Consider the following 52,129-nt stretch of genomic DNA (forward strand, 5'->3'; position numbering starts at 1 on the left):
CACAACTCGAGCAGCTCCGCTCGATGAATCAGAGCGAGATCGACGACACCCTCTCGCTCGTCCTCGGCGAGGACAGCGACGGCGGCGGCGCCGCTTTCGCGTTCATGCCCACCAGCTACGAGCCGGGTAGCACGAGTGCGAACGCGACGATGCTCATCGTCACGCACGCGTCCGGTGGCGGCGCCGCGACGGGGACCGCCCCCGACCGCCTCGTCGACGCGCAACTAGCGATGCAGAGCGTCACGAACGACGTCGGCGACGGCACTGACGTCCTCGTCTTCGGGTCGGGCATCATCTCCGACGAGATCAACCGGTCGATGGCGGACAGCCTCGCCATCGTCGGGCCGCTCGCGCTCCTGTTCGTCGTCGTCGCGCTCGCCATCGCGTACCGCGACCTCATCGACATCCTCCTCGGCGTGTTCGGCATCGGCGCCGTCCTCGTCTGGACGTTCGGCTTCATGGGCTGGGCCGACATCGCGTTCAACCAGATGATGATCGCGGTGCCGGTGCTCCTCATCGGGCTGAGTATCGACTACGCGATACACATCTTCATGCGCCACCGTGAGGAGCGGAACAACCGCCACACCGCGAGTGACGTCCGCGGCGCGATGCGCGTCGGCCTCGTCGGCGTCGGCGTCGCGCTCCTGTTCGTGACCGCGACGACTGTCATCGGGTTCCTCGCGAATCTCACGAGTCCCATCCCACCGATCAAGGACTTCGGTATCGTGAGCGCGGTCGGTATCTCCGCCGCGATGCTCGTCTTCGGCGGTCTCGTCCCGGCGCTGAAGGTCGAGATCGACGAGTTCCTCGAAGGCCGCTTCGACTGGGACCGCAAGAAGACCGCGTTCGGGACCGGTGGCGGCCGATTCAGTAGCGTGCTCGCCGCCGGCTCGACCGCTGCACGCAAAGCGCCTTACGCCGTCATCGCCGTCGCGCTCCTCGTGAGCGCCGGCGGTGCGTACGGTGCCACGCAGGTCGACACGAGCTTCAACCAGGAAGACTTCCTCGCGCAGGACCCCCCTGAGTTCACGAAGGACCTCCCGGAGCCGTTCGCGCCAAGCGACTACACTGCCAAGGACAACCTCGAATACGTCAATCAGAACTTCCTCCGCGAGGACTCCCAGGCGCAACTCCTCGTCCAGGGTGACGTCGCGACACCAGACGCGTTGGAGCGGCTCGATGCCGCTCGCGACGCCGCCGCGGACAAGGACGCGGTGCAGGTACTCTCGAACGGCGAACCGAACATCCAGGGGCCACTGTCGGTCATGGAGACGGTCGCCGCGGAGAACGAGACGTTCAACGCGACGTTCCATGCCGCGGACACCGACGGTGACGGTGTGCCCGACCGGAACGTCAACGCCGTGTACGGCGAGCTGTTCGCAATTGCGCCCGACGAAGCCGCGGGCGTCATCCACCAGACGGAGGACGGCGAGTACGCCGCCGCGCGCCTCGTCATCTCCGTGAACGGCGGCGCGTCCAGCACGGCCGTCACCGAGCAGATGCGCGCCGTCGCAGACACCGCCGGCGGGAACGGGCTCGAAGCGACCGCCACCGGCCAGACGATCCTGTTCAAGATCGTGCAGGACAACCTGCTCCAGACGGTCATCGAGAGCCTGCTCATCACGCTCGTCGCCGTCGTCGCGTTCCTCATGATCACCTACCGAATCGCCGAAGGGAGCGCGACCCTCGGGTTCGTCACCATCCTCCCGGTCATCCTCAGCGTCAGCTGGATCCTCGGGACGATGTTCCTGCTCGACATCCCGTTCAACATCCTGACCGGGATGATAACGAGCCTGACCGTCGGACTCGGAGTCGCGTACAGCATCCACCTCAGCGAACGCTACAACCAGGAGCTCGAACGCGCAGACTCCATGTGGGAGGCGATGCGGACCGCTGTGACCGGGACCGGCGGGGCACTGCTCGGTAGTGCCGCAACCACCGTCGGCGGGTTCGGCGTGCTCGCGTTCGCCATCCTGCCGCCACTCCAGCAGTTCGGCATCATCACCGGAATCACCATCATCTACGCGTTCCTCGCGAGCGTGCTCGTCCTGCCGAGCCTGCTCGTGGTCTGGACGCGGTACGTCGGCCTCGACGAGGCAACGTCGATGGAGGCGACTCCCAACGCGGGTGAGGTGCCCGCAGAGGACTGACATGGACGAACGTGATGCGGTCGACGCGCTCGAGCACCTCGGACTCACGTCCTACGAGGCGAAGGTGTTCATCGCGCTCCAGAAGCTCGACACGGGGTCCGCGAGAGACATCAGCCGCATCGCGGACGTCCCCCGCTCGCAAGTCTACGGCGCTGCTGAGAGCCTCGAAGAACGCGGAATCGTCGAAGTCCAGCAATCGAATCCGATTCGGTATCGCCCCGTCGACCTCGAAGCGGCCAAGACACACTTGCGGTCGCGGTTCGAGGCGCACCAATCGGACGCGTTCCAGTACCTCGAACACGTCGAATGCGAACGGTCCGACACCGGGGATCGACAAGCGGACATCTGGACCATTAAAGGAGCGGAGGCTCTGTTGAAATCCTCAGAGAGTTACAGGTTCGCCTCGTAGTCTGACCAGATGGAAGCCCTCCCGAAGTCGCGGTTACTCCGGTTCGTTGAGCAAGCGATACACTTGGCTCGGCGAGCCGTCGCTCGTTACTCCTCGAAATTCTCGAAACGGCGGTACACACTTCATCAACACATCGTCTTGCTCTGTCTCAAGGTTCGGAAGAATACGACGTACCGGACGCTTCTTGACGAACTTATCGAGATGCCCCGGATTCTGAGTGCCATCGATCTGATGGAACTCCCCTCTCCCTCAACGTTGTGTAAAGCGTTCAATCGCCTTGATATGGCTGTTTGGCGGGTTCTTCTCAACCTCTCAGTCACGCTTCTTCCGACTAATGGTGTCGTCGGGATCGATGCCTCCGGTTTCGACCGCAGTCACGCCTCGAAACACTATACAAAGCGAACGAAGCTGACTATTCAGCAGTTGAAAGTCACGCTCCTCGTAGACACGAAGTCGAACGCAATCATCGACTTACACGTGACGACGACACGAAAACATGACTCGCAAATTGCGCCGTTGATTATCAAGCGGAATACCAGTGATGTAGGGATTCTCCTCGGCGACAAGGGAGACGATGACCAGAAGATTCGTGTATTAGCTCACGAGGAGGGTGTTCGCCCGCTCATCAAGCACCGCGAGTTTTCGTCGCTCCACAAGGCGTGGAACGCTCGGTTGGATGCTGACCTCTATGGTCAACGGAGTCAGAACGAGACAGTAAACTCCCGCCTCAAACGCAAGTACGGCGCATTCGTCCGCTCACGCTACTGGTGGAAACAGTTCCGTGAACTCGCTGTTGGCTGTCTCACACATAACATCGACAAGACACTCTGAGCGTTAGATACAGACAAAGCACTTACCGTTAGCATAAGTTCAGGTCGCTATGCGCATGCGCATTGGTTTCCTGACTGCGTTCGTCGTGGCGAATCTCGCTCTCGCAGGGTGTGCTACGTCGCCAGCAAGCCAGTCCACGCCAGCAGACACTACAATCGGTCCTCCAACTACGACGACCACGGAAGCCGGAACGACAATCGAGACGGCTGATGAAACATACTCATCGGCACCATCGACGACAGTGACCTGCATGGCGACGTCGCTCCGGTACAATGTGTCGGTGCCTGCGAAGCCTGCGAACCTGACCAGGGAAACCGCCACGGCGCTTGCAAAGAACTTCGACAGACGATACGAGAGAGCGCGGGTTAACGCCACCTACGACAACGTCACGGTCGATAGAATGTCGTTTCGGGAGGTCAATGTCCAGCGTATCGACAGGGGTTTCGAAGTTACGGTTCGATTGTACGTCCAGATCTCGGGTGAAGACCTCCACGCTAAATGGGCCTACCCGACAACCTATCGCATCACCGACCGCGAGTTTGAGCGAGAAGGACGAACACTCACTTGCTGGTGAAAAGCAGTCCTATCTAACGGCAGATTCATCTGGAAAGGTATCGAAACAATGGGATTTCAACAGAGCCTCTCAGTCATATCTCAGATGGTTTTCCGAATAAGCATCTGATGGGTAACTAGCTCACGACGGAGATTGGAGACGGGTTGAATACGAACCCGAATCTCTAATTGAAGCTAACGCTTCTTCGAAATGCTTGCGCTTCATCATGATTCGAGCTTTGTAATTGCCGAGCAGTTGGGTCGTCTCACGTTGGGAGAATTCGATATCGGTTTCGGAGCAAATTGCTCTAAAGAACGCAATTTCCCATTCGAAGAGCGGTTCAGCGAACCACGCGTATGCAGGATCTGATTCCTTTTTGTAATAACGGAGTGCTGCATCAAAAGCACTCTCTGCCTCCTCTATGTTACCGATGAGAATATTCAGGTCTGCTCTGGTCTCCTCCGCGAACCCCTGAAGCGCATTTCCAACCAACAATGACTCAGATGCATCTTTAAGCACTAATTTCGCGATATTGACCTGATTCTCTGCTCGCGTTTCGTTAGAATGGAGTTCAAAAGCGAGAGCAGAACACTGGAAATAGCACATCGATTGGCCCAACTCGTGTGGGATAATCGTAGCCGGATTTGGATAGTCGCACTGGGCTCGAGCACCATAAGCCGCAAGAGAGAAATGATGGCCTGCTAGCCCGTAGTCAGACTCCGAAAGGGCCGTTTCCGCGTTGGCTTGATGATCACGTACGGTATTAGCAGTCTTCATCGATTCTCTCTACACCATCTCGGTTTTCCATCTTGTTAACAGCCTCGTCTAAGGAATCATACATACCTTCGTTATTCAGCGTCGTGCTTACAACCCATTTTGCAAGGTCTCGAACCCCTTTGGGGCCTACTTTGATGATTACCCACCCTCCAGAACTGAGTTGAGAAATGTAGAATAGGTAAGGATCACCACTCGCACTGCCCCGCCAAACTTGTTTTGCGGTCTCAATGCTATCTAGTACTGTATCCCACTTATCAATTGGCTTCCGATCGTCAACGGGGTGGGTATTCGTTTTATCGATAACCACAGTGTTTCCACAGGGCCCCTCGACTGACTCATGTTGTTCAGCAGCCCGAAGAACCATATCACCGATGAGGGTAACTACTATCAGCTTTCCACCAGGAAGCTCTTTGATTATTTTTCTTTTTTCTCCACTTTTCCGGATAACTCGATCCGGATTCTGTAGAATGTCTTCAAGTTGATCCTGTGTAACAGAAGTCGTCTCGGAAATATACTCCCACCCATACCCTCGCTCGACGCCATCAGTTGTCGCATAGAATCCGCTCGACAGAATGACCGGCCTTGCTTGTCCGCTCATGTAATAGTGATCCACCACTTCCGCGCCACGCTTTCGGACCGTATTTGCGTCGTCAGCGGTGTAATCTACGGCGTAGAGGTAATAGGCGACGCCACCGACGGATGCGACAGACAGAGCAGTCGAGGTACTGATTAGAGACCCGACATTTCTGACAACATTGCGGGGATTAGTTGGATTTACTACACTGCCAGCTATGGCAGCACCCCCCTTCGATATTAGAGCCTTCTTTGCCGGACCGAAGTGATCAGTGCCAGTTGGCTCCACCAGAATCTGGCGCGAGTTCCCGTAAGTGTCGGAGACATTGATCCAGTACTTATCGGGGCGTTCATCAAGAGTTCCTGTTCCATCAAATGAGACTCGATACTCGCCCGATTCTCCGAATCCCTCTCCGAGTTTAGTTACAGAGGTCTCCCCCGTCGTCCATCCCGACCCGACATAATTATTATAATATCCGTTGCCGGAGATCGATATCGACGATTCGTCGTAGACGTAGAAGGTCACTCCCTTCTTGAAGTTGTCCGATGAGAGACCCGAGATTTGAGGGGGGTTGCTTTCGGTGAAAATTTGGGGGTCATACCCATCAAGGTATCCGTCATCATCGAAGTCAGCATTCCGAGGATCGCTTCCGAGAACGTCGATCTCTTCGTAGTCATTCAATCCGTCGTCATCTGAGTCTGGGTCAGCAGGGTCCGTGTACGCTTTTGCAGAAACGAACCCATTGCTATCGATGTCGATGGAGACCTCTTCAGAGTCCTCGAGGCCGTCCCAGTCGCTATCAGCAATCATTGGGTCCATGCTAGAGCGATCCCCCTCCCATGGAATTGGGACGGTGTACTGTTTTTCGACGTAGTCCCAGATCAGGTCTCCATCAGTGTCGTTTACCAACTGCGAGTTAGCTGTGACGACAGTGTCATCCGGAGCATCGACCGCGACGGCGACAGTTTCACCGGCGAAGTTGCTCGTCAGGTCGCGTTTGAACACCCCCGATCTCTTGGTCAGTGGAACGCTCGCATATTCATCGGAGTCGAGACTATAGATGAAGATCGTCGGTGGATCACGGGTGTCCAAGCCAGATACCTCATAGTCGAAGCGGAGCTGGACGGTGGCCTTCGAACTGTCGACATGGTACTCGTAGGTCGCGGTGGAGTCGACTGAGCCGTCGGAGTCATCTCCTCCCCCACTGCCATCAGAGGTCGTGGTTTCGGATGGCTGTTCAGTGGACGTGCCACTTCCGGTACCCCCTTCCGTGGTCGTCGTTGATTGGGTCGTTGTCTGTGTGGTTGTCGTGGTCGGGGGAGTCGTGGTTGTCGTTTCCGGACAACCGTCATCCGAATTCGGCGCGTATTGCTCTGGGCAGTCGTCCTGATTGTTCAGGAATCCGTCGCCGTCCGTATCGTCGTTGCCGTCACCGTCACCTAGACCAAACGTCGACACTGAATCGCTCTCGTCAGGATCCCCGACCACGAGCTTGCCGTCTTCGATGGAACAGGAACCCTCGCATTCAATTTCCTTCGACCCCATTGCTGGACGGTCCAGGTGGACCGTCGTCGCGTCCCGATACTCGGACATGTCGAAGACCGTAACCAGTCCATCTGTCTCGACAGTCCCCATCACCTTCCCATCGCTGACCGTCGTCGGGACCGACTGCCAGAGGTCCGGCGTCGAGGGATCGTAGACGAAGATCGAATACCTCGACGTGGCAGTCTTCGATTTCGTCGACGACAACGAAAGACTCTGACCCTCGTCATCCGAAGGTATATCGAACGTGACGTGCGTCGACGCGGACGTATCGGTTCCCGAGATCTCGACGACTGCAGTTTGATTCAGCGAGTTATTTCCGTAATTCCCGGTCTTATGGGAGACATTGACGCCAGCACTCGCGTTCCCAGCCCCTTCGATGGTTACTGAGGCCGTGGTATTCCCAGCACGGTGTTTCGTCCGATACGTCTCCTCAGCGTCTGGGACCCCGTCGCCATCTGTGTCCGCCTTGGTTGGATCGCTGCCGATTTCGAGTTCAGCCGCATCGTCGATCGAATCTCCATCGGTGTCAGGGTTCGCCGGGTTCGTTCCCAACGAGAGCACTTCTCGTGAGTCGTTGAGACCATCCCCGTCTGAATCGACGAGGAACAGACTCGAGTTGTGAGCGATCTCGGACTTCACCGAGAGTCCGTCTGCATCATAGTCGTCCTGTGGGTCGAGAACACCATCCTGGTCTGAATCCTCGTTCGACGCGTTGAGGTACGGACGGGTGAGCTCGTCGAAGTCACTGAGCGAATCGTTGTCCGTATCGACCGCGAACGGATTTGTCCCGGCGCTCGTCTCGATACGTGTCGGGACCTTGTCGCCGTCGAAGTCTTCGGCCCCGTCCTGGATGTCGTTTCTCGACTCGTTTGCCTGCGTATGCGTGCTATTGGAATTCGCGCTCAGCGGGCTCGTACCAGTGATCGTAATCTCAGAATAGTCTGTGAGGCTCTGTTGAAATCCTCAGAGAGTTACAGGTTCGCCTCGTAGTCTGACCAGATGGAAGCCCTCCCGAAGTCGCGGTTACTCCGGTTCGTTGAGCAAGCGATACACTTGGCTCGGCGAGCCGTCGCTCGTTACTCCTCGAAATTCTCGAAACGGCGGTACACACTTCATCAACACATCGTCTTGCTCTGTCTCAAGGTTCGGAAAAATACGACGTACCGAACGCTTCTCGACGAACTCATCGAGATGCCCCGGATTCGAAGCGCCATCGGCCTTGAGGAACTCCCGTCTCCCTCGACGCTGTGTAAAGCGTTCAACCGGCTTGATATGGCGGTTTGGCGCGTCCTGCTCAACCTCTCGATCACACTCCTCCCGACCAACGGTGTCGTCGGAATCGACGCCTCCGGTTTTGACCGGAGTCACGCCTCGAAGCACTACACCAAGCGAACGAAGCTGACGATTCAGCAGTTGAAAGTTACACTTCTCGTGGACACGAGAGTGAACGCAATCATCGACTTACACGTGACGACGACACGAAAACACGACTCACAAATCGCACCGTCGCTCATCAAGCGGAATACCGAACAAGTAGCGATTCTCCTCGGTGACAAGGGATATGACGACCAAAAGATTCGCGCGTTAGCCCGTGGAGATGATGTTCGTCCGGTCATCAAACATCGGGAATTTTCGCCGCTCCACAAGGCGTGGAACTCACGGTTGGACGCCGATCTCTACGGTCAGCGTAGTCAGAACGAGACAGTGAACTCTCGCCTCAAACGGAAATATGGCGCATTCGTCCGGTCACGACTCTGGTGGAAGCAATTCCGTGAACTCACTATTGCCTGTCTTGTTCATAATATCGACCGGTCACTATGAGCGGTAAAGATGGTTTTCACACACTGTTCAATCCAGAGTATTATCTGACAGTCACGAGACCCGCGAGAACGAGTAATACACCATACGAGATCGTTAACAGCGGTGTGACGAGACTGGAGGTTGAACCAATCGTGAGCCAGAGTGCAGTACCCAAACAACTAAGCGCGACAAGTGAGCTGAAAATTTCGATACGACGTGGCGTGGCAGTTCCAGTACGGACTCGACTATACAGAGCGTGTCCAAGGACAGCGATAGGAAAGACACCTGCGACCACGACCGCGAACTGAACTGCAACCACACCTGCCATGTTGAGTGCTGGCATAAAGTCGCTCAGAAGTGTCCCAAGGGCGTATAATCCGAGTAGGCTCACCAAGAGAACCGCAAGGGAACGTTCGACGCTACTGGCCGATGGACGCGGGAAGCGGGAGACCGTCTTACCCATGCAAAATCAACTCGTCCAAAGCGACATAAAGTCTCCGTCAAGAAGTCGGAATACTCTATTGAATAGTGCGCAGTCTGTATTCAGCATGGCCTCAGTAAACTACCAGCGGCTGAGGATTTCAACAGAGCCGGAGCGGACCAAATCGAAGCACGAGTCCGCAGCCTCGCATCGAACGCGGAGTCGAACCTGCTCTACGCCTGCAGCGGCGACGCACTCACGGCCGAGACCATCGACGTGTTGAACGAGCGTTCGAGCGCGCAGGTCGACGTCACATGCGTCAGTCGCGACGGCGACTTCGACGCGTTCCGTGACGCTGTCCAGACGGTCCGGTTCCCGGAGCGACTCCAGCCACCGCGCGAGCAGTCCGGGCGAGCGCTCTCGGTCGACAACCATAGTTTACTCCTGAGCGTCCGCGGAAACGACAGAGTTCCCGGCGCACCGGCCGAGACTGCCATCTGGAGCGACGAGACCGCGTTTGCTGCGGTGCTGTCCGAACTCCTCCAGAGCTGGTTCGCCACGCACCTCGACGTGGAGGTTCCGAGAACCACACCGGACTGACGTTCGGGCGCGAGTCGTGACGGTCGAACGACTCGTGCCAGGCGTCTCACTGCAGTCATACGGTTCAGACCTGACCCGCGGCACTATCCTTATTGTAGAGACTGCCCGTTCAGTCACCAATGGAAGACCGTACGACCCCTGAGAAACCGAAGGAACGCGACACCGAGTGGTATCGGACGATCGTGGAGGAGGTGAATGACCTCGCAACGGTCGTCGATTCCGACGGCACCATCACCTATGTGAGTCCCGCAATCACGCGAGTGTTGGGGTACGAGCCCGAGGATTTGATTGGTCATCAGGGGTACGGGTTCGTGCATTCCGACAACCAGGACCGGAACGCTGAAGCGATGGAATCCGTGCTCGAGGACGGGTCGAACGCTGAGAGCGTCGAGGTCAGGTTCCGGGACGCCAAAGGGTCCTGGCGGTGGATCGAAGCCACGATACGAAATCGCCTTGACGACGGCGTCATCGACGGCGTTCTGTTGAGCAGTCGAGACATTACGACACGGAAGGCAACGAGGCGGAGACTCGAGAGCTCGCCGAGGGCGCGCGCTTCTGGCAGACGAAACTCGCACCGGTCGCCTCCGATGGTGAGATCACGCAACTCGTGGGTATCACTCGGAACGTGACTGAGTGCGTGGAGCGGGAGCGACAGCTACGACAGCAAAACGAACGCCCCGACGAGTTTGCGAGCGTCATCTCACACGACTTGCGCAACCCGCTGAACGTCGCCGAGGCACGGGCGACGATCCTCGCCGAACAAGCAGAGAGCGAACACCTGGAACCATTACTGGAATCGCTCGACCGAATCGAAGCGATCGTCGAAGACACGTTGACGCTGGCGCGCCAGGGCAACACGATCCACGACGTGTCGGTCCGCGTCGGACGCCACGGCGAACGAGAAATCTACGTCGAGGACGACGGTCCAGGAATTCCAACCGACGAGCGCGACGCCGTGTTCGAACCAGGGCATTCATCAGATAGTGGTGGCACCGGCTTCGGCCTGACCATTGTCAAACGAATCGTGGAAGCTCACGGGTGGGAACTGGCTGTCTCCGACGGCATCGACGGTGGAGCACGCTTTGAATTCGAAACCACAGAATAAGGAGAGTGAGGCTTGTGCTGGGTGATTGAGCATTTTACAACGTCCAAGCCGAACTGTTGTTTGGACTGGAAGTAAGGTCGAACTCGACGAGTGGCTGGTTACACGGTAGATTCTAAAGAATAGAAGGCACGCATCAAAAGCCATCCTCCGAAGTTGTGTCCTTCCCTGAGTCCCAGAGAATCGCCCAGTTCTAGCTCTAAACTTTGCTATAGTCTGCTGCGGCTCGACGCCTCAGCAGCCGTTTGAATTCTTTTGGCCGCAACTATCGTTAGAATCAGAAATAGTGGCCGAATTCTGGCGGTACTGAACAGGTTTCTCCTCTGGGAGAGCAACCCCACGGAGTTCAGTCGGTGACTCAGGTGACATCAAGAAGCCCTTCCAACAGATTCAACGAATTTCCCAACTAGTGCGCAGTGTCTTGAGATACCAGAGTATAGTGTACGATTGACAGGTTTGTACGTCGGGCCTTGGAGTGGTTGGTGGACCACCTCGACGAGACGTCCGTCAAAGACCTTCAGGATGCCGTCGACAACGTAGAGGTGAATATAGCCAAGGAAGTGGCCAGTTGTAGCTCTCACGTACAGCTCGGTGTCTCGCAATATGGGCTAGGCAAGTGGTACGACCTTCGGCGGCACGATCGACCTGACACCGACGAGTCGCTCGAACGTGCAGTATCTAATACTCACGAAGATGGGTGGACAAGAGACCGCTCAGGAATATGTGAGGATGTGTTCGAGCAGACTCGATCGTTGGGCTGGAGGGTGCGCGTACTTCTAGACGTCGGCGGTACCGGGCCTGTGGGTCTGGATCGCTCCCCTGTGGCAGCGATAGGACGTGTCGATTGACGGCGTCGCCGCCGATGCTATCGTCGGTATCGATGTCGTGAACGAGGACTCTGTCAAGTCGTTGTGTTCCGGTCAACGAATTCGGGTTCGGTGCTGAACCTGTTGCCATGTTCCTCTGTCGTTACAGTCATATCCATGTAACACACTACGTCGGACCGCGTTCGAGTCGCTCGGGTGCACGTCGGTACTACCATCGAGCTGGGGAGAACCACGGCGCGGACGGTGTTACACCGGAAAGTAGCAGAGTATAATGATCGTTCAACGTGGGTTTGATACTTGAACGTTCGTCTCTCCGGAATAGTTCGAGGGTCGTACCAGTATTCCGGAGATTCAGACCGTGTTGACCCCTCTCAGTATCGACTGCGCCTGAGTTCATCCACGGAGACCGAACTCGTAAGAAGAAAATCGGGATCGGCCGGAAGAATTGAGATGATTTCATCTGGCTCTCGTGGCGAAACAACGCTGAGCCTATGTGTGACAACTACTCGCAAGGGACTATCGTGATAAACGTCCGACGCTGCGGAACCCTTGGCAGACCGTTTCTTCCGCCTCACAACCGCCATTTGACGGTTTCCAGGCGGATGACTCACGGTCTCGGGAGCGTCAGGCGTAAATCTATTAGCCCGCATCTCATGTCCCCGAGCATGGGCGACCACGACACGGCTGGCGGGCTCAAGACCACCGCAGTATCGCTATCGCTCATCGACCACATCCTCGAACTCGAGGGGGCGTCGATGGCGGACCTGACGGCGGCCACAGGTCTCGCGAAGAGCACGGTGCACACCCACCTCACGACGCTGGCGGAGTACGGCTACGTCGTGAACGTCGACAACCGGTACCACCTCGGGGCGAAGTTCGCCCACCTCGGCGACTACGTGCGAACGCGGAAGGACTACTACCGCATCGCAACGGAGGTCGTCTCCTGGCTGAGCGAAGAGTCGTCGATGGAGGTGGACTTCGCGGTGGAAGAACACGGCCGGATCGTGTCGCTGTACGGCGACCTCGAGTTCGCGAACTCACCGCACTTCCTCATCGACGGGAGCCCGTTCCACGTGCACACCACCGCCTCCGGCAAGGCGATAATCGCCGAGTACACCGACGATCGGGTCCGTGCCATCCTCGACCGGTGGGGACTCCCGGCGGCGACGGACCAGTCAATCACTACCGAGGAAGAACTGTTCGGGGAACTCGAACAGGTGCGCGAGCAGGGGTACGCGGAGAATCGTGGGGAGGCCATCGACGGATTCTGGGCGCTGGGGATGGCGGTGAAGTCACCGCTGGGTGAAGTGTACGGGTCGCTCAACCTGAGCGGCCCGGCCTACGTGGTCGACGACGAGACGAAGACGACGCAGATCGAACTGCTGGAACGGGCGGTCGAACGGTTCGAGAACGGTATCGAGGAGATGTACGAAAATCGAGCGAGTTCGGACGACGACGACTGACCCCTGGCGACGTGACAAGTCTCGGGCGGGTACCGCGTCGGTGAGACCCCGACCTTCGTCTGTTCAGCCAAGACGGTCGCCGTACTCCGCCAGTGGGCCCGAGCCCGTCGAGCTGGTCGGCGTCGGGTGGAGGGGTTTCGTCGCCCCGGTCGAACCCATGCTGGTGCTGCCAGTGTCTATCCGGGACACACCCAGCGCACGGACCGGTCAACTGTCGTCGCGCGCGCGTCCGAACGGGAACAGTTTCTGTGTACGTCTTCCATGGGAAGTGTGGACAAGTTATTTATAGTGGTTTCACATGGGTTGGGATATGGGCGCAGGTCCACCGATACACGAGCTACACTTCGACGACGCACCATCTGTCGAGTCGGTCCCGGGACCGAACTCGCAGCGACTCATCGAGAAGCAACAGCGCATCGACAGCAGCGCGGTCGCGTACCCAGAAGACATCCCGATCGCTCTCGAGGACGGGAAAGGAGCGACCGTCCGAGATGCCGACGGGAACACGTTCATCGATATGTTCGCGGGCATCGGCGTGATGAACGTCGGGCACTCGAACCCCTACGTGCTGGAGGCCGTCCACGAACAGACCGACAAGTACGTCCACACGGTCGACTTCCCGACCGAGGCACGGCTCGAACTCATCGAGAAACTGGACGAAATCGCACCGGGGAGTCTACAGGGCAACAACAAGGTCGTCTTCGGGGGCCCGACCGGGAGTGACGCCATCGAGGCCGCCATCAAGCTCGCGAAGTACAACACCGGCGGCACCGGACTCGTCGCGTTCCGCGGCGCGTACCACGGAGCGACCAGTGGCGCGATGAGCATCACGGGGAACAAGGACTTCAAGGGCGACTACACGCCGCTCCTGCCGGACGTGACCCACGCCCCGTACCCCAACCCGGTCGAGATGGAGAAGTCACCGCCCGAGGCGGTCGAGCACTCCCTCGAGGAGGTCAAGGCTATCTTCGACGACCCCTACGGCGGGTTCGCGAACCCGGCCGGCATCTTCGTCGAGCCCATCCAGGGCGAGGGCGGTGTCGTCGCCCCGCCGAAGGGCTTCCTGCAGGGGCTTCGCGACATCGCCGACGACAACGACGTCCCCCTGGTCTTCGACGAGATTCAGAGCGGCCTCGGTCGCTCCGGCCAGTGGTGGGCCAGCGAGTGCTACGACGTTACCCCGGACGTGATGACCACGGCGAAGGCGCTCGGCGGGACCGGCTTCCCGCTCTCGGCGACGATCTACGACGAGGAACTCGACACCTGGGGCTCCGGTGACCACGCCGGGACCTACCGCGGCCACGTCGTCGGCATGCGCGCCGGCACCCGCGCCATCGAGTACATCCAGGAGCACGACCTGCTCGCTCACGCCCGCGACCTCGGCGGGTACATCCGCGACCGGTTGGAGGAAGCCGCCGAAGCGAACCCCCGCATCGTTGAGGTCCGTGGGAAGGGCCTGTTCATCGGCGCGGAGTTCGTCGACGAGGACGGTAGCCCCGACGACGAGGCGGCGGACGAACTGCAGGACTACTGCTTCGAGCACGGCGTCCTCGTCTGGAAGGCCGGGCGGCACGGCAACGTCCTGCGCCTGCTCCCGCCGCTCGTCCTCACGCACGAGCTCGCCGAGACAGCGCTGGACGTCATCGTCGAGGGCATCGACGAGGTCACCGACCAACACTGACAGCGACTCGACCAAAGCACCCACCCCATCCCATGCCCGCAGACCGAGTCATCACGGACGACGCACCGCGCAACGACAATCCGTATTCGCAGGGCGTCCGGGCTGGCGACACGCTGTACGTTTCCGGCTATGGCCCCGTCGACCCCGGCACTATGGAAGACGTCGAGGGCGATCTCGAGGTCCAGACCGACCGGGTCCTCGACAACATCGCGGCGGTCGTGGACGAGGCCGGCGGCGACGGCCTCGACGACGTCGTGAAGGTTACCGTCTACGTCGCCGACCTGGACGATTACGACCGGGTCAACGAGGCCTACGGGGCCCGGTTCGGCGAGACGCCGCCAGCCAGGGTTTGCGTCGAGGTCTCGCGCCTGCCGGGTGACGTGCGCGTCGAGATGGACGCCATCGCTCACCTCGGCTGACACCGGGAGAAACGGCCGGAACCGGTTCAGTCGTTCTGTTCCTCGACGCGCTCGTCGCGACGGCGGTTCGCCGCGTCGACCTTCTCGACGAACGCCGACATCTGTGCCTTCATCTCCGAGCGGAGGTCCGCTGCGGAGAAGTCCTCGGATTCCGCGAGGAGCCTGACGAACGCCTGGAGTTCCTCGTCGGTGAGCTGTTCGAACTCGCCGTCCTCCAGTTTCCCGATGACGGTATCGACGTCGATCTGGCCGACCGGCTCGACGTTGAAGTCCACCGTCACCATCCGGTAGTCGGAACCCGCCAGTTCCTGCTCGGCCTTGTTGACCCCTTCGGCGAGCATGTCCTTGAACGGGGTGTAGTAGCCCATCGTTCCGAGGTGGAGGAACGCGAGCATGTCCGTGATGCCCTGCGTGTAGGCTTCGCGGTCCGTGGCGTTCGGGTTGAACACTGTCTCTCGGTCGCGTTCCTCGAGACACTCGAACAGGATTGTGAAGTCGAGGATGGCGTTACGAAGGCGGCGCCGGATGCGATTGCGTTTCTGCTTCTTGGAGTGCTCGGTGTAGTCGGTCTTGCGCCCGAGGAGGTACTCGCGGTCGCTCGGGGTGAGGATACCCCGGCCTCGGTCAGCCGAGTAGGTGAGGGCCGGGTCGTCGTCCGCGCGGTCGCCGTGTTCGTTCATATACAGAACCTGTTTACGCGTTCGATTAAACCTTACGAGAACTGGCGCGTTCGGGCGGCGTTTCACGCAGGTGGCGCTGGAACCGCCGATCTGTCTACAGTTCCCGTGTACTTGCGCGACGCGCCGTCGTGAAGACGCGGTTTCGACTGCCCGTTCGAGCGGTCCTCCCGCTGTGCCCGGGTTCGGTTACCCGAGTGCCCGGCGGGACAGCGCCCCGGATACACAGAAACCGTAGCCGACGTTACCAACAATCGAAAGATTTATGCTGGATATAGTTCTTTACCGTGGTACGGCACCGCGTAGCACAGCCACCCTCCACTGCACACACACGATGGGCTCCACCACACCTAACGAACGCGACGGTCGTCGTAGCGCACAGCTAAGGACTCTCCCTCGGCCCGACCCGGCCGCCACCACCGATCGGAGTGGTTGGCGTGCCCGGAGGGGCGCAACGACCGGGGGTGTTCGGCCGTGAGTACCTCTGACGGAGCAGTGTCGGAGTTCCTCGACGAGATCGAACCGACAATCTTCGCGTTCGGCGCGGCGATAACCATCCTCTTCGTGGTCGCGTTCAGCCTCCGGCCGGACGCCTCGCTCGAGCTGGTCAACGGCATCCGGCTCTGGATCCTCTCCACGTTCAACTGGTTCTTCCTCATCGCGATGCTGTCGTTCGTCCTGTTCCTGGCGTTCGTCATCTTCGGCCCGTGGGGGAAGCTCACGCTGGGAGACGAGAAGCCTGAGTACAGTTACTTCTCGTACTTCGCGATGATGTACTCGGCCGGCCTGGCCGCGGGTATCGTGTTCTGGGGCCCGGCCGAAGCCATGTTCCACTACTCCTCGGTCCCGCCGCTGTTCGGCGCCGAGGCGCAGAGTGCCGCGGCGATGCCGATCGCCGTCCAGTACTCCATCTTCCACTGGAGCGTCATCCAGTGGTCCTGCTTCACCGTGATGGGGCTGGGCATCGGCTACTTCGTCTACAACTACGACGCGCCCCTGCGCGTGTCAGCGGTCCTGACGCCGATCATCGGCGCGGACAACGTCGACGGTATCCTCGGCAAGTCCGTGGACATAGCCGCGGTGTTCGCGACGCTCGGCGGCGTCGCCACCTCCCTGGGGTTCATCGGGAGCCAGTTCATCACCGGCCTCGACTTCCAGTGGGGCATCCAGCTCGGTGACATCGGGACCATCCTGGTCATCACCGGCATGGTCGTCATCTTCACCACCTCCCTCGTGCTCGGGGTCGACAAGGGCATCCGCCGCCTGTCGAACTTCAACATGGTGATGTTCCTGCTCCTGATGGTCGCGACCCTCGTCTTCGGTCCGACCCTGCGCATCCTCGAGCTTGGGACCCAAGCCGTCGGTGGCTACATCGGGAACTTCTTCGAGATGAGCCTGTACACGCAGGCCGCCGCCACGCAGACGCAGAAGTGGGTCAACATCTGGACGGTGTTCTACTGGCTGTGGCCCCTCGCGTGGTCGCCGTTCGCCGGCCTGTTCATCGCCCGCATCTCCCGCGGTCGGAGCGTCCGGGAGGTGGCGTTCGCCGGTATCGGAGCGACCTCGCTGGCGACCATCCCGTGGTTCGCCATCGTCGGCGGCGCCGGCGTCCTCATGCAGAACAGCGGCTCGGCGAGCATCCTCGGTCCCATCTCCGAGTACGGCGAGGCCGTCTCCGGCTACGTCCTGTTCGGGAACCTCCCCGTCGTGGGACCGCTGCTCCTGTTCGCGTTCCTCGTGCTCGTGACGACGTTCTTCGTCACCTCCGCGGACTCCTCGACGCTGGCCGTCGCGATGATGACCAGCGGCGGGAAAGAGGAGCCCTCGTCGATCAACCGCATCTTCTGGGCGCTGCTTCAGGGTGCGGTCGCGTCCATCCTGATGGTCGTCGGAGGTGTGCAGGCGCTGCAGTACGCGGCGATCGTCACCGGCGCGCCGTTCGCGTTCATCTGCGTGGTCACGATGCTCGGGCTCATCCGGAGCTTCCAGCGGGACTACGGGAGCGTCCTCCTGCAGGAACGGACGAACCTCTTCGGTCGGCCCGAGGAGAAGAAGCAACAAGCGGGCAATGCCGCCGTGACGGACGACGACTGACCTCGCGGCACCGTTTCGGTCTCCTTTCTCGCGCGGCACGCACCGGGAAGCTCCCACGAGAGCAGTCCCATAACAAGTTTTAATGTATGCCATCAACGATTGTTGTGTATGGATAGAGATTCCGCGGAGCCCGACCCAGCAGCGCTGCCCGGGCCCAACGCCGAGAAGTGGATCGACCTCCACGCCGAGAACGCCGCACCGAGCGAGTACTCCCACGAGTTCGTCTGGGACGTGACAGCCGAAGCCGACGGCCCGTTCGTCACGGACGTCGACGGGAACGTCCTGCTCGACTTCACCTGCCACATCGGGGCCGCGCCGCTCGGGTACAACAACGAGAAGGTCCTCTCGAAGTTGCGCGAGTTCGACCTGGTCGAGCCGATGAAGATCGCAGGCCAGGACATGTACTTCGGCACCGGCTCGGACCCGGAGACCGCCGAGTTCCCGGGGTCGAGTCACCTCATGGACCAGTTGACGGACGTCTCCTCGCAGTACGGAATGGACACCGTCTTCCTCTCGAACTCCGGCGCGGAGGCCGTCGAGAACGCGATGAAGATAACCCACGACCACCAGCCGCCCGCGAAGTACGGCTACGCCTTCGAGGGGAGCTTCCACGGACGCACCCTCGGGACGCTCTCGCTCACGAAGTCCAAGGAGGTGTACACGCGTCACTACCCCGAGGTCGCGGGCATCCAGACGGTCCCGTTCTGCGAGGACCGCGGCTGTTCGACCGGTAGTTGCGACTGCGGCTTCTTCGAGCGCGACGGCTCCCGGTTCCGGAACTCGCTCTCGCCCGAGGGCGGGCACGTCAACCCCGACGAGGTCGCCTTCGCCATCCTCGAACCCATCCAGGGCGTCGGCGGCTACCGCTTCCCCAGCGACGAGTTCATGGCCGAGGTCGGCGACGTCTGCGACGAGTACGACATCCCGCTCGTCGTCGACGAGATACAGGCCGGAGTCGGGCGGACCGGCGAGATGTGGGCCGCCGACCACTACCCGATCGAGCCGGACGTCATCGCGAGCGCGAAGGGACTCCGCGTCGGCGCCACCATCTCCCGGTCGGAGATCTTCCCGGACGAGAAGAACCGACTCGGATCCACCTTCGGCGGCGGCGACCTGCTCGCGTCGATGCAGGGCGCGCTCACGCTGGAGGCCATCGACGAGTACGACCTGCTCGACAACGCGACAGAGCGCGGCCGGCAGGCGAAAGAGCGCATCCGCGACGACGCGCCGGACCACGTGGTCGACGTCCGCGGGAAGGGACTCATGCTCGCGGTCGAGTTCGACACCGCCGAGCGCCGCGACGCCGTCGTCGAGGCCGCCCTTGAACGCGGCTTGCTGACGCTCGGCTGCGGGAAGAAGACCATCCGCCTGCTCCCGCCGCTCGACTCCACCGAACGCGAGATCGAGCTCGGCACGAGTCTGTTCTGCGAGGCGATGGACGCGGTCGCGACCCAGGCGGTTGCTTGAACGGCCCCGCGAGAAGAGAACCCGCTCCGTCCTCAGTCGTCCAGCGAGAGCCCGCCGATCGCCACCGCTTCCAGACTCGCCAGTTCGGCCAAGACGTCGCGGAGGTGGCTGGCACCGCTGCCCGCGAGCCCGACCGATACCGGGACGCGGTTCGGCGGGTCGGCTGCGGTGCGTCGCGCCCGTTCGACCACGTCGAGTTCGGCGCCTCCCGAGTCGACGGTCTCCGCGACCGCGCCGAGCGACCGCGGCCAGTCGTCGAGGTGGAGGCGGGCCTCGACGTATCGGTCGAGTTCCTGCAGGCCGGCCCGCGTCAGTTCTGCGTGTTCGGTGAGGTCGACGTTGCCCCCGGAGACGACGGCTGCGACGTGTTCCCCATCGACGTCGACCGCGCCGGAGAGGAGAGCCGCGACGGGGGCCGCGCCCGCGGTCTCGACGACAGTCTTCGCCCGCTCGGCGAGCAGCGTCGTCGCCACGGTCAGGTCGGCGTCGCTGACCGCGACCACGTCGTCCACGCGCTCGCGGACGACCGCGAACGTCTGCTCCAGCAGGCGTGCGTCCGCGATCCCCTCCGCGACCGTGTCTATCTCGGAGAGCATCCGTATCTCGTCGGCCGCCAGCGACGGCTTCGCGTGGGCCGCCCCCTCTGGCTGGACGCCCACGACACGAATGTCCTCGTCGTGGGCCTTCAGGACGGTCCCAATCCCGGATATCAGGCCGCCGCCGCCGATGGAGACGAGGACGGTGTCCACGTCAGGGGCCTCGTCCAGGATCTCGAGCCCGACGGTACCCTGGCCGGCGATGACGTCGGCGTCGTCGAACGGGTGAACGAACTCGAGGCCGTGTTCGTCGGCGAGCTCGAGCGCGTACTCGTAGGCGTCCTCGTAGATTGGTCCTTCGACGACGACCTCGGCGCCGTAGCCCCGCGTCGCCGCGATCTTCGCCGCCGGCGTTATCTCGGGGACGACGATGGTGGTGTCGATGCCGAGCAACTGGCCGGCGAGCGCGACGCCCTGAGCGTGGTTCCCGGCGCTTGCGGCGACGACGCCGCGCTCCCGGACGTCCTCCGGGAGCTGCGCCATCGCGTTGTAGGCGCCGCGGATCTTGAACGAGCCCGTGCGCTGCATGTTCTCCAGCTTCAGGTCGACGTGGGCCGCGCCGCACCGCTCGGCGATGGTCCGGGAGCTGTCCAGCGGCGTTCGATGGACCACGTCGCGGAGGCGGTCGTGGGCGCCCTCGACGTCCGCGAGCGTGGCGACCTCGGCGGCGGCAGGGACGGCGTCGGTGCCGGGCATCGGCTCGCCCGCGACGTCCTCCTCTCGCCCCTGCGTCATGGACCGTCCTCCGCGACGGCGAGGATGGTGTCCGTGAGTACCTCGACGCCCGTCGAGAGGCTCCGCTCGTCCACGTCGAACGTCGGCGTGTGGTGGGCGGTCGGGTGGTCGGTGCCGACGATGCTGTAACACGCGAGGCCGCCGTCCTCCTGGACGCGCTCCATGAGGAACGTCGCGTCCTCGCTCGCGCCGAAGTCCGCGGTCCGGACGACGCGGTCGACGCTCGAGACGCCCTCGGCGACCTCGCTCACGACGTCGACGAGCTCCGGGTCGCTATCTGCGCGCGGGCTCTCGCTCACCACGTCGACGTCGGCCTCGCAGCCGTGCATCTCGGCGGCGGTCTCGAAGCGCGTCCGGAGTTCGTCCTTCGCGTACTCCATCAGCTCGGTCGTCTCGCCGCGGGCCTCCGCGATGGCCTCGACGTCTTCCGCGATGACGTTGCTCGCGGTCCCGCCCTCGACCCGGCCGACGTTGACGCGAGTCATCCCGTCGGCGTGCCGCGGGATGCCGTAGACGTTCTCGATGGCGGTTCCGAGCGCCTGGATGGCGTTCGCTCCCTCCTGGGGCGACTGGGCGGCGTGGGCGGACTCGCCCTCGATCTCGACGTCGACGTGGCACATCGCGAGCGGCTTCTCGATACCGGCGACGACCTCCCCGGTCGGGTGGTCGAGACCGACGTGGACCGCGAACAGGTAGTCGATGCCGGCGGCGTACTCGCTCTTCGCCATCGGTGCGCCCCCGCCGGATATCTCCTCGGCGGGCTGGAAGAACACGACCAGGCGACCGGAGAAGTCGCTCTCCTTGATGGCCGCGAGGGTGGCGAGCCCCCACGTCATGTGGGTGTCGTGGCCGCAGGCGTGCATGGTCTCGCCCGTCTCGGACCGGAACGCCTCGTCGGCCGGCACGTGTCCCGGGTCGTCGGACTCCTCGATGTACAACCCGTCGATGTCGACGCGCAGGCCGACCGTCGGTCCCTCGCCCTGCTCCAGGACCGCGACGGCGCCGGTGGTCCCACCGCGAAGCCGTTCCAGGACGTCAGGGTCCGCCCCGCGGTCGAGGGCACGCTGGTACCACTCGTCCAGCGTCTCCTCGTCCGGGACGGCCATCCTGTCGTCGGGGTCGTACGCGTCGGCGCCGACGGCGAGCTCGTCGACGCCGATGTCGCGCAGCTCCGCGACGAGCCTCGCGGTCGTGTGGAACTCGCACCACCCCGGTTCGGGGAAGCGGTGGAAGTCGCGACGCAGCTCCGCTAGTCGGGTGCTGACAGACTGGGCCATGTGCAACACTACCAATCTCCACGCACTTAACGATAAACGATATCCGTGGACAACGGATACACAAAGGACTAAGGTGAACCCTTGCCTTGGGTGATTCATACGCGCGCCGGAGGACCGAGTATCGGTCTCGCGGCCGAGCGAGCGCCGCCGGCGCGGCCAGCCCACCCATGACAGAGACAGACATCGTCGTCCTCCGCGAGGGGACGGAAGGCCTATCGATGGAATCGTACGCCGAGACGCTCAGCGACCGCCTGCCCGACCGCACCGTCACCCTGGCGCGGACGCCGAAACAGGAGCGCGAACTCGTCCCGGACGCGCGGGTCGTCACCGGCATCACCATCGAGGAGGACCTACTCTCGCGGGCCGAACGCCTCGAACTGTTCGCGTGCACCTTCGCCGGGACCGACCACGTCCCCATGGACGCCCTCGAAGAACACGGGGTCGCGGTCACCAACGCCGGCGGCATCCACGCGCCCGGCATCGCCGAGCAGGCCATCGGGAACATGCTCGTCTTCGCACGTCGCCTGCACGAGGGCTGGCGGCGCAAACGGCGCTCCGAGTGGCGGCACTTCCAGTCCAGCGAGTTCACCGACAGCACGGTCACGGTCGTCGGACTGGGCTCCATCGGCCAGGCCGTCGTTCAGCGCCTCGATGGCTTCGAGGTCGACACCATCGGCATCCGGTACACGCCCTCGAAGGGCGGCCCGACCGACGAGGTGCTCGGGTTCGACGACGAGGACGTCCACGACGCCCTCGCCCGGAGCGACTACGTCGTCGTCGCCTGCCCCCTCAACGACCTGACCCGTGACCTCGTCGACGAGGACGCCCTCGCGACCATGCGGACCGACGCCGTGCTCGTCAACACCGCCCGGGGCGGCATCGTCGACACCGACGCGCTGGTGTCGGCGCTGCAGTCCAACAAGATCCGCGGGGCCGCGCTCGACGTGACCGAGCCCGAGCCGCTCCCGGCCGAGCACCCGCTGTGGGACCTGGAGAACTGCCTCATCACGCCCCACACCGGCGGCCACACCCCGAAGCACTGGGACCGCCTCGCCGACATCGTCGCTGAGAACCTCGCCCGCCTCGACGAGGGCGGACAGCTCCAGAACCAGGTCCTCGCCCCCGGACAGCACTGATCACAGATGGCGACGCAGGACCCGGCCGACGACCCGCGTGCGGACTACGAGTACAGCGCCGGCGACGTCGACCGACCCGACCTCGTCGCCGACCTCCAGGAACGAGTGGCGGGCGACGTGCGGTTCGACGAGTACACCCGGCAGCTCTACGCGACCGACGCCTCGGCCTACGAGGTGACGCCAATCGGCGTCGTCATGCCGCGCTCGACCGACGACGTCGCCAGCGTCGTCTCCTACTGCGCCGACCGCGAGATTCCCGTGTTACCACGCGGCGGCGGGACGAGTCTCGCGGGGCAGGCCGTCAACGAGGCTGTCGTCCTCGACCTCTCGCGGTACATGGACGAGGTCCAGGCGCTCGACCCCGACGCGGCGACCGCCACAGCGCAGGCGGGGACCATCCTCGCCGACCTGAACGCGGCGGCGGCAGAGCACGGACTGACGTTCGGCCCCGACCCGGCCGCCGGTGACCGGAGCGTCCTGGGGGGCGCCATCGGGAACAACTCGACGGGTGCGCACTCGCTCGTGTACGGCAAGACCGACCACTACGTCGAGGCGGCGGAGGTAGTCCTCGCCGACGGGACGGTCCACCGGTTCGGACAGATTTCGGTCGCGGACCTACGCGAGAAAGCCGACCCCGAGAGCGAGGCGTGGGGCAGTGACGGCCCCCCGAGTCCGCTGCTCCCGCGGATCTACGCCGAGGTCGTCCGCGTCCTCGACGAGGAGGCCGACGCGGTCGACGACCGCTACCCGGACCTGAAGCGCAACGTCTCCGGCTACAACCTCGACGTGTTGGTCGACGAGGCCCGAGGCGAGCGGCCGACCGCCGACGGGACCGGTATCGACCCCGAGAGCGAACCGGGAACCGTCAATCTCGCGCGGCTGCTCGCGGGGAGCGAAGGGACCCTCGCCGTCGTCACCGAGGCCACCGTCTCGCTCGAGGCGGTCCCGGAGACGAAGGCGGTCGCGCTGCTCACCTACGAGGACGTCTTCGACGCCGCCGCGGACGTCGCACCCATCCTCGAACACGACCCGGCCGCGGTCGAACTCATCGACGACGTGCTCATCGACCTGGCGCTGGACACCGCGGAGTTCCACGACGTCGCGGCCTCGCTCCCCGACGGGACCAGGGGCGCACTGCTCGTGGAGTTCTACGCCGACTCCGACGAGCACGGCCGCCAGCAGGTCGCGGACCTGCTCGGCGCCCGCGTCCCCTCGGTCACCCCCGAGGTGGACCCCGGCGAGGGCGTCGAGACCGCCCCGGACGCTCGTGCTTTCAGCGCGCTGGAGGCCCACGACGCCGAGGCGCGCGCCGGGCTCTGGAAGATGCGTAAGGCCGCCGCGCCCATCCTCCTCTCGCGGACCACCGACGAGAAGCACATCTCGTTCATCGAGGACTGCAGCGTCCCCGCTGAACGGCTCCCGGAGTACGTCGAGTACTTCCGCGAGGTCATCGACGACCACGACGCCAACACCAGTTTCTACGCGCACGCCGGCCCTGGGGTCCTCCACGTCCGCCCCCTCGTGAACACGAAGACGGCCGAGGGACTGGACTCGTTCGAGACCATCGCCGACGAGATAACCGACTTCGTCACGGAAGTCGGCGGCTCGGTCTCCGGCGAACACGGCGACGGTCGGGCGCGCTCGCAGTGGAACCGGAAGCTGTACGGCGACCGACTCTGGGCGGCCTTCCAGGACCTCAAGACCGCGTTCGACCCGGACTGGTTGCTCAACCCGGGGCAGGTCGTCGGGCGAGACGACGCCGACGCACCGGCCCGCGCCCGCACCGTCCAGATGACCGAGAACCTCCGGTTCGACCCCGACTACGAGTTCGAGCCGTCGTTCGACCCGCAACTCGACTGGCCCGAGGAGAACGGCTTCCAGGGGATGGCCGAACTCTGTCACGGCTGTGCCGGTTGTCGCGGGAAACAGGACACCCGCGGTGGCGTGATGTGTCCGACCTATCGCGCCGCGGAGGAGGAGAGCCTCTCGACCCGAGGGCGGGCGAACATGCTCCGGCAGGCGATGAGCGGCGACCTCGGCGACGACGCCGACGACGTCGAGTTCATGCGCGAGGTGATGGACCTCTGCGTCGGCTGCAAGGGCTGCAAGCACGACTGCCCGAGCGAGGTCGACATGGCGAAGCTCAAGGCCGAGGTCGAACACGCCCACCACCAGCAAGAGGGTGCGAGCCTCCGCGACCGGCTCTTCGCGGAGGTCGACCGCCTCAACGCGGTCGGCTCCGCGCTGGCCCCGTTCTCGAACTGGGCGGCGCAGGTGCCGGGGGCCGACCTCGTCACCGAGACGGTCCTCGGCATCGCCGGCGAGCGCGACCTGCCCGACTTCCACCGGGAGTCGCTGGAGGACTGGTTCGAGTCCCGCGGTGGCTGTCGCGTCTCGGCGTCCGAAGCCGAGGGGAAGGTGCTGCTGTTCCCCGACACGTACACGAACTACAACCACCCGGACGCTGGCAAGGCCGCGGTCAGGGTCCTCGAAGCCGCCCAGATCCACGTCGCCATCCCCGACGACGTCACCTCGACCGGCCGCCCCGCTCACTCGAAGGGATTCCTCGACCGCTCTCGCGAGCGCGCCGCGACGAACGTCGACACGCTGGCGCCGCGCGTCGACGCCGGCTGGGACGTCGTCCTGGTCGAACCCTCCGACGCGGTGATGCTCCAGTCCGATTACCTCGACCTGCTCGGTGACGGCGACCACGGCGTCACCGCCCGGGCAGCCGAGGCCGTCGCGGCGAACACCTACGGCGTCATGGAGTACCTCGACAGCGAGCGACTCGTCGCCGACCTCCCGACCGACGCGACCGACGCGACCGACGCGACCGACGCGACCGACGCGACCGATGCGACCGATGCGACCGATGCGACCGACGAGCACCTCACGTACCACGGCCACTGCCACCAGAAGGCGACGCGGAAGGACCATCACGCGGTCGGCGTGCTGCGCCGGGCGGGCTACCGGGTCGACCCGCTGGACTCCGGCTGCTGCGGGATGGCCGGGAGCTTCGGCTACGAGGCAGAGCACTACTCGATGAGCAAGGCCATCGGTGACATCCTCTTCGAACAGGTCGACGAGAGCGAGGGCGACACCGTGGTCGCCCCCGGTGCCTCCTGTCGGACCCAGCTCGGCGACCGCGACGGGGACGCCCCGGAGCCGCCCCATCCAGTCGAGAAGCTCGACGCTGCTCTCGAGCACTGAGCGGTCCGTCGAAACAGAAACTCCCCGCGGTCGAACCCCGGCCTCAGGGCCAGAGCCCGCGGGTCTCCTTCGCGTTGCCGATTCGCGACAGTGCGACCGTCAGCGCGGCGTCGCGCCACGTCAGGTCCTGTTCGTCGACCTGCGTCCGCACCGCCTCCCACGCCTCCAGCATCTCCTGCTCGAGCTCCTCGTGGACGCGCTCCAGCGACCACTTGCGCCGATTGATGTCCTGCAGCCACTCGAAGTACGAGACGGTGACGCCGCCCGCGTTCGCGAGCACGTCCGGGATGACCGGGACGCCCTTCTCACCGAGGACGGTGTCGGCCGCGAAGGTGGTCGGGCCGTTCGCGCCCTCGACGATCATGTCCGCCTGGATGGCGTCGACGTTGTCGGTCGTGATGACCTCGCCGACGGCGGCCGGGATGAGCACGTCGACGTCGAGTTCGAGGAGGTCCGCGTTCGAGAGCGTTTCCGGCGCGTCGTAGCCCGAGACCATCCCGGGCCGTTCGTCGTGGCCCTCGACGTCCTGGGTGTCGAGGCCATCGGGGTCGTAGATGGCGCCGTCGACGTCGGAGACGGCGACGACGTCCGCACCCCAGTCGTCGAGCAGGCGCGCCGCGTTGGCCCCGACCGATCCGAAGCCCTGTACGGCGACCGTGGTGTCCTCGATGTCCCAGTCGTAGTAGTCGATCGCCTCGCGCGTGACGATCGCGACGGAGCGCCCGGGTGCCTCCTCGCGACCGTACGACCCGCCGATGACCGGCGGTTTCCCCGTGACCACACCGGGCGTCGTCTCGCCCTCCTGCATCGAGTAGGCGTCCATGAACCACGCCATCTCCTGCGGGCCGGTACCCATGTCCGGCGCCGGGACGTCCTGGGTCGGTCCCACGACGTCGCGCAGCTCCTCGGCGAAGCGACGGGTGAGGCGCTCGCGCTCGTCCTCCGAGAGGTCCTTCGGGTCGACCGCGATGCCACCCTTGCCGCCACCGAAGGGCAGGTCCATGACGGCGCACTTCCAGGTCATCCACATCGAGAGCCCGATGCACTCGTCCGCGTTCACCTCCGGATGGTAGCGCAGGCCGCCCTTGTACGGGCCGCGGACGTCGTCGTGCTGGGCCCGGTACCCCGTGAAGACCTCCAGCGACCCGTCGTCGCGGCGAAGCGGGACGGACACCTGCTGGAGCTTGGTCGGGTGCCGCAATCGCGTGATGACGCCGGCGTCGACGTCGACGTTGGCGGCGGCCCGCTCAAGCTGTCGGCGGGCGGTCGCCAGCGCGGTCTCCGGTTCGGTCCCCTCGCCGTCGGGAACCGCTTCACCGTTCGATTCGTCCGGTCCGTCCATGTCGTCGTGTGTCGTCTTCGACATCGTCAGGCTTTGAAGAGGCGGCGAGGGAAGTCCGCCAGCGTTTCGGCGCCGTCCGAGGTGACGACGAAGGTCTCGCTCAGTTCGACGCCGAAGTCGTCGAACCAGAGTCCCGGAATCATGTGGAAGGTCATGTTCTCCTCCAGGACCGTCTCGTCGCCCGGCCGCAGGCTCGCGGTGTGCTCACCCCAGTCCGGCGGGTAGCCCAGGCCCATGGAGTAGCCGATGCGGTCCTCCTTCTCGAGGTCGTACTTCGCGATGGTGTCGCGCCACGCCTTCTCGACCGACTCGGCGGTCACGCCCGGCTCGGCCGCGTCCAGCGCCGCCTCGATCCCCTCGACGACGATCTCGGCGCGGTCCTGCATCTCCTGGGGCGGCTCGCCCACGTACGTGGTCCGGGCGAGCGGCGAGTGGTAGCGGTGTCGACAACCCGACAGCTCGATGATGACCGGGTCGCCGTCCCGGAACTCCTCGTCCGTCCAGGTGAGATGGGGGGTCCCGGTGTGGTCGCCCGAGGGCATCAGCGGGACGATGGAGGGGTAGTCTCCCCCGTAGTCAGCCGTCCCATTGATGAGTTGCGAGTAGATGGCCTCGGCGGCCTCGTACTCGGGGACGCCCTCCTCGATGGCGTCGAGCCCGGCCTGCATCGCGTTCTCGGAGATGCGAGCCGCCTCGCGCATGTACTCGAGTTCCGCGTCGGACTTCTTGATGCGGACCCAGTTGACGAGGAGCGTCGTGTCTTCGAACGACGCCTCGGGGAGGTTCTGCTGGAGGCGCGTGTAGGACTTCGCCGTGAAGTAGTAGGCGTCCATCTCCAGCCCGATGTCCCCGTCGGAGACGCCGAGGTCGTCGAGCACGGTCGCCACGAAGTCCATCGGGTGGAGGTCGTGGGGCGACTGCACGTGGTCGTCGCTGTAGGGACGGATGCTCTCCTCGGAGAGCGAGGTCGTCGCGCGGCAGCCGTTCGCGTCCATGTCGCGACCGACCCACACCGGCTCGTCGCGGTCCTGTGTGACGACGACGCCCTGGTGGACGTAGAACGACCACCCGTCGTAGCCGGTGAGGTAGTTCATGTTCGCGGGATCGCTGACGAACAGCGCGTCGAGTCCGCGCTCCGCCATCCGTTCTTTCGTTCGCTCGAGTCGCCTGTCGTACTCGCTGCTATCGAAGACGGCGCTGGGCATGTGGTTCTCTCACGTAACCTATCGAAAACCGGCTGTAAAAACCTTATTGTGTATCCCAGATACGAAAACTGTGTATCCATCTCCCCGTGGCCCCGGAATTCGTGCGTCCTTCGCCGGGCTCGTCAGCGACTACGCCTCGACGGTGACCTGTTTCTCGTCCGCGACAACCCGCGACCGTTCCACCATCGGCGAGTCGCTCGGGATGTCGGCGTCCGCACGTTCTTTCAAACCCCTCGATTTTCCCGGCTACGCGTGCTCTGAGCTGGTCCCGATTCGAGTCGTGGCAGTACACGAGACGGTAGCAAGAATTAAGCGGCTCCGAGGCAACCTTCCGCTGGGTAGAAACGAGACGAACGGGTCGCCCGAACCCCAACCAACAGGAGCCGATAGCTGGTGGCTCGGGTGCCCGAGGGACGCTCCCTGGCGTGCCATCCACAGCGTTGCACGCGTCGACTGCGCAGTCGCGTCCCACCCGACGTAGCGTCGAAACGCGACCCGTCGCGAACCGACAAGTCCACCGAGACAGACACACCACACCGTAATGCAGACAGTCAATCCAACTACAGGCGAACCCATCGAGACGTACAGCGAACACGACGACGAGACGGTCGAGAACCACGTCCAGCGTGCAGCTGACCGCTTCGAATCGTGGCGGGACCGCCCGATCACCGAGCGGCAAGCGCTCGTTGCGTCCATCGCCGACGTCCTCCGAGAGAACGAGGAGGAGTACGCCACGCTGATGACCCGAGAGATGGGCAAACCCATCGAGCAGGCTCGCGCCGAGATCGAGAAATGCGCGTGGGTCTGTGAGTTCTACGCCGAACGCGCAGCCGAGTTCCTCCAGGACGAACGCGTCGGCGTCCACCCCCAAGCGCGCACGAAGGTGTCCTACGACCCCCTCGGGCCCCTGATGGCGGTGATGCCGTGGAACTATCCGTTCTGGCAGGTCCTCCGCGTCGCGGCACCCACGCTGGCCGCCGGGAACACGATGATCCTGAGTCATGCACCGAACGTCACCGGGTGTGCAAAGGCCGTCGAACAGGTGCTCGCTGACGCCGGCTTCCCCGACGGCGTCTTCACGACGCTCCTCATCGACACCGAGACGATACACGACGTCGTCGCTGACGACAGAGTCGCGGCCGCGACGCTCACCGGGAGCGTCGGTGCGGGGCGTGCCGTCGCGGAGACCGCCGGCAGACACCTCAAACCGACCGTCCTCGAACTCGGCGGGAGCGACCCGTTCGTCGTCCTCGACGACGCCCAGCTCGACCGAGCGTGCGAGGTGGCCGCCCAGGCCCGCGTGAACAACAACGGACAGGCCTGCGTCGCCTCGAAACGCTTCATCGTCGTCGACGACGTCTACGAGGAGTTCCGCGACGGCTTCGTCCGCGAGATGGAATCACTAACCGTCGGCGATCCGACCGACGAGGCGACGGACGTCGGCCCGATCTCGCGAGCGGACTTACTCGACACCCTCGAGACGCAGGTCCGGGAGACCATCGACGCCGGTGCCACGGTGCTGACCGGCGGCGAGACGCTCGACCGGCCGGGGTACTTCTTCGAGCCGACGGTCCTGGAGGACGTGCCGGACGGGAGTCCCGCCGCCTGCGACGAACTGTTCGGTCCCGTCGCTTCGCTCTTCCGCGTCGAGGACGAAGCCGAGGCCATCGAACTCGCGAACGACTCCGATTACGGCCTGGGTGCCAGCGTCTGGACGCAGGATCTCGACCGCGGCGAACGCATCGCGGAGGCGTTCGAAGCGGGCTGTACGTTCGTCAACGAGATCGTGCAGTCGCACCCGAGACTCCCGTTCGGCGGCATCAAGAACTCCGGGTACGGGCGCGAACTCGCCGCGAACGGAATCCGCGAGTTCACGAACGAGAAGACCGTGTGGGTGTCGCCTTCGGACGGACTCGACGAGTAGCAACACACAGTCGCGATATATCGCTGCTTCCCGCCTTTTCGGAAACGAGCGGGGACCCGATGGAAGCGGGGTAGTCATCGACGAGTTTCGAGGCCATCCACCCGCCGTTCAGGCCGGGGATACAGCGGAAGCCACCATTTCTGCAGTAGCTAGTGGACATCTCGACGACGTCGTCGTCGAAGCGCTGGGAGATGATCTCGACAACGTCGGGATAAAGAAGCCAACAGAGCGGGTGTTCGCTGGCAGCGCACACGAGGACTGAATCGCGCAACCCGAGCTAGCTGCGTGGGACGACGTTCAGAGACGGACGAAGTACAACTGGAGCAAGAGACTCGACACCGACTAGTCGATTGAGGAGGTCGTTTCGAATGATAAACAAAGAGGTAGGAAATAGGAATAGTAAGAATGATGAATAGAAGGCCCTGCGGAAACGTTCGGGAATCGCCCGTTCAGGTCGGCATTCTCGGCCGGGCGTGGATGCCGGCGCTCGCCCAGGAGTCTCTCGAACACACGAACGGCTTCGAGTATTCGATCCCGAGTTCCAAGCGGTAGCCGAAAGACGTAAACGCGAGTGACGAAACCGCAGCGTTCAGCCCCCGGAACCGATGGAAGAACCAAGCGGAGTTCCATGATGGTATCAAAAAGGAGGGTAGGGCCGCGCGACACGCTGCTCTCCGTCAAACTCCCAGAGCAACGCGGACAGGACGTGATTATTGGGCGCGAACACCGAAGACAGTGCCCGCCTTCTCTCCTGGTTCGAAGAGTACACGACGCCAAACACGCGAAGAATGGAGAACATATGACTATACTATGTTATTGACATGATTTGGTTGTGGTGATGGGTCGAGCACCGCATTTTCAGACGTCGACCGTCACGGAGTTGGCGACCCGTGCTGGCCTCGCGCTCGTACCGTTGCCGGCGGATTCGTTCGAGGGGGCTCTTGTCCGTCCCGTTCGTCGCGGATTCGAGCGATACCAGTGAGGTCGTCGGAGACGAGTGGCGACCCCGGAGACGATAGCAGTAGTTCCCCGGCGAGAGACATCCCCATACCGTTGCGTATCCCGCGATCAACCCTCCTGCGAGCGCATGTGACGCTCGCTCGGACACTAGGGACACAGGTTCGAACCGAGACGCTGAGCGGCCGGGGTACTATGGTTTCGCGCGTAAAATAGTGGCGGGCAAATGCTGGACATCTGGAATCGAGTGGCCACTCACTACCTCCTGAGCCATACCGCGAGGCACATGCATCCAGCCACAGCCCTGAGTGCCCTCGACCCGGGATGGCTCGCGTTCCTCTCCCCGGAGGTCGCGAGCCGCATGCAGTTCGGATGGACGATATCCGTCCACATCATCTTCGCGTCCCTCTCCATCGGCCTCGCACCGTTCATCGTCTACTTCACCTGGAAAGACGTCCGCACGAACGAACAGCGGTACGAACGATTGCGGTCGTTCTGGGTGAACGTGTTCGCCGCCGGATTCGTGATGGGAACGGTCACCGGCATCCCGATGAGTTTCCAGTTCGGGACGAACTTCCCGCAGTTCGCCGAGGTCGCCGGTGAACTGATCGGCGGGCCGCTCGCGTTCGAGGCGAAGATGGCGTTCTTCCTGGAGGCCGTCTTCCTCGGCGTGTTGCTGTACGGCCGCGAGCGCGTCACGGACCGAACGTACGTCCTCTCCTCGGTGCTCGTCGGCGTCGGTGCCTGGCTGTCGGGGTTCTGGATCCTCGTCGTCAACGCGTGGATGCAGACACCTCGGGGCTACGAGATGGTCACCCGTAACGGGATGGAGGTCGCCAAGCTCACCGACCCCGTCGCCGCGTTCCTCACCCCGCGGCTGCCGTGGATGTACGTCCACATGATGAACGCGTCGGTGATCTCGGTCGCGCTGCTCGTCGCGGGCGTCTCGGCGTACATCGTCTGGAAGAAGCCGGACGCGGACGCCTGGAACTCCGCGCTGAAACTCGCCGTGGTACTGTTGCTCGTCTCGGCGCCGTTCCAGGCGATCCACGGCGACGCCTACGCTCGCCACGTCGAGGACACGCAGCCCCAGAAGTTCGCCGCGATGGAAGCGCACTACGAGACCGGGGCGGCGGACCTCCACCTGTTGGCGTTCCCGACGTCCCTCGACGCGCTCAACGACCCGCGGGCCGAGAACCTGTTCACGGTGAGTCTCCCAGGGATCGGGTCGTTCCTCGCGAGCGGCGGGGACCTCGACGCCGAGGTCGTCGGCCTGAACGAGTACGAGGAGAACCCGCCCGTGGCGTTCGTGTTCTGGTCGTTCCGCTTCATGGTCGGCCTCGGATTCCTGTTCATCGGGCTCGCGCTCTGGGGCGGGTACCTCACGTACCGCGGGCGGTTGACCGACAGTACGCGCTACCTGAAGGCGATGATCGCGGCGTCGCCGTTCGGCTATGCGGCGTTACTCACCGGCTGGTACGTCACCGAGATCGGCCGCCAGCCGTGGGTCATCCAGGACGAACTCCGGACGAGCGAGGCGGTCTCCTCGACGCTCACCGGAACGGAGGCGACCCTGACGCTGGTCGCGTTCGTCGTGCTCTACGTCGGGTTGCTATTGACGGCGCTGTACATCCTGAAGTGGCTGGTCCGGGACGAACTCCGGTCACTCGGCGTCAAAGAGTCGAGTGAGGGCCGCTGGCGTGGGCCGCTCCCGTGGGTGACCAGCGATGACTGACCCGCTGATCCCCGTCGACGCGTACCTCGTCGACGCGCTCCCGGAGATCTGGTTCGGCGCCGTGCTGTTCGCGCTGGGGATGTACGTCGTCCTCGACGGGTTCGACTTCGGCATCGGGATGCTGTACGCGACCCGGACGGACGAACACGAGCGGGAGACGTTCCTCGCGGGGTTCGGGCCGGTCTGGGACGCGAACGAGGTGTGGATCGTCGCGTTCGGCACGATGCTGCTGGCGGCGTTCCCGCGCGTGTACTCGCGGCTCCTGGCCGACAACTACTTGCTCGCACTCGGGTTCGTCGTCGCGCTCGTGTTCCGCGGCCTCGGCCCGGAACTCCGCGAGCAGCGCGAGGACGAGCGCTGGAAGCGCTACACGGACTACGCCTTCGTCGGCGGGAGCGTGCTCGCGCCGCTCCTGTTGGGGATGCTCGCCGGCCGGTGGCTGTTCGGCCCGGCGACGCTCCCAGTGGTGTTGACGGGCGTCGGCCTGGTCGCCGTCTCGATAGTCACGGGGGCGGCGTTCCTCGCGGCGAAGACCGACCCCGGGCTGGCGTCGGAACTGAGTGCCTACGGCGTCGGCGCGACGGTCGCGTACCTCGGCGGCGTGGTCGTCCTGCTGGCGACCGTGGTCCTGACCGACGCCGGTGGCGCCGCCGACGCGGTGCTCTCGCTGCCCGTCGCTGCAGTCGTCGCGCTCTCCGTCGTCGCCGGACTGGGCGGGAGCGTGCTGGCCAGACGCGGCCAGTATCGGGCCTGGCTCGCGAGCGCGCTGGCGCTCCCCACGCTGCTGACGATACTGGTCGCACTGTTGCTGTACCCGACGATCTATCCGCCGACCGGCCTGCTGGTGAGCGAAGCCGTCGTCTCGCCGCTGGCGTTGAACCTCGTGACCGTCCTCGGGTTCCCGGTCCTGCTGCTGGTGCTGTGGTACTTCAAGTTCCTCTACGGCGTGTTCAGCGGCCCCATCGAGAGCGAGGGATACGGGGAGTGACCAGCCAGTACCTTGAGTACTTTCCCACTGGTGGACGGAACGCTCGACTGAGCAGATGAACTGGATGCCGTAGAGGATCCACCGAATCACAAGTTTTAGCATGCTGATGCGTCAGTTCGAGTGCTAGTGAAGGTGGGAGTGGTTGCGGACATTCACGGCAATCGTCCAGCGCTCGAGGCCGTCACCGAGTCGCTCGCGGCCCACGACGTCGACAGCCTCGTCTGCCTCGGGGATATCGTGGGCGTGCTCGGCGACGCCCAGTACTGTGCGGCGACGATCCGAGACGAAGCCGCGCACGTGGTCCACGGGAATCACGACGCCCGCGTGTTTCCAGACCGTGGCTGGCTCCCGACGCGCGACACCGAAGTCGTCGAATACGAGCACATCACCGAGGACCTGACGGCGACCACGTTCGACTGGCTCACCGGGCTCCCGGAGACGACGACCGCATACGACACCGTCTTCATCGCGCACGCAACGCCAGGCCCAGACGACCCCATCGGGTGGACGCGTGGCAACGCCGGCATCTGGCCGACGGACTTCGAACGAGTCGGGCGCGAGCATCTGGATACCTCCCAGATCCTCCTTTTGGGACATACGCACCACCAGCACGCAGCCGAAGTTCCGACTGCGAGTGGGGAGCCGGGGCTCGTCCTCAACCCTGGCGCCGTGGGCTACCCCCTGCAGCACGAGGACGACGAAACGGGGCGCGCCGACTTCGCGATAGTGGATACGGAAACCCGCGAGTTCGGGCTCGGAAGCGTCTCCTACGACTCCACGGCAGTCCTGGAGTTCCTGGAAGCTGCCGGTCTGGAATGACATCCGCGAACCGACGACTACGTTCGCACGAGGGTCGCTTCGGAGGTAGCGGACGGTTCGAGGGTCCGTGGAACGCCACTCGGTTCGTCCGGGTCGTCGTCGACTGTGAGTCGGTCGTTCAGTCGCGCCCGAACCCGTCTGGAACGGGTTGCTCTACGGGTTCGCTGCCGGTGGTGTCTGTGAGGACGGCGACGAGTTCCGCTTCCGTCACTGGTCGTGTCGTCGTCGCGAGTCCCGCGTCGCGGGCGACGCGGACTGCGCTCGGTGGGTGGAGGTTCGCGGCCGCCAGGAGCGCGTCGTCGTAGAACACCTCCCGTGGGGTGCCGCTCCCGGCGACGTTGCCATCGGCCATCACGCAGACGCGGTCGGCGACCTCGGCGGCGAACTCGAGGTCGTGCGTCGACAGGACGACGCTGATACCGTCCGCGTGAACCCGCTGGATGCGGTCGGCGACCAGCTGGGAGCGCTCGGGGTCGAGTCCGGCGAGTGGTTCGTCGAGGACGACGACGCTGGGTTCGAGGACGAGTACGCCGGCGAGGCCGACGAGGCGTTTCTCGCCGCCGCTCAGGTAGTGCGGGATGCGGTCCTCGAGGTGCGTCGCGTCGACGGTCGCGAGCGCCTCGCGAGCGCGCTCCCTGGCTTCGTCGACGGGGACGCCGTGGTTCTGGAGGCCGAACGTCACGTCGTCGAGGACCGTGGGCGCGACGAGTTGCGTGTCGGCGTCCTGGAAGACGAACCCGACCGCTTCGCGCGCGACCTCCCTGTTGTCTTCGGTGATCGGGGTACCGTCGACGACGAGGTCGCCGTCGTCGGGGACGAGCGTGGCGTTCAGGTGTTCCAGCAGCGTCGACTTCCCCGCGCCGTTCCCGCCGACGAGCGCGACGACCTCGTCGGGGTACACCGAGAAGTCGACGTCGTGCATCCCGACCGTCCCGTCGGGGTAGGTGTGCGCCTCGCACTGGAGGTCGACCAGCGGAGCGTCGGCTCGGGTCACAGTCCCGCCCCGTAGACCGCGAGCGCGGCGTAGCCGACGACCGCGGCGTACGACCCGGCTACGACGAGCAGTTCGTGGCGTGGTGGTCGCGAGACGTCGCCGTACAGCGTGATGTCGCCGTCGTAGCCGCGGGCTTCCATGGACTTGACGAGGCGTTCGGACTGCTCGATTGCGGACAGCATCGTCATGCCGAGAATTCTGGCGTACAGGCGCTTGTTCGACCAGAACTCCGAGAAGTTCGCGCCGCGGGCGAGCGCGGCTTTCACGAGGTCCTCGAGCGTCTCGAGCATGACGAACGTGAACCGGTAGGTCAGGAGCGCGATCTGGTCGATGGGGCGGGGGAGCAGTCGGCCGAGCAGGTACGCGACGTCGGTGTACTTCGTGGTCATCGACGCCGTCAGGGCGAACGTGACGACCGTGAGCGACCGACAGCTGAGTTCGCCGAAGAGGGTGAGGCCCGCCCAGGTGACCGAGAGGTCGCCGAGCGGCGTTCCGAGCGCGCCACCGATCGGGGTTCCCGGTTCGAGGAACGCCAGCGGGACGGCGACGGAGACGAGGAACAGCGCTGGAAGCGTGTACCAGCCGGCGAGCCGACGGTACGGGAGTCCGGCGAGGCCGTAGACGACGAGGACGGTCCCGTAGAGGCCGGCGAGGAGCACGAGGCGGTCGAACACCGTGACGGCGAGGACGAGTGCACCGACGACGCCGACCTTCGTCCAGGGGTTGACGCGGTGGAGCGGGCCGTCTCGTCGCTCGGCGAACGCGGTGATGAGTCGCGGGTCGGGGACGTGGTTCGAGAGCGTCGTCACGGTTAGCGAGCGGGACGTTCTCCGTCCTCGAAGCCGCCGTAGCGGTCGACGTAGACGTACAGTCCGACACCGAGCGCGACCATGACGAGGACGAGCGCGCCGAACTCGAGCAGCATGCCGCCTTTGCGGATTGGGCCGGCGACGACGATACCGCGGCCGAAGTCGATGATTGCGCCGCCGCCGTCCTGGACGCCGCGTTGGAGTGCTTTCGCGGAGCGCTTCGCCCACGGGAGGGCGCCGCCGGTCGCGGTGAAGCCCCAGTAGCCGGCCGCGAGGAAGGCCGCGACGAGCGCGGCGAGACCACCGTACTGCTTCCAGCGCTGCATCAGGCGGTCACCCCGGTCGGCTCCTCGTGGGTGTCGCGGTCGGCGAGCCCGAGGAGGTCGGGGCGGACGGACGCGAGGAACCGGACGATGAAGCCGGTGAGGAGGCCCTCGATGACTGCGACGCCGAGGTTGAGTCCGACGAGGCCGCCGACGGCGATGGTGAGGTCGCCGCGTGGCAGCGCGCTGCCGTTGACGCCGCTGACGACGATGACCGCGCCCATCAGGACCGCGCCGGCGGAGAGTCCGATGGTGGCGGCGCTGGCGCCGGCGGGGAAGACGTCCCAGTCCATCCGCAGCAGCGTCCTGAAGGCGTAGTAGGCGACGATGGCTTCGCTCGCGTTGACGAGCGTGTTCGCGCCGAGGAGGCCGACGGCGCCGTGGCCGAGGGCTGCCGAGAAGATGTTCACGACGAGCGCGATGAGCGCGCCGAGCAGCGGGCCAGCGATGATGCCGACGAGCCCGGTGAGGTTCATGTGGATGCCGCCCCAGACGGGGATGTTCAGCTGGAAGATCGCGAAGCTCGCTGCGGCGGCGATGCCGGCGAGCGCGATCTGGTGTGTCTCGATACCGCCCTTCCGGATGCGGTACACCGCTGCACCGACGATTCCGGCGCCGAGGAGTGTCCAGAGGACCAGTGCCCACAGCGGGAACGAGCCTTCGCCGAGATGAATGTGCGCCATACGTGATTAACAAATCTTGACCCGATTATAATAAACTTGCCGTATTAGAGAGTTCAAAATAATAATTTCTGCTTTCCGAACGCCCTGGATTGCTAGAGATGGATTGCCGGCAGGAACCCCTGCGAGCATCGCGACGACCACCGACCGCGTTGCAGTCCAGAGCCACTTTTGTAGCCGCTATCCCTACTGCGACCAATGGAAGACGACGTCACCCACGAAGAACGCGAGCCGGACCGGGCCGAGTGGTATCGCGCGCTCGTCGCGGAGGTGAACGACCTCGTTACGGTCACGGACACCGACGGCACGATCACCTACGTCACGCCTGCTGTCGAACGCGTATTGGGCTACGACCCCCAGGTGATGATTGGCCGCCAGGGATACGAGTTCGTCCACCCGGACGACCGGGACGAGAACCGCGAAGCGATGGAGACCGTCCTATCGAACCCGTCGGCGTCTACATCCGTCGAAGTCCGGTTCAAACACGCAGACGGCTCCTGGCGGTGGATCGAAGCCACGATCCGGAATCGCCTCGACGACGACACGATCGACGGCATCCTCCTCAGTAGCCGAGACGTCACCGAGCGGAAACAGTACGAGGTCGAAGCCAAGGCACTCACCGACGAGTACGACGCCATCTTGAACAACGTCGAAGACGCCATCTTCCTCATCAACGTCGAACAGGACGGTGCGGACGTCCGGTTCGAGTTCGAACGACTCAGTCCGTCCTACGAGAAACACACCGATATCACGACCGAAGAGGTACGCGGCCAGACGCCGCGAGAGGTATTCGGCGACGAAGAGGGCGCCACGCTCGAAGCAAACTATCACCGCTGTATCAATGCTGGCAAGCCGATCTCGTATCAAGAAGAACTACGGGTCACCGAACGGGCGCGCTTCTGGCAGACGAAGCTCGCGCCGGTGGTGACCGACGGCGACATCACGCGCCTCGTCGGCATCACCCGGAACGTGACCGACCGCGTCGAACGAGAGCGACAGCTCCGACAGCAGAACGAGCGCCTCGACGAGTTCGCAGGCGTCATCTCGCACGACCTACGGAACCCGCTCACCATCGCACAGGGCCGTGCTGCACTCCTCGCCGAGGAGTCGGACAGCGATCACCTCGACCCGCTCCGAGAGGCACTCGAGCGGATGGGAGCGATCGTCGAGGACACGTTGATGCTCGCTCGCCAGGGCGACACGATAAGCGAGACGAAGGCCGTGAGCTTGACGGACATCGTCGGCAAGTGCTGGGCGACGGTCGACACCGAGGACGCGACCATCGAGATCGTCGACGAGATGACCCTCCAGGGCGACCCGGACCGATTACGACACGTCTTCGAGAACCTGTTCCGGAACGCCATCGAACACGGTGGCGCCGACGTGACCGTTCGCGTCGGCCGGCACGACGAACGGGGACTCTACGTCGAGGACGATGGCCCGGGGATTCCCGTCGAGATGCGCGAGGACGTCTTCGAACCGGGGGAGTCGTCCGCGCCCGACGGGACCGGGTTCGGACTGACGATCGTCAAACGGATCGTGGAAGCCCACGGATGGGAGGTGAGCGTGTCCGACGGAACCGACGGCGGAACCCGGTTCGAGTTCGAGACGGCGGAGTAGGGAGAATGCGGCTCGTTACTGGGGACTGTGCGGATCGGACGAGACGGGTGCTGACACGAGCGTTGTATCCGCTTTTGCATCCACGTTACCTCCACTTCCAGATGTAAACGATGCGTAATTATAACCGTCTGGCTCCCCTCTTTCTATTGAATCACGCATGGACATTTCAGAGATACTTTCAACGAGATTCACCGAGTTCGATATCGGGGCACCGCTCTCGAAGGTCGCTGGTGCGTTCGAGAACCAGGAGCTCGATGCCGTCGTCGTCACGGACGGCGACGAGTACCGCGGCCTCGTCAGCCGACGACAGCTGGCGTCGTCGTCGAACCAGCCGTCTGCGAAGGTCGGCTCGCAGGTCCAGCACGTTCCCACGGTCGACCGCACGGAGGACGTCCGCGAAGTCGCCCGACTCATGATCGGTAGCGACGCCAAGACCCTGCCCGTCCTCGACGGCGACCAGGTCTTCGGCGTGGTGACCGGCGACGCCGTTCTCGAAGCGGTCCGGCCGTTCCTCGACGCGGCGACGGTCGAGGACGCGTACACCTCGGACCTGATCAGTGCGACACCCGAGACCACGATCGGGAAAGCACTCAACCTGCTCCGGGAAGCCGGCATCGCTCACCTCCCGGTCGTCGACGGGCCGGAGTTGGCGGGAATGCTGAGCCTGTACGACGTCATCGAGTTCACGACGCGCGGCGGCACCAAGAGCCAGGGCGGCTCGTCGGGCGACTTCGGTGGCCGCGGCCGTGGCGGCGGGCGGAACCGCAGTGGCGCCGGCGCACGCGAGGGCGATTCCGACCGGATGCTCGACATCCCCGTCCGGAACCTGATGTCCGACGAGGTGGCGACGGTCAAGCGGAGCGCACCGCTGGACACGGTCGTGGCGACGATGTTCGAACGGGAGATCTCCTCGCTCGTGGTCACCGACGACGACACCGGCGCCCCCATCGGTATCATCACGAAGACGGACGTCATCGACGCGCTCACCTGGGAGCGCGACGACCGGAACGCCGTCCAGGTGTTCGGCCTCGACCTGCTGGAGGGCATGAACTACGACGACGTCGCTGCGCTCATCGAAGGCATGACCTCGAAGTACGGCGAGATGACCCTCATCAAGGCCAGTATCGAATTGAAGGAACGAACGGAACAGACCCGCGGCGTCCCGCTCGTGGAAGCACGGATTCGATTGACCACCGACCGCGGGTACTTCACCGCCGATGGAGAGGGATACGGTGCCGCGCACGCGCTGCGGCTCGCAGCGAACGCGGTCGAACGACAGCTCCTCAAAGGGAAGACGTACGGGCAATCGAAGAAGCGACCGAGCGACGACGAGCAGACGGAACTGTACGGGTGGTGGCTCGGCGGCTGAGAGCCCGTGGTACGCGCCACCTAATTATGGGCGTGGCCGTGGTGTAGCAGGACCGTTGTGGTTGCATGAATGGACTCGAGCGGACCGAAGCGGGCAACGAACGACTCCAGCAGTCCGGCGCGGAGGAGTCGACAGGACGGGTCGCCGGCGGTCGAACGCGGGTTGAGGTCGGGGTTGCGGGGGCTGGAGAGCGATGACGGCGTCACAACCCGTGAACGACCTCGCCGCGACGCTGGACGCCGGAGACGTCGCGTTCGGAGTGCTCGACAACACGTACAGTCCGACGCTCGTGGAGTTCTTCGGCGAGCTCGGCGTCGACTTCATCTGGTTGGATCTCGAACACGGCGGGCCGGACCCGTGGGACGCCCGCCAGATGGAGGACCTGCTTCGTGCTGCGGAACGAACCGACGTCGAGTTGCTCGTTCGATTACCGGACACGGACCCGACGCTGGTCCGGAAGGCGCTGGACCTCGGCGCGAGAAACGTGTTCCTCCCGCGCGTCGACACTGCCGACGAGGTTCGCGCCGCGGTACGCGCTGGTCGATTCAGGTACGACGATGGTCCCGGTCATCGGGGGCTCGGGTCCCCGCGCGCTCGCCGCTGGGGACTGGCCGACGAGTACGTCGCCGTCGAAGACAGGGAGACGCTCGTCGGTGTCACCATCGAGACAGAGACGGCCATCGAGAATCTGGACGACGTCCTCGCGGTACCGGAGCTCGGATTCGTCTTCGTCGGGCCGCTCGACCTCTCGGTATCGCTCGGGTACCCGGGTGAGATCGATCATCCGAGCGTCGTGGAGGCGGAGGAGACGGTTCGATCGAAGGCGATCGAGGCGGGCGTACCCGTTGCAGGGCTTGGCTTCGGGATGGACGACGTCGCCGAGAAGGCGGCGAACGGCTATCAGCTGCTGAACCTCGGAAGCACGACCGGCGCGCTCGAACAGACCGTCACCGAGTGGCTCGAGGCGGCCCGGTCGAGCTAATCCGACTCCTGTGACGCGACGAGCGCACGCTGTTCGAGTGTGTCGCTCGCTCGCCGATGGTGCTGTTCGATGGATTCCTGCCGGCGAGTGCAGTGGTCGTGGCGGGTGGCTGTCGGGAAACGGCGTGTTACTGGGCTCCGGCGAGGATACGGGCCTCATACCAATCCCTGCGGGTTCCGTTCGGTGGGACGCGATGGAACGAACACACATCTCGGACGAAGACGAAGGAAAGCGGGTCGTGAACGCGAAGGGAGACAAGATCGGGATGATCAAGGAGGTCAGGAACGGGACGGCGTACGTCGACCCGGACGCGGGGATCACGGATTCCATCCGATCGAGACTCGGGTGGGGTGAGAAGGAGGCGGACGATTACCTGCTCGAATCCCGACGGATCGATAGGGTCACCGACGACGAGGTGCAACTCAAGGACTAGCTGCCCTCGGCGGGCGTATCGCGCCCCGGCGGGCGTATCGCGCCGGGAGTTGACTGACGCATCTTTCTGTCGTGTAGTGCTGGAACGGTCTCCTGTACGGGTACTCGATAATGGGAGACTCTGGCAGTGTGGGTGGCCGCTCGTGTTGAGTCGATGTGTTCTTGCATACCGGATGGTTACTCTACTTATATCTTCTGCGGGGTTGTCGGGTCCGCAACCCTGCCCGCATTGATACCTCGGGTGGGGGCGAACCCAGTGCTACAGCGACCGATGTCACGAGATAGCTTAGCCACCCTGATTGGGTTCGTCACCGAACACACCCGCATCACGCTCCTGGCGATGCTCCTGCTGTCGGGCGTCGTCGCGGCCGGCGTCCCGATGGTCGACACCGGGAGTCAGGCCAGCGCGGACGCCGACGCCTTCGACCACCTCGACCGCGTCCAGACCTCCCAGACCATCCAGGAGCAGTTCGCGGCGACCGACGATAGCCCGAATCGTACCGTTGAACCGGTCTACGTCCAGCTCGAGGACGGCAACGCCCTCTCGAAGGAGTCGCTCCTCGCCGGCCTCCGCTACCAGCGGGCGATACGCGAGAACGCGACCATCAGTCGCGCGCTCCACGACCGCGGAGTCGTCGGGTTCTCGAACCTCGTCGCCGTCCGCGCCGCCGAGAATCCGAACGCCTCGCTCAGCGAGCAGATCGACGCGATCGAGGCCGCGAGCACTGGCGAGGTCGAGGCGCTCGTCGAGCGCGTGCTCGCCGAGGACCCGCGAGCCAAGCGGTTCCTGCCCGCCGACCACGACGCCTCGGCGACGACCGCAAGCGACCGGCGGCTCCTCGTCACGCTCGACACCAGCGTCGGCGACCCCACGCTCGACAACGCGACTGGCGCGCTCTATCAGCAGGCCAGCGAGCGCTCCAGTGCGGGGTTCTTCGTGCTGAACAGTCACGCGTGGAACGCGTACAGCAGTCACTTCTTCGGCGAGATGCTCGAGCTCGTCGTCCCGGCGGCGCTCGCGTTCATCCTCGTCGTTCTCGGGTTCGCCTACAGGGACGTCGTCGACGTCGTCGTCGGCATGGTCGGGGTCGCGCTCTCCGTCCTATGGATGTTCGGCCTCCTGGGCTGGCTGGGCGTCGCCGCCGGCACCGTCACCGTCATCCCGGTCGTCCTCATCGCCGGTCTCAGCATCGACTTCGGGTTCCACGTCTTCAACCGCTATCGCGAACAACGCGCCGACGGCGAGGGCATCCGCGCACCGATGCATCGCGGCGTCATCCGGATCGCCACCGCGCTCGTGCTCGTCACCGTAACCGCCGCCATCGGGTTCCTCGCGAACCTCTCGAACCCGCTGCCGCTCATCCGGAACCTCGGGGTCTCCATCACGCTCGGCGTCGCCTCCGCGCTCGTCATCTTCGTCACCGTCGTCCCCGCGCTCAAGATCGGGATCGACGGCCTCCTCGAGCACGCGGGCGTCGACCGCCGGAAGGCTCCGCTGGGCCACGGCCGGTACCTGAAGCCCGTGCTCGGGCGACTGGTGACGCTCGCGCGCCGTGGGGCGCCGGTGGTGCTCGTCGTCGCCGTCCTCGTCGGCGCCGCCGGCGGCGCCGCGTGGCTCGGTCTCGAGGAGGAGAGCTACCAGCAGAGCGACGGCGACGTCGCCGAGTGGAAACAGCAGTTGCCCGGCCCGCTCGGGTGGGAGACGCATCCGGTCGCCGCACAGAGCGAGCACGTCGAGGACGTCTACCAGCCCGCGAGCGCCGACGCCGCGTTCCAGGAGCCGATACTCGTCGAGGGGGACGTGACGAGGGACGGGACGCTCGACGCCCTGCAGCGCGGCGTCGACGACGTCCGGGACCGTGACCTCCTCGTCGACGGAACGGGGAGTCGCGCGGTCACGTCGCCGGTGACGGTCATCCAGGCGGTCGCGGCGCGCGACGACGACGTCGCGGCCGTCGTGGCGGAGACGGACACGGACGACGACGGTGTCCCGGACCGCGACCTCGAGCGCGTGTACGACGCGCTCTACGAGGCCGACAGCGACCTGGCGAGTCGCGTCGTCGCTCGCGAGGACGGCGAGTACCAGTCGCTGCTGGTGTCGCTGTCGCTCGACGCCGACTTCGCGAACGCCGACGCGGTCGTCGCCGACCTCGACGAGAGCGCCGCCATCATGGCGGGCGACGAGAGCGGGCGGACCGCCACCGTCGCCGGGAGCTTCGCGCTGAACGAGGCGATACTCGGCGCCATCGTCGACGGCATCCTCACGACGATGACGGTCGCGCTCGCAGCCATCGCGCTCACGCTCGCGGGCGTGTTCCGGTACATGCACGGGAGCGCCACGCTCGGGCTCGTCGTCGCCGTCCCGATCGCGCTCGTGCTCGGCCTCGTCGTCGGCGGGATGTACCTGCTGTCGATCCCGCTGACGCTCCTGACGGCGCTCCTGATGAGTCTCGTCATCGGGCTCGGTATCGACTACAACATCCACGTCGGCGACCGGTACGCCGACGAGCGCCGCGAGGGCGCGAGCACGTACGAGGCGCTCGACGCCGCCGTCACCGGCACTGGCGGCGCGCTCCTGGGGAGCACCCTCACGTCCGTCGGCGCGCTCGCCACGATAACGCTCGTCCCGCATCCCCAACTGCAGAGCTTCGGCGCTATCGTCGTCGTCGCGCTGACCACCGCGTTCGCCGTGAGCGTGCTCGTGCTCCCGAGCCTCCTCGTGCTCTGGAGTCGCCACGCGCCCGGCGCCGTCACCACGGACGCCACTCCAACGGGCGTCGCGCAAGATTGATCCCGAACGGGTTTCCTGGGGTGCGGTCGGATTCGCCCCGCCGGGCGTCCACCGCCTGGGTTTTAGGGGGGTGGGCCGTGAGTACGTGATATGACCGCTGCGAGGGGGCCACCCATTCGGATCTGGGTCGTGGGCGCGGACCCAGTCGTCGAGGGAGTACGCGCGGGCAGTGCCGGCGTCGACCGCGAAGTCGACGTGCTTCGTCTTGCGGACGACGGGGGCGACGATGTGGACTGTCTCGTCGTCGACGCGCACGACTCGGTCGTGGACGTCGACGGTCTCGTCGACCGCTGGGGCGTCGGCGCGGAGTCGGTGCCGGTCGTGCTCCTCGTCGAGGACTGGACGGACGCGAGCGTCCTCGATGCGGTGGCGGCACCGACCGTCCAGACGCTGCCACGCGCACTCCTCGACCGCGACCCCGGCGTGCTCGTCGCACGGCTCGCGTCGGCCGTCGGCACCACGACAACGTCCGCCGTCGGCACCACGACAACGTCCGCCGTCGGCACCACGACAGCGTCCGCCGTCGACACCACGACAGCGTCGACCGATGCGGACGCGGCGGGTGCGACAGCGGCCGAACGGGAGCGGTACGCGCAGGTGTTCGACGAGGTCAACGACCTCATCCTCGTCTACGACCCCTGGGAGCGAGCGCTCGTCGACGTGAACGCGTCCGCGACCGCCGTCACGGGGTACGACCGCGAGCAGTTGCTCGACCGGGGACTCGACGCGGTCTCCGCGACCGAGGACGGCTACACGGCCGACCGCGCGTTCGACATCCAGCAGCGCGTCGCGGAGACCGGCGAGGCTGAGACCGTCGAGTGGGTCATCGAGACCGCCGCGGGCGACCGCCGGCGGCTCGACTGCACGCTCTCGCCGGCGACCATCGGCGGCGAGGACCGCGTGCTCGTCCTCGCAAGGGACGTGACGGAACGCCACCAGCTCGAGGCGACGTACCGCGGCGTGTTCGAGAGCGTCTCCGACGGCCTCGTCGTCCACGACCCCGAGACCGGCGAGATACTGGACGTGAACGAGCGGTTCTGCGAGATGAACGACTACGAGCGCGACGACCTCGTCGGTGACACCATCGACGTCGTCACCAGGCCCGAGAACGGACTGGAAGCCGCCCGGGAGAAGATTCGGGCCGCCCGCGAGGCGGGCCCCCAGCTGTTCGAGTGGCCGAGTCACCGCAAGGACGGCACGACGTTCCCAACCGAGATTCACCTGAGCGTCGTGGAGATACGCGGCGAGGAGCGCGTGCTCGCGAGCGTCCGCGACGTGACCGAACGCGAGCGCCGCGAGCGCGAGTACCAGCAGCTCTTCGACGGCGTCACCGAGGCGATCGCCATCCAGGACCCCGAGACGGCGGAGCTCGTGGACGCGAACCAGTCGTTCGTCGACCGCCTCGGGTACGACGACCTCGAAACCGTTCTCGACCTCGGGTTCGGCGATCTGAGTGCCGCGGACGCCGGGTTCACGAAGGAGGAAGCGCAGGCGCTCTGTCAGCGCGTCATGGCGTCGGGCGAGTCGGAGACCGTCGAGTGGCAGCAGGAGACCGCCAGCGGGGAGGCGGTGTACATCGAGGCGACGGTGAGTCCGGCGGTCATCAACGGCGAGGATCGAGTCATCTCGATGCAGCGCGACATCACGGAGCGACGGCAGCGCCAGCGCGAGTACGAGCAGATATTCAACAGCGTGAACGACGCCATCGCCGTCTTCCACCCCGAGACGGGCGAGTTCGTCGACGTCAACGACACGTACCACGAGATGGTCGGGTACGACGACCTGGAGACCATCAAGGAGCTCGGTATCGAGGGGCTCAGCGTCTCCGAGGACGAGTACACGGGCGAGCGAGGCAGGGAGATCATCCGCGAGGTCGCCGAGACGGGCGAATCCCGGACCGTCGACTGGCGGGCGGTGACCCAGTCCGGTGACCGCCTGTGGATCGAGACGACGCTCACGCCGGCGACCATCGGTGGCGCGGAGCGCGTGCTCTCCCTCCAGCGCGACGTCACCCAGCAGCGGCTGACGGAGCGTCGCCTCCGCGCCATCGTCGACCGCATCGACGAGGCGATATTCATGACGCGAGCGGACGCCATCGCCGCGCCAGACCAGGAACCGGACTACGTGAGTTCCGGGTACGAGGCGATCTGGGGGCAGTCCCTGGCGGAGATAGACGAGAGCTACGAGGACGGGTTCTTCGGGACGCTCCACCCCGAGGACGTCGGGGAGTATCGCGCGTTCGTCGAGGGCATCGTCGACGACGTCCACGACGAGTGCGCGGACGACACGTACGCGATCGAGTATCGCATCGAGCGGCCGGACGGCTCGCAGCGGTGGGTGCATTCTGACGTCTATCCCATCGAGTTCGAGAGCGACGTGCCGCGCGTCATCGTCGTGACGCGGGACGTCACCCAGCGGAAGGCTCGCGAGCGCCGGATCGCGTCCTTCGAGGAGGCGACCGACGGGCTTGCGACCGCTGACACGCCCGAGGAGGCTGCCCGGACGGCTGTCGACGCGGCGACGGAGAGCCTGGATCTGCCGGCGGTCGGCGCGTTCCTCTACGACGACAGCGCCGGGGTGCTCGACCCCGAGGTCGACACCGAGACGCTCCCAGCGTCGGCCACGGCGACCCCGGTACGGCCGGGGGACGGTGCGCTCTGGCAGGCGTTCGCCTCGGGCGACGTCGTCGCACCGAGTGACGTCGCCGATGGCGGAACCCCGAAGGTCGAGGCCGGCAACGGCGACGATGCTGCGGTGGGCGAGGGGTCGGAATCGCCGAACGCCCTGGAGTCCCTGAGTGATTGGCGGGTGCTCGCGCTCGGGAATCACGGCGTGCTCCTCGTGGGGTCGCTGGCGGGGACGCTGCCGGCGGAGACCATCGACGCGGCGCACGTGCTCGCGGCGACGCTGGAGGCGGCCCTGAACCACCTCGAGGGCGAGCAGCGGCTCGCCGCGCAGGAGGCCGAACTCCGCACGCAGACCGAGCGCGCCGAGCGCCTGGACCGCATCGCGCGCCTCACCCGCCAGGTCGAGGCGGCGATCACGGACGCGTCCACGGCACGCGAGGTCGAGCGCGCCGTCTGCGAGCGCCTCACCACCTCGGGCCCATACGAGCTCGCGTGGATCGGCGGGCTGGAGGCCGGTGCGGACACGCTCACGGCGCGAGCGGTGGTCGGAGGGAGCGACAGGTACGTCGACAGCCTGCGGTTGGAGACGACGGGCGAGACCGCCGACCCGCATCCCTCGGTGCGGGCGTGGCAGGAAGACGCCGTGCACGTGACGGACTCGCTCGTAGATTCCGGGCCGGCGGGCGACTGGCGGCAGCGAGCGCTCACCGCGGGCTACCAGTCCATCTGTGCCGTCCCGATATCGTACGACGGCATCACGCACGGCGTGCTGTCGGTCGCGACCGACCGGCCGAACGCCTTCGGCGACCGGGAACAGGAGGTCCTTGCGCAGCTCGGTACGTCGATCGGTGACGCCATCGTCGCCATCGAGCGCCGGCGCGCGCTCGAATCCGACGAGACCGTCCAGCTCGAGTTCGGGGGGCAGGGCGAGTCGCTCGCGTTCGCTCGCGCTGCCCGCGAGGCGGGGTGTCGGGTGACGCTCGAGCGAACCGTCGCCAGACAGGATGGCTCCGTCAGCGTCTACTACAGCTTCGACCGCGGCGTCCCCGACGACGTCGCCGACGTCGCCGCGGACGCGCTCGACGGCGCGGTCACGGTCGTCGCCGAGGAGTCGGCGTCGACGCTCGTCGAGGTGCAGACCGACGACTGGTTCGGCTCCCCGCTCGCAGAGTACGGCGGCGTCCTCCGGACCGCGACCGCGGAGGCCGGCGAGACGACGGTCGTGGTCGAGGTCCCACAGCAGGCGGACGTCCGGTCGTTCGTCGACCGCCTGCAGGCGATCGCACCAACGCTGGACCTGGTCGCGCGCCGCCAGCATAGTCACCGGTCGAGCACGCCGGCGGAACTCGGGGACCGCATCCGCGAGGAACTCACCGACCGCCAGTTCGAGGTGCTCCGGACCGCGCTCGCGGCCGGCTACTTCGAGTGGCCGCGGGACAACGACGGGACGGCCGTCGCGGACCGCCTCGACATCACGCAGCCGACGCTCAACAAGCACCTCCGGCTCGCCCAGAAGCAGCTCTTCGGCATGCTCCTCGAGGACGACGCCTGAGTCACGCGCGGTCCGACGACGAGCCGAGGAACCGGTGGAGTGCGTGCGTCCGACGGACCGTGACAGCCTCGGTCGTCGGCTCCCCTCGCGGCATCTCGGTGGGTGAGCTCGCGGACTGGCGGTGTCGTGCCCGTCGATGGTGGGTGGCGACGGCTCGGCGGCGGGCGGTGGCGTAGGCCCCGATGGTGGCGGTCGTCGAGTGCTCGTGTCGGGCGAGTTCGGAGACGAACGCGACCGCGTCCCGGACGCCGAGCGAGAACCCGCTCCCGATAGCCGGTGCGAGCGGCATCGCCGCCTCCCCGCACCGAGCGATGCGGCCCGCACCCCAGACACCCGACTGCAACTCGTCGGCGCCCAGCCGGACCTGCTGGACGCGCGTCGACTCGCCGGACCGCACCACTTCCTCCACGACCTCGGGGTCGACGCCTGCGGCCGCCTCGAACGCCGGATGCGATGTGAGCCCGGTCGCGTCACCGCGGTTCGTCGTGACCCGCACCCACGACTCCGAGGCCGTCCCGTCGGGAATGACCTGGGCGAGCGCACCCGGCGCCCAGACCTCCCTCAGTACCTGCGATGCACTTTCTTCGCGGTCACAGCGCCCCACGTACTGGACGTAGTTCCGCGTGGGAACCGTCTCGGGAGCGCGGTCCTCGAGCGCCGGCGTGGCGGTCGTATCGACCACCGCGTCGAACGTCTCCCGGACGCCGTCCGCGAACGCGACCTCGATGCCATCTCCCGTCGTCGTGACGCCCCGGATCGAGCGGTCGGTTCGCGCTCGCTCGAGTGGCCACTCGACCGCGAGCGCCCGTCGCAGTTCCGTCGCGTCTATCACGCTCCCGGCCGCCGTCGTCGTTCGTTCCGTGGTCGACACCAACCGCCCCGTGCCAGCCGCCCACGTCTCGGGATGCGTCGCTTGGACGGAGTCGATGCGTGTCCCGCGGTCGCGGACGTGACTCGCCACGTCGAGCGCTTCGAGCGTGCGCATGGCGTTCGACGCCACCCGGACGACCACCGGTGGCGAGCGCTGCCTGTCGCTGACTGCCAGCACCGGCTCGTACCCGCATCGCTGTAGCATCGCCGTCACCGTCCGACCGACGAGTCCATCGCCCACCACGAGCACCTGCCGCTCGGGCCCTCGACCGAGGACGTCGTCACTCACCGTCCACGGTGGCACCGTCCCATCACCCCCGTCACCGGGTCCCGCTCACGCGCCACCACGTTCTCGGGGTCGAACGCTCCAGTCCCCGAGGTCGGCTCGAACGCCGCGCCGTCCGACTCCGCGCACGCTGTCGCACTCGCACTCACGGCTGACTGGCTTGGAGTGCTCGCCCGGTTCGGACTGATTGGCGACCTGTTCGACCCATGGCGGCCGGTCTGAGCTGGGGCAGTCGGACACCCGACTTTGGGACGGGGAGTGGGTCCGGTGGCGGCGTCGTCGGTCTCCGTCATCACCTCCGCAGTTCGCGTGCAGGTCACCTAAGCGACCGCGCGCTGTTTCACCCACCGCAACACGCGCCACCAGCGAACGGAGTCCCGACGCCACCCGGAGTGGGAGACGACGCAATACATCTAGCCCGAAGTGGTCGGCGACACGACGCTGATTGACAGCAGGGATAGGGGGGTCGCTTCCGACAGTCCCAATCGAGACGAACCATGGCATCTGATCACCCTCCATTCCCGGACGCCACACCCGACCAGTCCGCTCCACCAGTCGACGTCCTGACGCTGCTCGCCGCTGACCACACCCAGAAAATCCTGGGCCACATCCACGACTCGCCCACCCCGGCACGCGCGGTCGTCGAGGTCTGCGACGCCTCTCGTACGACCGTCTACCGACGCCTGAACCGACTCGTCGACGCCGGCCTCGTCGACACCCGGATGACATTGGACCCCGACGGCCACCACCGCACCGTCTTCGAGACCACCATCGACGAGATCACGCTCGACTTGACCGACGACGGCTACGCGCTCGACGTCCACACCGACTGCTCGAACGTCGACTCCCCCTCGACGCCCCACCCCCAGCCGAGCGACTGACGACGCGACACGCACCGTTCGGCCAGTCGAATCACTCGCGACGACGACCACCCAACTCGCACCACCACACCCCAGGAACGCATGAACCAGAACGACGACGCGGACACCACCCCCCGCGACCAACAGCCGACCGAGGACCACCACTCCACAGCCACGGACACCGCAGCCCCCGCACTCGAAGTGCTCCGCGACCCCGAATCCGGACGAGTGACGTTCACCATTCGAGACTGCGACGACTCCCAGAAACTCACCGAGTGGATAACCATCGACAGCGAACACGTCGTCCACCCCGACGACATGCAGTAGTACTCAAGGGCGTACCGGAAGATTCGGGTCTCCTGAAACCCTCAGACGATGACAACAGGTGCGTGTTAAATTCGGAGCGTGAGTTCAGCACGACGAACAGGTTCTATCCACGGACGACGGTCTGAAACCACTGTTCAGTAGGGATGCGAGTTGAACACCGGTCGCAGCCGGGCATACGCCGAGCGCAGCGAGGCGTTTCACCGCCGGAGCCGTCGAAGACGGCGGAGGCGGCCTTTTTCACCCATGTTTTTGCCGCGAGCGGTTCGCGCGGAGCGCGAACCCGAGCGGGAAAA

At 64.9% G+C, this 52,129-nt stretch carries 39 protein-coding genes (1 of these 39 running past the window's edge); 27 read left to right on the plus strand and 12 right to left on the minus strand.

Annotated elements, in window-relative coordinates:
• The 4 genes from VYJ16_RS19120 to VYJ16_RS19135 all read left to right on the plus strand — a co-directional run.
• Nucleotides 1-2,150, plus strand: the 3' portion of a protein-coding gene (locus VYJ16_RS19120) for an MMPL family transporter (protein ID WP_336351918.1). It extends 874 nt beyond the left edge of the window; the window shows 2,150 of its 3,024 coding nt (coding positions 875-3,024); the start codon falls outside the window, past its left edge; the stop codon is at nucleotides 2,148-2,150.
• A 1-nt stretch (nucleotide 2,151) separates the two neighbouring features.
• Complete coding sequence (locus tag VYJ16_RS19125; RefSeq protein ID WP_336351919.1) at nucleotides 2,152-2,559, plus strand: TrmB family transcriptional regulator; 408 nt, start codon at nucleotides 2,152-2,154, stop codon at nucleotides 2,557-2,559.
• A gap of 9 nt (nucleotides 2,560-2,568) precedes the next feature.
• The gene (locus tag VYJ16_RS19130; protein WP_336351920.1) at nucleotides 2,569-3,390 is read left to right on the plus strand and encodes an IS5 family transposase; all 822 of its coding nucleotides are present in this window, start codon (nucleotides 2,569-2,571) and stop codon (nucleotides 3,388-3,390) included.
• A gap of 250 nt (nucleotides 3,391-3,640) precedes the next feature.
• Nucleotides 3,641-3,964 carry a hypothetical protein gene (locus tag VYJ16_RS19135; RefSeq protein ID WP_336351921.1) on the plus strand — a complete coding sequence of 108 codons (324 nt, stop codon included), beginning with the start codon at nucleotides 3,641-3,643 and terminating at the stop codon, nucleotides 3,962-3,964.
• A 120-nt stretch (nucleotides 3,965-4,084) separates the two neighbouring features.
• Here VYJ16_RS19135 and VYJ16_RS19140 read toward each other — a convergent pair whose 3' ends face one another.
• Nucleotides 4,085-4,720, minus strand: a complete 636-nt coding sequence (locus tag VYJ16_RS19140; protein WP_336351922.1) for a hypothetical protein — start codon at nucleotides 4,718-4,720, stop codon at nucleotides 4,085-4,087.
• On the minus strand, nucleotides 4,707-7,478 hold the full coding sequence (locus tag VYJ16_RS19145) for a hypothetical protein (protein ID WP_336351923.1): 2,772 nt from the start codon (nucleotides 7,476-7,478) through the stop codon (nucleotides 4,707-4,709). Before VYJ16_RS19145 ends, VYJ16_RS19140 begins: the two co-directional genes overlap by 14 nt.
• Before the next feature lie 360 nt (nucleotides 7,479-7,838).
• Between VYJ16_RS19145 and VYJ16_RS19150 the strand changes: the two genes are divergently transcribed.
• The 7 genes from VYJ16_RS19150 to VYJ16_RS19180 all read left to right on the plus strand — a co-directional run bounded on the left by VYJ16_RS19150 (nucleotide 7,839) and on the right by VYJ16_RS19180 (nucleotide 15,152).
• The gene (locus VYJ16_RS19150; RefSeq protein WP_336351924.1) at nucleotides 7,839-8,660 is read left to right on the plus strand and encodes an IS5 family transposase; all 822 of its coding nucleotides are present in this window, start codon (nucleotides 7,839-7,841) and stop codon (nucleotides 8,658-8,660) included.
• A 676-nt stretch (nucleotides 8,661-9,336) separates the two neighbouring features.
• Nucleotides 9,337-9,660, plus strand: coding sequence for a hypothetical protein (locus tag VYJ16_RS19155; RefSeq protein ID WP_336351925.1), 324 nt, complete (start codon nucleotides 9,337-9,339; stop codon nucleotides 9,658-9,660).
• A gap of 119 nt (nucleotides 9,661-9,779) precedes the next feature.
• Nucleotides 9,780-10,289 carry a PAS domain S-box protein gene (locus VYJ16_RS19160; RefSeq protein ID WP_336351926.1) on the plus strand — a complete coding sequence of 170 codons (510 nt, stop codon included), beginning with the start codon at nucleotides 9,780-9,782 and terminating at the stop codon, nucleotides 10,287-10,289.
• Nucleotides 10,286-10,765: a sensor histidine kinase gene (locus VYJ16_RS19165; protein ID WP_336351927.1), complete on the plus strand. Its 480-nt coding sequence runs from the start codon at nucleotides 10,286-10,288 to the stop codon at nucleotides 10,763-10,765. Before VYJ16_RS19160 ends, VYJ16_RS19165 begins: the two co-directional genes overlap by 4 nt.
• A gap of 1,489 nt (nucleotides 10,766-12,254) precedes the next feature.
• Entirely contained in the window at nucleotides 12,255-13,052 is a 798-nt protein-coding gene (locus VYJ16_RS19170) for an IclR family transcriptional regulator (protein WP_336351928.1), read from the plus strand.
• Nucleotides 13,053-13,362: 310 nt separating this feature from the next.
• Nucleotides 13,363-14,733: an aspartate aminotransferase family protein gene (locus tag VYJ16_RS19175; protein WP_336351929.1), complete on the plus strand. Its 1,371-nt coding sequence runs from the start codon at nucleotides 13,363-13,365 to the stop codon at nucleotides 14,731-14,733.
• Nucleotides 14,734-14,765: 32 nt separating this feature from the next.
• Complete coding sequence (locus tag VYJ16_RS19180; protein WP_336351930.1) at nucleotides 14,766-15,152, plus strand: Rid family detoxifying hydrolase; 387 nt, start codon at nucleotides 14,766-14,768, stop codon at nucleotides 15,150-15,152.
• A 26-nt stretch (nucleotides 15,153-15,178) separates the two neighbouring features.
• On the opposite strand, the gene VYJ16_RS19185 is transcribed toward VYJ16_RS19180, so the two are convergent.
• The gene (locus tag VYJ16_RS19185; RefSeq protein WP_336351931.1) at nucleotides 15,179-15,832 is read right to left on the minus strand and encodes a DUF8102 family protein; all 654 of its coding nucleotides are present in this window, start codon (nucleotides 15,830-15,832) and stop codon (nucleotides 15,179-15,181) included.
• 471 nt (nucleotides 15,833-16,303) lie between these two features.
• Between VYJ16_RS19185 and VYJ16_RS19190 the strand changes: the two genes are divergently transcribed.
• Together VYJ16_RS19190 and VYJ16_RS19195 are read left to right on the plus strand one after the other, a co-directional pair.
• The gene (locus tag VYJ16_RS19190) at nucleotides 16,304-17,923 is read left to right on the plus strand and encodes a BCCT family transporter (protein WP_336351932.1); all 1,620 of its coding nucleotides are present in this window, start codon (nucleotides 16,304-16,306) and stop codon (nucleotides 17,921-17,923) included.
• Nucleotides 17,924-18,031: 108 nt separating this feature from the next.
• Complete coding sequence (locus tag VYJ16_RS19195) at nucleotides 18,032-19,390, plus strand: aminotransferase class III-fold pyridoxal phosphate-dependent enzyme (protein ID WP_336351933.1); 1,359 nt, start codon at nucleotides 18,032-18,034, stop codon at nucleotides 19,388-19,390.
• Nucleotides 19,391-19,422: 32 nt separating this feature from the next.
• Here VYJ16_RS19195 and ilvA read toward each other — a convergent pair whose 3' ends face one another.
• Complete coding sequence (gene ilvA / locus VYJ16_RS19200; RefSeq protein WP_379762816.1) at nucleotides 19,423-20,682, minus strand: threonine ammonia-lyase; 1,260 nt, start codon at nucleotides 20,680-20,682, stop codon at nucleotides 19,423-19,425.
• 35 nt (nucleotides 20,683-20,717) lie between these two features.
• Nucleotides 20,718-21,998: an amidohydrolase gene (locus VYJ16_RS19205; RefSeq protein ID WP_336351935.1), complete on the minus strand. Its 1,281-nt coding sequence runs from the start codon at nucleotides 21,996-21,998 to the stop codon at nucleotides 20,718-20,720.
• 167 nt (nucleotides 21,999-22,165) lie between these two features.
• On the opposite strand from VYJ16_RS19205, the gene VYJ16_RS19210 reads away from it, so the two are divergent.
• Nucleotides 22,166-23,134 carry a D-2-hydroxyacid dehydrogenase gene (locus VYJ16_RS19210; protein WP_336351936.1) on the plus strand — a complete coding sequence of 323 codons (969 nt, stop codon included), beginning with the start codon at nucleotides 22,166-22,168 and terminating at the stop codon, nucleotides 23,132-23,134.
• Nucleotides 23,135-23,140: 6 nt separating this feature from the next.
• The gene (locus VYJ16_RS19215; protein WP_336351937.1) at nucleotides 23,141-26,344 is read left to right on the plus strand and encodes an FAD-binding and (Fe-S)-binding domain-containing protein; all 3,204 of its coding nucleotides are present in this window, start codon (nucleotides 23,141-23,143) and stop codon (nucleotides 26,342-26,344) included.
• A gap of 43 nt (nucleotides 26,345-26,387) precedes the next feature.
• Here the strand turns inward: VYJ16_RS19215 and gdhB are convergent, their stop codons facing one another.
• Both gdhB and VYJ16_RS19225 read right to left on the minus strand, forming a co-directional pair.
• Nucleotides 26,388-27,686 (minus strand): glutamate dehydrogenase GdhB, encoded by a 1,299-nt coding sequence (gene gdhB, locus VYJ16_RS19220; protein ID WP_336351938.1) that lies wholly within the window; start codon nucleotides 27,684-27,686, stop codon nucleotides 26,388-26,390.
• A 26-nt stretch (nucleotides 27,687-27,712) separates the two neighbouring features.
• Nucleotides 27,713-28,891 carry a M24 family metallopeptidase gene (locus VYJ16_RS19225; protein ID WP_336351939.1) on the minus strand — a complete coding sequence of 393 codons (1,179 nt, stop codon included), beginning with the start codon at nucleotides 28,889-28,891 and terminating at the stop codon, nucleotides 27,713-27,715.
• Between the two features lie 541 nt (nucleotides 28,892-29,432).
• On the opposite strand from VYJ16_RS19225, the gene VYJ16_RS19230 reads away from it, so the two are divergent.
• The 4 genes from VYJ16_RS19230 (at nucleotide 29,433) to VYJ16_RS19245 (ending at nucleotide 35,314) form a co-directional block, all read left to right on the plus strand.
• Nucleotides 29,433-30,815: an NAD-dependent succinate-semialdehyde dehydrogenase gene (locus tag VYJ16_RS19230; protein ID WP_336351940.1), complete on the plus strand. Its 1,383-nt coding sequence runs from the start codon at nucleotides 29,433-29,435 to the stop codon at nucleotides 30,813-30,815.
• Nucleotides 30,816-32,058: 1,243 nt separating this feature from the next.
• Complete coding sequence (locus VYJ16_RS19235; RefSeq protein ID WP_336351941.1) at nucleotides 32,059-33,507, plus strand: cytochrome ubiquinol oxidase subunit I; 1,449 nt, start codon at nucleotides 32,059-32,061, stop codon at nucleotides 33,505-33,507.
• Nucleotides 33,500-34,495, plus strand: a complete 996-nt coding sequence (locus VYJ16_RS19240; RefSeq protein ID WP_336351942.1) for a cytochrome d ubiquinol oxidase subunit II — start codon at nucleotides 33,500-33,502, stop codon at nucleotides 34,493-34,495. The genes VYJ16_RS19235 and VYJ16_RS19240 overlap by 8 nt, the downstream gene beginning before the upstream one ends.
• 126 nt (nucleotides 34,496-34,621) lie before the next feature.
• A complete protein-coding gene (locus VYJ16_RS19245; protein ID WP_336351943.1) occupies nucleotides 34,622-35,314 on the plus strand; it encodes a metallophosphoesterase family protein in 693 nt (230 codons plus the stop codon).
• Nucleotides 35,315-35,432: 118 nt separating this feature from the next.
• On the opposite strand, the gene VYJ16_RS19250 is transcribed toward VYJ16_RS19245, so the two are convergent.
• The 4 genes from VYJ16_RS19250 to VYJ16_RS19265 all read right to left on the minus strand — a co-directional run bounded on the left by VYJ16_RS19250 (nucleotide 35,433) and on the right by VYJ16_RS19265 (nucleotide 38,123).
• Nucleotides 35,433-36,236: an energy-coupling factor ABC transporter ATP-binding protein gene (locus VYJ16_RS19250; RefSeq protein ID WP_379762818.1), complete on the minus strand. Its 804-nt coding sequence runs from the start codon at nucleotides 36,234-36,236 to the stop codon at nucleotides 35,433-35,435.
• A gap of 68 nt (nucleotides 36,237-36,304) precedes the next feature.
• Nucleotides 36,305-37,117: a cobalt ECF transporter T component CbiQ gene (gene cbiQ, locus VYJ16_RS19255; protein ID WP_336351945.1), complete on the minus strand. Its 813-nt coding sequence runs from the start codon at nucleotides 37,115-37,117 to the stop codon at nucleotides 36,305-36,307.
• 2 nt (nucleotides 37,118-37,119) lie between these two features.
• Nucleotides 37,120-37,443, minus strand: a complete 324-nt coding sequence (locus VYJ16_RS19260) for a cobalamin transport operon protein (RefSeq protein WP_336351946.1) — start codon at nucleotides 37,441-37,443, stop codon at nucleotides 37,120-37,122.
• Nucleotides 37,443-38,123, minus strand: coding sequence for an energy-coupling factor ABC transporter permease (locus tag VYJ16_RS19265; RefSeq protein WP_336351947.1), 681 nt, complete (start codon nucleotides 38,121-38,123; stop codon nucleotides 37,443-37,445). The genes VYJ16_RS19260 and VYJ16_RS19265 overlap by 1 nt, the downstream gene beginning before the upstream one ends.
• Before the next feature lie 195 nt (nucleotides 38,124-38,318).
• Here VYJ16_RS19265 and VYJ16_RS19270 point away from each other — a divergent pair, with 195 nt between their 5' ends.
• The 6 genes from VYJ16_RS19270 (at nucleotide 38,319) to VYJ16_RS19295 (ending at nucleotide 49,493) form a co-directional block, all read left to right on the plus strand.
• Nucleotides 38,319-39,740 (plus strand): PAS domain S-box protein, encoded by a 1,422-nt coding sequence (locus VYJ16_RS19270; RefSeq protein ID WP_336351948.1) that lies wholly within the window; start codon nucleotides 38,319-38,321, stop codon nucleotides 39,738-39,740.
• 157 nt (nucleotides 39,741-39,897) lie between these two features.
• On the plus strand, nucleotides 39,898-41,109 hold the full coding sequence (locus tag VYJ16_RS19275; RefSeq protein WP_336351949.1) for a CBS domain-containing protein: 1,212 nt from the start codon (nucleotides 39,898-39,900) through the stop codon (nucleotides 41,107-41,109).
• Nucleotides 41,110-41,302: 193 nt separating this feature from the next.
• On the plus strand, nucleotides 41,303-42,091 hold the full coding sequence (locus tag VYJ16_RS19280) for an HpcH/HpaI aldolase family protein (RefSeq protein WP_336351950.1): 789 nt from the start codon (nucleotides 41,303-41,305) through the stop codon (nucleotides 42,089-42,091).
• A gap of 193 nt (nucleotides 42,092-42,284) precedes the next feature.
• On the plus strand, nucleotides 42,285-42,524 hold the full coding sequence (locus tag VYJ16_RS19285; RefSeq protein WP_336351951.1) for a PRC-barrel domain containing protein: 240 nt from the start codon (nucleotides 42,285-42,287) through the stop codon (nucleotides 42,522-42,524).
• 270 nt (nucleotides 42,525-42,794) lie between these two features.
• Complete coding sequence (locus VYJ16_RS19290) at nucleotides 42,795-45,314, plus strand: efflux RND transporter permease subunit (RefSeq protein WP_336351952.1); 2,520 nt, start codon at nucleotides 42,795-42,797, stop codon at nucleotides 45,312-45,314.
• Between the two features lie 90 nt (nucleotides 45,315-45,404).
• Entirely contained in the window at nucleotides 45,405-49,493 is a 4,089-nt protein-coding gene (locus VYJ16_RS19295; protein ID WP_336351953.1) for a PAS domain S-box protein, read from the plus strand.
• 1 nt (nucleotide 49,494) lies between these two features.
• Here VYJ16_RS19295 and VYJ16_RS19300 read toward each other — a convergent pair whose 3' ends face one another.
• On the minus strand, nucleotides 49,495-50,652 hold the full coding sequence (locus VYJ16_RS19300; protein WP_336351954.1) for an FAD-dependent oxidoreductase: 1,158 nt from the start codon (nucleotides 50,650-50,652) through the stop codon (nucleotides 49,495-49,497).
• Nucleotides 50,653-51,146: 494 nt separating this feature from the next.
• Here VYJ16_RS19300 and VYJ16_RS19305 point away from each other — a divergent pair, with 494 nt between their 5' ends.
• Complete coding sequence (locus VYJ16_RS19305; RefSeq protein ID WP_336351955.1) at nucleotides 51,147-51,530, plus strand: ArsR/SmtB family transcription factor; 384 nt, start codon at nucleotides 51,147-51,149, stop codon at nucleotides 51,528-51,530.
• Between the two features lie 81 nt (nucleotides 51,531-51,611).
• Nucleotides 51,612-51,836 (plus strand): DUF7511 domain-containing protein, encoded by a 225-nt coding sequence (locus VYJ16_RS19310; protein WP_336351956.1) that lies wholly within the window; start codon nucleotides 51,612-51,614, stop codon nucleotides 51,834-51,836.
• Nucleotides 51,837-52,129: the final 293 nt, after the last annotated feature.

The organism is Halorubellus litoreus (assembly GCF_037081675.1).
Classification (GTDB): domain Archaea; phylum Halobacteriota; class Halobacteria; order Halobacteriales; family Natrialbaceae; genus Halorubellus; species Halorubellus litoreus.

Coding starts and splice junctions, on each gene's coding strand:
- VYJ16_RS19270 (WP_336351948.1), top strand. CDS start 38,319: ATGGAAGACGACGTCACCCACGAAGAACGCGAGCCGGACCGGGCCGAG.
- VYJ16_RS19130 (WP_336351920.1), top strand. CDS start 2,569: ATGGAAGCCCTCCCGAAGTCGCGGTTACTCCGGTTCGTTGAGCAAGCG.
- VYJ16_RS19205 (WP_336351935.1), bottom strand. CDS start 21,998: ATGGCCCAGTCTGTCAGCACCCGACTAGCGGAGCTGCGTCGCGACTTC.
- VYJ16_RS19240 (WP_336351942.1), top strand. CDS start 33,500: ATGACTGACCCGCTGATCCCCGTCGACGCGTACCTCGTCGACGCGCTC.
- VYJ16_RS19195 (WP_336351933.1), top strand. CDS start 18,032: ATGGATAGAGATTCCGCGGAGCCCGACCCAGCAGCGCTGCCCGGGCCC.
- VYJ16_RS19180 (WP_336351930.1), top strand. CDS start 14,766: ATGCCCGCAGACCGAGTCATCACGGACGACGCACCGCGCAACGACAAT.
- VYJ16_RS19210 (WP_336351936.1), top strand. CDS start 22,166: ATGACAGAGACAGACATCGTCGTCCTCCGCGAGGGGACGGAAGGCCTA.
- VYJ16_RS19150 (WP_336351924.1), top strand. CDS start 7,839: ATGGAAGCCCTCCCGAAGTCGCGGTTACTCCGGTTCGTTGAGCAAGCG.
- VYJ16_RS19170 (WP_336351928.1), top strand. CDS start 12,255: ATGGGCGACCACGACACGGCTGGCGGGCTCAAGACCACCGCAGTATCG.
- VYJ16_RS19285 (WP_336351951.1), top strand. CDS start 42,285: ATGGAACGAACACACATCTCGGACGAAGACGAAGGAAAGCGGGTCGTG.
- VYJ16_RS19280 (WP_336351950.1), top strand. CDS start 41,303: ATGACGGCGTCACAACCCGTGAACGACCTCGCCGCGACGCTGGACGCC.
- VYJ16_RS19160 (WP_336351926.1), top strand. CDS start 9,780: ATGGAAGACCGTACGACCCCTGAGAAACCGAAGGAACGCGACACCGAG.
- VYJ16_RS19230 (WP_336351940.1), top strand. CDS start 29,433: ATGCAGACAGTCAATCCAACTACAGGCGAACCCATCGAGACGTACAGC.
- VYJ16_RS19290 (WP_336351952.1), top strand. CDS start 42,795: ATGTCACGAGATAGCTTAGCCACCCTGATTGGGTTCGTCACCGAACAC.
- VYJ16_RS19265 (WP_336351947.1), bottom strand. CDS start 38,123: ATGGCGCACATTCATCTCGGCGAAGGCTCGTTCCCGCTGTGGGCACTG.
- ilvA (WP_379762816.1), bottom strand. CDS start 20,682: ATGCCCGGCACCGACGCCGTCCCTGCCGCCGCCGAGGTCGCCACGCTC.
- VYJ16_RS19305 (WP_336351955.1), top strand. CDS start 51,147: ATGGCATCTGATCACCCTCCATTCCCGGACGCCACACCCGACCAGTCC.
- VYJ16_RS19175 (WP_336351929.1), top strand. CDS start 13,363: ATGGGCGCAGGTCCACCGATACACGAGCTACACTTCGACGACGCACCA.
- VYJ16_RS19125 (WP_336351919.1), top strand. CDS start 2,152: ATGGACGAACGTGATGCGGTCGACGCGCTCGAGCACCTCGGACTCACG.
- VYJ16_RS19135 (WP_336351921.1), top strand. CDS start 3,641: ATGGCGACGTCGCTCCGGTACAATGTGTCGGTGCCTGCGAAGCCTGCG.
- VYJ16_RS19225 (WP_336351939.1), bottom strand. CDS start 28,891: ATGCCCAGCGCCGTCTTCGATAGCAGCGAGTACGACAGGCGACTCGAG.
- VYJ16_RS19140 (WP_336351922.1), bottom strand. CDS start 4,720: ATGAAGACTGCTAATACCGTACGTGATCATCAAGCCAACGCGGAAACG.
- VYJ16_RS19235 (WP_336351941.1), top strand. CDS start 32,059: ATGCATCCAGCCACAGCCCTGAGTGCCCTCGACCCGGGATGGCTCGCG.
- VYJ16_RS19275 (WP_336351949.1), top strand. CDS start 39,898: ATGGACATTTCAGAGATACTTTCAACGAGATTCACCGAGTTCGATATC.
- gdhB (WP_336351938.1), bottom strand. CDS start 27,686: ATGGACGGACCGGACGAATCGAACGGTGAAGCGGTTCCCGACGGCGAG.
- VYJ16_RS19310 (WP_336351956.1), top strand. CDS start 51,612: ATGAACCAGAACGACGACGCGGACACCACCCCCCGCGACCAACAGCCG.
- VYJ16_RS19260 (WP_336351946.1), bottom strand. CDS start 37,443: ATGCAGCGCTGGAAGCAGTACGGTGGTCTCGCCGCGCTCGTCGCGGCC.
- VYJ16_RS19250 (WP_379762818.1), bottom strand. CDS start 36,236: ATGCACGACGTCGACTTCTCGGTGTACCCCGACGAGGTCGTCGCGCTC.
- VYJ16_RS19295 (WP_336351953.1), top strand. CDS start 45,405: ATGACCGCTGCGAGGGGGCCACCCATTCGGATCTGGGTCGTGGGCGCG.
- VYJ16_RS19185 (WP_336351931.1), bottom strand. CDS start 15,832: ATGAACGAACACGGCGACCGCGCGGACGACGACCCGGCCCTCACCTAC.
- VYJ16_RS19215 (WP_336351937.1), top strand. CDS start 23,141: ATGGCGACGCAGGACCCGGCCGACGACCCGCGTGCGGACTACGAGTAC.